Origin of the sequence: Staphylococcus sp. LCT-H4, from assembly GCF_001866145.1 — a bacterium.
Classification (GTDB): Bacteria; Bacillota; Bacilli; order Staphylococcales; family Staphylococcaceae; genus Staphylococcus; species Staphylococcus succinus.
In genome coordinates, this window is the sequence record NZ_MODY01000002.1 from 230,686 (window position 1) to 288,356 (window position 57,671).

Sequence of the window (57,671 nt, forward strand, 5' to 3'; positions counted from 1 at the left end):
CGTCGTTTAACACACTAGAACCTTGTTCTTTAAATATAAACATATTGAGATAACCATCACTCGGTGATAAATCAGTTAATGGAATACGGCTACCGCCTATGAAGGGACCATTGGCTACTACAAGCATAGATGTGTTTCCATCAATTGTCTTGTCATCAACAGTCACTTTATAATCAAAATGCTCTGGGTTAAGTAATGTTTTTACAGTAGAGCCTACATAACTCAATTTACCAAATACATCTTTGTTTCCATTTTGAACATTTTCGGCGTTTTGCACAATCAGCCCAAGACCAACAAAATTCAATGCGTATTGTCCATTTACTTTCATTACATCATAAGATTTTAATTCAGCTTCTATTAATTGTTGACTCGCAACCTTATGTCTTGGATTTAAGTTTAAGGTTTTTACAAAATCGTTAAATGTACCACCTGGAATAATGCCGATAGGGATCTCTAATTCACTTTGCATGACGCCGTTGATAAGTTCATTAACGGTCCCATCTCCACCTAAAATGAAAATAATATCGACATCATCACTATAACTACCATCTTTTATTTTTTGACAGTACTTGAGAATATCGCCTTCATTTTCACTTAATTGAATAGAGAGATGTTTACAAAAAGTAGTTAGTGAAGATGCGACGTCCCCCAGACCTCTAAAAATATCTTTGATACCGGAATGTTCATGATAAAATATTACACCGTGATTATATTTTGTATTACTCAATCGATTCACCATATTTCTTTTAGTTTTTATTACTTCCTAATTTTACCCTATTTTCTTAAAAAATAAAAAAAAACTACTAAAGATATATCTTTAGTAGTCAGAATGTAAGTATTACTTAATACCACGCATGCCTTTAATGATTTTAGGTACAAATGCAAGGATAATGAGACTGACAATAATAGCAATCGAACCTAAGAATAAGAAATAGTTCTTATAGCCAAGCGGTTCGATTAATTTTACTAATGTTCCATTAATAGCTTGGGCACATGCATTTGTTAATAACCATAAACTCATCATTTGCGCATTAAATGCTTTTGGAGCAAGTTTGACTGCTGCGCTGTTACCCGTAGGTGATAAACATAATTCGCCAATTACACAAATAATATACGATAGAATCACCCAATTGACACTCACAGTTGCATTTCCTGCTGAATGACCAATTAACGCAATCATAATATAGGAAGCACCAGCTAAAAGTGTCCCTAATACAAATTTAGTTGCTAGACTTGGTTGGCGTTTAGCCATTTTTGCCCAAATGATAGAAACTATCGGTGCGAGCAATACGATAAACAATGGGTTAATAGATTGGAATAATGCAGGACCGAAACCTGTTGTCCATCCAAAAATATTTAATGTCATATCTGAACTTTCAAAGGCGTAAATATTCAATACATTAGCGCCTTGTTCTTGGATAGACCAAAAGAGTACGCCTAAGATAAATAGTGGGATAAACGCGATTACTCGTGAACGCTCATCAGGTGTTACATCCTTACTACGTATCATAATCGTAAAGTAAATAATTGGTAAAAGTACGCCGATTACAAGCACTGTTGTACTGACTAAATTAAATGATAGCGTCCCAGTTAACCCTGTAACAAGTAAAACGACTACAATCAGTATAATTGCTGCTGCAAATAAAATTGTAAATTTCTTTTTTTCGCTTTGATTTAATGGGTTGGAAGCTGTCATCCCAATTGACCCTAAATTTTTTCTATTAAATATAATGTACCAAATTAAACCAAGTGCCATTCCGACTGCAGCTATTAAGAAGCCTGCATGAAAGTCACCAGAATCAACAAATTGATTTAATATTAAAGGTGACAGTAGACCACCTAAGTTTACAGCCATATAGAAAATAACGAAACCAGCATCTAAACGTAAATCATTTTGAGGGTATAATCTACCGACAATATTTGAAATATTTGGTTTCATTAATCCAGAACCAACGATAATAAAGAACATAGATACAAATAGTCCGACTGCTGCGAAAGGTAAACTTAAGCATATATGACCTATAATAATTAAGACGCCACCTATTAAGGTAGCTGTACGTGTTCCTGTAATTCTATCTGCAATCCATCCTCCAAGTACCGAAGTCATATAAATAAGTGCGCCGTAGACTGCCATAACGGATTGAGCAGTTGCTTTGTCCATACCTAGGCCGCCATCTTTTATAGCAAAATACATATAGAAAATAAGTAATGCGCGCATACCGTAATAGCTGAATCTTTCCCAAAATTCAACAAAGAATAAAACACCTAGTCCTTTAGGGTGTCCAAAGAAGCCTCTTTGAGGAATTGATTGGACAGCTTGATCTTGGGCTGTATCTTGATTTTGCATAAAACATTCCCGTCCTTTCTTGCTCCCTGTAAAAATATATAAAAAACATTTTACTCCTTATATAATTGAATTTCAATAATATTCTCAAAATAGCAATATTCTAAATATTCAGTTAATTTTTGTAATGAATTGCATTAAATTTATTTGAGTGGTAGTATTCATTGTTTTAGAAAAAAATAAAACAGTAGGGTACGATTAGGTACCACTACTGTTTTGGAAAAGTACAGAGTGTATTTTTAATATACGCCTTTCATAGCACGTCTTACTTTTGGTGAAAAAATCAGTAATAGAATACCAATTATTACAGCGATAAGGCCTGAGTACATAAAGTAGTCACTTTGATTCATCTTTGTATAGACAACAACAAGTTGAGCGTTAAGCCCTTGTGCAGTTGCATTACTTAGCATCCATAGGCTCATCATACGTGCAGTGAACGTTATTGGTGCTAATTTAGTAGTTGTAGATAAACCTACTGGTGAGATACAAAGTTCACCAATCGTAATCAATAAGAAACTGAGTACAAGCCATAATGGATTGATTAACGCGTTGCCTGTAGCTAATGGAATAATCATAATTAAATAGGATAAGCCCGCGATAATCGTGCCGATAGCAAATTTGTGTACGGTAGGCGGGTTGTACTTTCCTAATTTCATCCAAAGTGTTGCGAAAATTGGCGCCAAGAGCACAATGAAAATGGGATTTAATGACTGTGCCCATGCTGCAGGTATTGAAAAATCAATTAAACCATTTGTTAATTCTGACATTTCTAATTGTGTTTTTTTATCTGCAAATGTTGCAAGTATCGTTGAACCTTGTTCTTGAATCATCCAGAAAGCCACGGAAGTAATATATAAAGGTACATAACTATAAACACGTGAACGTTCATCTTTTGTTATATTCTTACTTAATATCATATTAAGGAATATGTATACCGGTAACACAATACCTAACAGTGTAATTAAGAAACTAAAGTTACCTAATGTTAAGGCATTATTTAAATGTAGAATCCATAAATATATTAAGAATAAAACGATAACGCCAACAGTAATAAGTACGAATTTTTTGATTTCTGGTCTTGTTAACGGTATTGGCACATTGCGACCAGCTAACCCTAAATTCTTTTTACGTTTGAGTGCAAAAACGATAAGACCAAAAAACATTCCAATTGCTGCTGCTAAAAAACCAGCGTGGAAACCAATTTTAGTTTGCAATTGCCCAGTAATTAAAGGTGAAAGCAATGCCCCTAAATTAATCCCCATGTAAAATAACGTAAATGCTGCATCACGTCTTGGATCATTGCGTTCATATAATTCACCAACAGTAGTAGAGATATTTGGTTTTAATAACCCTGTGCCTGCGATAATTAGAAGTAAAGCTATCATTGCTGCTGTTAAATTACCCGGAATAGATAATAGGATATGTCCAAACATGATGAGGAACCCGCCATAGAAGACGGCATCTTGAGTTCCAGTAATCCGATCTGCAATCCACCCTCCGATAAGACCAGACATATAAATTAAAGTTCCGTAAATAGCAACAATTTGCATAGCAACTGCTTGGCTAAGCCCGAAGCCACCGTCAGCAACACTATAATATAGATAGAAAATTAATATGGCTTTCATACCATAATAACTGAATCTCTCCCAAAACTCAGTCAAGAATAGTGTGCTTAGTCCTTTTGGATGTCCGAAGAAACCTTTGTTTGGAATGCTTTTCATGATTTCTTCGTGACTATGATTAACTTTTTTCATAATTTCCCTCCCCTTAAATGGTTGGATTTATTCTATACTGTTTTTATAAAAAAAACAAGTGTGTCCCTGAATTATTCAAATATAAGTAACTTTCACACTATACATTAAAAAACTATGAACATAGGGGGAGAATGTCATATTAAAGTTTAGTAATTTATCCCCGTGAAAGCATACAAAAAACCATCAGCTAAATCATGTGACTTAGTCGATGGTTTAATGATGGTAGACATATATTAATATCCCAAAATTTCAATCATTGTAGTTGAGGCGTAGATAAAAAATAGTTATCTATTATCTATTTTTTCTGGATAAAGATCATGATTCATTAAACGATGTTCTGCCATTTTTTCATATTTAGAATCAGGACGACCATAGTTTGTATAAGGATCGATTGAAATTCCACCACGAGGTGTGAATTTTCCCCAAACTTCAATGTAGTGTGGATCCATCAAATCAATAAGATCATTCATAATAATATTCATGCAGTCTTCGTGAAAATCACCATGGTTTCTAAAGCTAAATAAATAGAGCTTTAAAGATTTCGATTCTACCATTTTAATATTAGGGATGTAAGAAATATAAATTGTAGCGAAATCAGGCTGACCAGTAATAGGGCATAAAGAGGTGAATTCTGGACAGTTAAATTTCACAAAATAATCGCGGCCTTGATGTTTGTTATCGAATGATTCTAAAACATTAGGTGTATAATCAAATTCATATTTGTTATTTTGATTACCTAATAAAGTAATATCTTCTAATTGCGTTTTATTGCGTCCTTCAGACATAATATATCGCTCCTTTAGTGTTTTGGTTTATGTGTCTCTTTTTGAATTGTGAGGGGCTGTCGGCGTGCTTTCTCAAACATATAATAGCTTGCGCCTATAATAATAATATAGCCTAGAATTGCATACAAATCAGGTGATTCTCCAAATAAGATCAATCCGAATAATGCTGTAAATATAATTGATGCATAAGTAAATATAGATATGTCTTTAGCTGGTGCATAACTATAAGCAAGTGTAATACCTATTTGTCCTGCAGCAGCAGAGATACCTGCACCAATGAGATAGATGATTTGCATCATTGACATAGGTTCAAACGTAAATATAGTAAATGGTATTAATACTATAATAGAAAAGAATGAAAAATAAAAAACAATAGTATATGGTGCTTCACGAGTACTCAATGCTCTTACACATGTATAAGCGCTAGCAGCAAAGATACCGGAGAATAATCCGCCAACTGCTGGAATCATGGAAGAAGAAAACTCGGGCTTAACAACAAATAGCATACCAAAAATGGCTACAATCATAGCAATGAATTGGTAATTGCGCACTTTTTCATTTAAGAAGAGTAAACTTAATAAAATTGTCCAAAACGGGTTAAGTTTCATCAACGTATCAGCATCACTTAAAATCATATGGTCTATCGCATAAATATTTAACAATACACCGATTAAACCTAGAGTAGATCTAGTGATTAATAGAGGTTGGCTGCTCAATTTGCCGAACAATGGTTGTTTATATTTGAAAATAAAATATAACGGAATGAACATAGCTACTAAATTTCGAGCAAGTGACTTTTGAAAAACTGGTAAGTCCCCAGCTAATCTAAAGAATACAGACATAAAGCTAAATCCAACTGCTGAAATTAAGATAGCAATGATACCCTTAACTTTAGGATTCACATATATCGCCTCAATTTTTAATTTTTAACGTATTCATATTAGCATAAAAGAGATAAGCGTGTATATATGCTTGAAAATAGGGAATTTATATATTAAAATACATACACGAACAAATGTTCTTTAACAACTTATAATAGTGAAAAAATAAGTAGATTGAAAATATAAAATTTTTAATTTATTTAGAGCACTAGGAATGCAGGTTTTGACTTAAATGACGGTGCATCAAGCCTTATATGATTTTTGGAAAAAGCAAATAAAATAACCTTAATTTTAGCAAAAAAATTTTTTCAATAAGTAAAATATCTGTTTAGGGTTGAATTGGTGCCATTTCCATTCATCATTCACCATTTTGTTGAAAATTAAAGCCTTTTAATCGGCTCCGGACTTATGTATAATGAAACACATAATATAGTATTTGTTACCAAGATAAAACACAATATATAGTGTTTTGGTACGTGTTTAATTTATTTATAATAAACCAAATTTTAAGTAAAATAACACTGTTTTGGGCTTTTAATCATGACAAAAATAGTATTAATGCCTAAAAAATGAGTTTTTACATGACTACATATAGATATTGCAATTACTATATATTGTGGTCACCTCAATAAGTTAATACTAACGCGTCATTTAAGACCCCAGTACCATAACTTTAAATATAAAAAGGCGAATTTTTCATATTTGTTAAATCATTAATAGAAAGAAGGTGGTCCGATGAAGGTGGTATACTTTTCTTTTTCAGGTAATGTGCGTAGATTTATAAAGCGTGCGGAAGTAAGTAATACTTTAGAAATTACGCAAAATAATTGCACTGAGCGAATAGATGAACCATTCATATTGGTCACTGGAACGATAGGATTTGGTGAAGTACCACAACCTGTCCAATCATTTTTAGATATGAACAATGACTTAATTAGAGCCGTTGCAGCGAGCGGAAACCGTAACTGGGGACAAAATTTTGCAAAGGCTGGACGCTCCATTTCGGAACGTTACAACGTGCCTTTATTAATGAAGTTTGAAGTACAAGGCACATTAGACGATATTAGCGAATTTAAAGATAAGGTGGGACATTTCAATGAAGATAATAGACGAGAAGAAATACAATCATATTGAGTTAAACAATGAAGTTACCAAACGTAAAGAGAATGGCTTTTTCAATTTGGAAAAAGATCAAGAAGCATTAGAAGTATATTTACAGGAGATTCAAGATAAGACCATTTATTTTGATACTGAAATTGAACGTCTCCGTTATCTCGTTGATAATGACTTCTATTTCGATGTGTTTAAAAAATATTCAGAAGATGACTTAATAGAAATCACTGAATTTGCTAAAAATATCGAATTTAATTTTGCTAGTTATATGTCAGCAAGTAAATTTTTTAAAGATTATGCTTTAAAAACAAATGATAAAAGTCAATATTTAGAAGATTATAAACAACATGTTGTGATAGTTTCGTTATATTTAGCAAATGGCCATAAAGAAACTGCTAGACAGTTTGTTTCTGCGATGATTGAACAACGTTACCAACCTGCGACTCCGACATTTTTAAATGCTGGCCGTGCGCGTCGTGGGGAACTTGTTTCATGTTTCTTATTAGAAGTGGATGATAGTTTGAATTCCATCAACTTTATTGATGCGACTGCAAAACAATTAAGTAAAATTGGTGGCGGCGTAGCAATTAATTTATCAAAATTACGTGCACGTGGTGAAGCAATCAAAGGCATCAAAGGCGTAGCAAAAGGTGTGCTACCAGTTGCGAAATCATTAGAAGGCGGTTTTAGTTATGCTGACCAACTAGGTCAACGTCCAGGTGCAGGTGCAGTATATTTAAACATCTTCCATTATGATGTTGAAGAATTCTTAGATACGAAAAAGGTAAATGCTGATGAAGATTTACGTTTGTCTACAATTTCAACAGGTTTAATTGTACCGTCTAAATTCTTTGATTTAGCAAAAGAAGGTAAAGATTTCCATATGTTTGCACCACATACAGTTTATAACGAATACGGTGTAACTTTAGATGATATTAATCTTGATGAGTACTATGACGATTTAGTAGCAAATCCTAATGTAGACAAAAAGAAAAAAGATGCACGTGAAATGTTAAATATGATTGCACAAACACAATTGCAATCGGGTTATCCTTATTTAATGTTCAAAGATAATGCGAATAAAGTACATGCTAACTCAGATATTGGTCAAATTAAAATGAGTAACTTATGTACTGAAATTTTCCAACTACAAGAAACATCAATTATCAATGACTATGGTATTGAAGATGAAATTAAACGTGACATCTCTTGTAACCTTGGTTCATTAAATATCGTTAATGTTATGGAGTCTGGCAAGTTCAAAGACTCAGTACACACAGGTATGGATGCGTTGACTGTAGTAAGTGATGAAGCAGATATTCAAAATGCACCTGGTGTGAGAAAAGCAAATAGTGAGTTACATTCTGTAGGTTTAGGCGTAATGAACTTACATGGTTACTTGGCTAAAAATAAAATTGGTTATGAGTCAGAAGAAGCGAAAGACTTTGCTAACATCTTCTTTATGATGATGAATTATTACTCTATTGAACGTTCTATGGGTATTGCAAAAGAACGTCAAGAAGTATATAGCGGATTTGAACAATCTGATTATGCCAATGGTAAATATTTTGAATTTTATACATCACAAACATTTGCACCTAAATATGAAAAAGTACGTAAATTGTTTGATGGTTTAGAAATTCCAACTCCTGAAGATTGGAAAGCATTACAAAAAGAAGTGGAAAAACATGGTTTATTCCATGCTTATCGTTTAGCGATTGCACCAACACAAAGTATTTCTTATGTACAAAACGCAACAAGCTCTGTTATGCCGATTGTAGATCAAATTGAACGTCGTACTTACGGCAATGCTGAAACATTTTATCCTATGCCTTTCCTATCACCAGAAACAATGTGGTATTACAAGTCTGCATTTAACACAGACCAAATGAAACTTATAGACTTAATCTCAACAATTCAAACACATGTTGACCAAGGAATTTCTACAATTCTTTATGTTAATTCTGAAATATCTACGCGTGAGTTATCTAGATTATACGTTTATGCACATCATAAAGGGTTAAAATCTTTATACTACACTAGAAATAAATTATTAAGCGTTGAAGAATGTACAAGTTGCTCAATATAAGATCAAAATAAAAACAGTGGTATCTAGAAGCAGCCTAATTTTCATAAAAGATTAGGCTGTAAATCACTGTTCAATTAAATTTATAATGGATAGGAGATATTACCTAAATGAAAGCAGTCAATTGGAATACGCAAGAAGACATGACAAATATGTTTTGGCGCCAAAATATTTCACAAATGTGGGTAGAAACTGAATTTAAAGTATCAAAAGATATCGCAAGTTGGAAGACGTTATCTGAAGCAGAGAAAGATGCCTTCAAAAAAGCTTTAGCAGGATTAACAGGGTTAGATACGCATCAAGCAGATGATGGTATGCCACTAATCATGTTACATACGACTGATTTACGTAAGAAAGCAGTATATTCATTTATGGCTATGATGGAACAAATTCATGCGAAAAGTTATTCTCACATTTTCACGACTTTATTACCATCTAGTGAAACGAACTACTTATTAGATAAATGGATTATTGAAGAACCTCATTTGAAATACAAATCAGATAAAATTATCGATAATTATCATAAATTATGGGGTAAAGAAGCTTCTGTTTATGATCAATATATGGCTCGTGTATCAAGTGTGTTCTTAGAAACATTTTTATTCTATTCTGGTTTTTATTATCCGCTTTATCTTGCTGGGCAAGGTAAAATGACAACTTCCGGAGAAATCATCCGTAAAATATTACTAGATGAATCTATTCACGGTGTGTTTACAGGTATGGATGCGCAAAGCTTACGTAATGAATTATCAGAAAGTGAAAAGCAACAAGCAGATCAAGATATGTATAAATTGCTAGATGACTTGTATCAAAACGAAGTATCGTATACACATTCACTTTATGATGAAGTTGGTTTATCAGAAGATGTATTAAACTATGTAAGATATAACGGTAATAAAGCTTTATCTAACTTAGGATTCGATCCATACTTTGAAGAAAGAGAATTTAATCCAATTATTGAAAATGCTTTAGATACAACTACGAAAAATCACGACTTTTTCTCTGTTAAAGGTGATGGTTATACATTAGCGTTAAATGTTGAAGCATTAACGGATGATGATTTCGTCTTTGAAGATTAATACGCATATGTATTGAATCTAAAAATGGATTGGTAAGGTTATATGTATAAATATCCCAACTTACAATGCAACAAGTTGGGGACAAACATGCTACATTTTAAAGGTGTGCTCTCAGATTACAATTATCTGAGAGCACACCTTTTTTATTGAAAATTTGCCAGTACGCATTGATTGAAGTGTTTCAAAAACTAATAAATTGAGATTCATGTTCTAAATTATATTTATTCATAAAATACATAAAATTCAGCAATTTTTACTACTATATCCATACCAATATTTAATATTAAATATTTTATTTCATTATTATTAGATATATATCCATATAATTTCACGATATTTTAACAAAATTTGTGATAACTATTGAATTTATAGAGGAAAATGGTAAAATTTTATTATAGATATTGATAATGATTATCATAATCATTATGATTTTTGATTCAATATTACATAGAAAGGATTAAGGTCTATATTATGAAATTTTTACTTAATGGTATTGTTTTATTTATTATTTTACTATTATTAACTATCCTTTCTTTATTTATAGGTGTAAGTAAAGTTTCTGTTACAGATATTTTTCATTTATCTAAAGAACAGATGAATATTATTGTTTCTAGTAGAATCCCTAGAACAGTAAGTATATTAATATCTGGGAGTACCTTGGCACTTGCAGGATTAATCATGCAACAGATGATGCAAAATAAATTTGTAAGTCCAACTACAGCAGGAACGATGGAATGGGCTAAGTTAGGTATATTAATCTCTCTTATATTTTTTCCAGAAGAAAACATCATGATTAAGTTAGCATTTGCAGTTACTTTGAGTATTGCTGGAACATTTTTATTTGTAAAACTGGTTCAACTTATTCGTTTCAAAGATGTCATTTTTGTACCGTTATTAGGAATTATGTTAGGTGGTATTATCTCTAGTTTTGCTACTTTTATGGCATTAAGAACAAATACGGTCCAAAGTGTTGGCAATTGGTTGAATGGGAACTTTGCAATTATCACGAGTGGAAGATATGAAATATTATATTTGAGTATTCCATTATTAGTACTTACATACATATTCGCAAATCATTTTACGATAGCAGGGATGGGAAAAGATTTTAGTAACAATTTAGGTGTGAATTATGAAAAAGTAATAAACATCGGATTATTTATTACAGCTACGATTACTGCATTGGTAGTGGTGACAGTGGGGACGTTACCATTTTTAGGATTAATTGTTCCTAACATTGTCTCTATTTTTAGAGGAGATCACTTGAAGAATGCGTTGCCTCATACAGCGATGTTAGGAGCTATATTTGTTATGTTTTCAGATATTATAGGAAGAATTGTCGTTTATCCTTATGAAATTAATATCGGATTAACAATTGGCGTCTTTGGCACTATTATCTTCATAATCTTGCTGATGAAAGGACGACATCATTATGCAAATTAGTGCGAAACATAAGCTATTGATATTAATTGCTTTAACCATATTAGCTGGGGCGCTTTACCTTGTATTAGGTATTGATTTCGATATTTTTCAATACCAATTCTCAAGTCGTTTAAGAAAACTAATATTAATGTTGTTAGTTGGCGCTGCGATAGCTGCCTCAGTAGTCATTTTTCAAGCTGTAACAACTAATAGATTGTTAACACCATCAATTATGGGTTTGGATTCAGTCTATATGTTTGTGAAAGTACTACTAGTTTTCGTCTTTGGCGTCCAATCTGTTTTTGTAACCAATCTATATCTTAACTTTATAATTACTTTAGTGGTTATGATTGTTTTTTCACTCATTTTATTCCAAGGCATATTTAGAATTGGCGACGTGTCAGTTTATTTTATATTACTTGTAGGGGTCATACTTGGAACATTTTTCAAAAGTATCACTGGCTTTTTAGAATTAATCATCAATCCTGAAGATTTCTTGGCAGTACAAAGCGCGATGTTTGCAAACTTTGATGCATCAAACAGTAAGCTCGTGACCCTCTGTGGTATTATGCTCATCATTTTAGTGATTATAACTGTTATTGCCGTTCCGTATTTAGATGTACTGTTATTAGGAAAAGATCAAGCTATCAACCTAGGCATTTCATATAAAACAGTGACGCGAGTAATGATGATATTAGTTGCGATTCTTGTTTCTATATCAACAGCACTTGTTGGTCCAATAACATTTTTAGGATTACTTACTGTTAACTTAGCACATGAATTGATGAAAACGTATGAGCATAAGTATATATTACCAGCAACGATTTGTATGAGTTGGTTAAGTTTATTTATAGCACAAGCGGTAGTGGAAAATTTATTTGAAGCAACGACACAAGTAAGCATAATTATTGATTTGGTAGGTGGAAGTTACTTCATTTACTTATTAATAAAAAGGAGAAATGCGAATTGATACGAGTACAAGGTCTTAACAAAACGATTCAGGATAAAGCCATTTTAAAAGATATAAACGTTGAAATAAAAAAAGGACGTTTAACGTCTATGATAGGACCAAACGGTGCTGGTAAAAGTACACTATTATCAGCAATAACACGTTTAATAGATTTTGAAGATGGATCAATAGATATAGAAGGCAAATCTATTAATAAATATAAAAGTAATGATTTAGCTAAAAAACTATCGATTTTAAAGCAATCCAATCATACAGAGCTTAATATTACAGTTGAACAATTAGTGAACTTTGGACGTTTTCCACATTCTAAAGGCCATTTAAAAGAAGATGACAAAGCACAGGTTGAATATGCTTTAGAACTGTTACAACTGAATGAAATTAGACACCGTTATTTAAAGACATTATCTGGTGGTCAGCGTCAACGTGCATATGTTGCTATGACGATTGCACAAGATACAGATTATATATTGTTAGATGAACCATTAAATAATTTAGATATGAAACATTCTGTGCAAATTATGCAAACTTTAAGACAACTTGCTCAAGACTTAAATAAAACGATTGTTGTAGTTATTCATGATATTAATTTTGCATCATGTTATTCGGATGACATCGTCGCCTTAAAAGATGGCGCTGTAATTAAAGCAAGTGAGAAAAATGATGTCATACAAACAGACACATTGCGCACGCTTTATGATATGGAAGTAAGGATCGAAGAAATACGAGGTCAGCGTATTTGTGTGTATTTTGATGAAATGATGGCTGAACAACAGGATTTGGAACTTGTACATTCGTTATAAGCGTAGTTTGTAAACTTTTTTGAAAGGAGTGATGTAAACGTAACGTTATAAAGTTTTTACAGGCACATAAAAGGTAGACAAACGATATAAAACACAGGAGGAATTTAACAACATGAAAAAATATGCTTTATTATTAGTAGTAGGTTTAATGTTTTTATTAGTAGCATGTAGTAATGGCGGAGCAGATGAGAAAAAATCATCAGACTCTAAATCAAGTAATGAAGAATCAAATAAGACAGTGAAAATCGAAAATAACTACCAAGCGAGTGGGGAAAAACGTGATGGTAGCGATGCTAAAGAGGTAAAAGAAACTGTTGAAGTACCTAAGAATCCTGAAAAAGCAGTTGTGTTTGATTATGGTACATTGGATACGATGAAAGAAATGGGACTTGAAGATAAAGTTAAAGCAGTTCCTAAAGGTGAAGATAGTAAATCATTACCAGATTTCTTAAGTGAGTTTAAAGATGAAAAATATTTAAATACAGGTAGCCTTAAAGAAGTGAATTTCGATAAAGTAGCTGAAGCAAAACCAGACGTTATATACATATCTGGGCGTACAGCTAATCAAAAAAATCTAGACGAATTTAAAAAAGCAGCGCCAAAAGCAAAAGTGGTTTATGTTGGTGCAGATGAAAAAGATGAAGTCAATTCAATGAAGAAAAATGCTGAAAATATAGGTAAAATTTACGGCAAAGAAGATAAAGCAAAATCAATAAACAAAGAGTTAGATGATAAAATTGCTGGCATCAAAGATAAAACAAAAGATATGAAAGATAAAAAAGCACTATTCTTATTAGTTAATGAAGGAGAATTATCTACATTTGGAGCTGGAGAACGTTTTGGTTCAATGATTTTTGATACAATGGGCTTCGCATCTGCAGATGAAAATATTAAAAATAGTACGCATGGACAAAATATAACAAACGAGTATATTGCAGAAAAAAATCCAAGTATTATTTTTGCGATGGACCGTGGACAAGCAATTGGTGGAAAATCTACTGCAAAACAAGCATTAGGTAATGATGTAATAAAAGACGTGGACGCTATTAAAGACAATAAAGTTTTAGAGTTAGATCCAAAACTTTGGTATTTTGCTAGCGGTTCTACAACTACAGCAATCAAGCAAATTGATGAAGTAGAAAAATTATTAGATAAATAAAAAGCATGCCGTGTGGGCCATGTAATTAGCTAAATAGAGAAGCCATTCATAATATATAATGAGTGGCTTCTTTTTATATAGTGTTTCAAACCTTGAAGAATCATTAATTATTTATATAATGCTATGATAAAGAAGTAATGAGCAATTCAGTCAAAAATTCTATTGAAAAATTGTATAATGATTTAAAATGATGAAAAAAAGGGGAAGATACACGTGATATTAGATAATGTGAATCCAAATGATTTATATCCAACCGAGAAAAAAGGGCCTGCTGTTTTAGGTACCATTGAATATTCCGTTCAAGGTTCTACAGAATTTGAAGGTGCTTTTATTGCTACAAATGAGCGCATTATTTTAAATGTCGATATGAATGGAGAATTTTATTATAGGAGTATTGCTTATAATGAAGTAGAAAGCATCGAATATGACAGTGGAAAAATTAATTTCAAATTTAACATTGGTCCAATGCCAATGAAAGATATTCAAAAAGGTGATGCAGAAGCCTTTGTGAAATATGTGGAAAATAATATTAAATAAACGCAACTTGATCATTTGAGTCGAATTTGAGTGGTATGAAAGTATGATAAGCAAACAAAATAGCTGATAGTATAACTCGCATAGGACATGGCCAAACGAGTTAAACTATCAGCTATTTTTTAGTTGATTTTTACGCTTAATTGGATTGTAATAATTGCTTTTAAGGATGAAAGCAAACTTATATGGAAAAGTAATGATGATAATGATATTTACAACGATTGTTAAAGTGAGCATCGCAATTAGGGCATGCTTCTATCATCATATATTCGTTTATAGTCATTTCATGTTTACATACACCACATAATATTGCTTTTTCATTAAATTCACTTGAATCCCATCGCTGTATAGTATGGGAAGCAGCTTCGTTATGACATTTATAACATGGGTAATATTTATTGCAACACTTGAATTTGATTGCAATTATATCTAATGGCGTTTGGTAATGGATGCAGCGACTTTCATCATCAACTGTAGGACCGTATATATTAACCATCGTATCAATCTCCTATTAATCTTGAGGATATTCTCCTATGATTCTTACTTCTGGATGTAATTCAACATCAAATTTTTCCTTTACTACTTTTTGAACATAATGAATTAAGTTTTCGTAGTCTGTAGCAGTACCTTTGTCTACATTTACCATAAATCCAGCATGTTTTAAGGAAACTTCGACACCACCGATTCGATGACCTTGTAGGTCAGAATCTTGAATAAGCTTACCTGCGAAATGACCTGGCGGGCGTTGGAAGACACTACCACATGAAGGATATTCTAAAGGTTGTTTAGACGTTCTACGTTCTGTTAAATCGTCCATTTTTTCCTGAATGTCTTGTTTGTCTCCAGGTTCTAAAGTAAACGCAGCTTCTAAAACCACTAAATGCTCTTTTTGCACGATACTATTACGATAATCTAATTCTAAATCTTTATTTGTAAAGGTTTGTAACTCACCTTTGTTATTTACGCACAGGGCATAATCAATACAATCTTTAACTTCTCCACCATAAGCACCAGCATTCATAAAGACAGCGCCACCTATTGAACCAGGTATGCCGCATGCAAACTCTAGTCCAGTGAGGGAATGATCTCTAGCAGCACATGATACATCGATAATAGCAGCACCGCTTCCAGAAATAATTGCGTCATCTGATACTTCAATGTAATTTAGAGATAACAAACTAAGTACAATACCTCTAATGCCACCCTCACGAATAATGATATTTGACCCATTCCCTAGATATGTAACAGGAATATCATTTGAATAGGCAAAGTGTACGATAGCCTGAACTTGTTCATTAGTAGTAGGTGATAAGTAATAATCGGCCTTTCCACCAGTTTCTGTATATGTATAACGTTTTAAAGGTTCGTCTATTTTAATAATGTCTTTGGGTACAATTACTTCTAATTCTTTTAAGATGTTGTCTTTATGCAAATTTAGAACATCCTTTCCTCTTGAATTCATTTGTTTATTATACCAATGATTGTATGTATTTGCTAAAAAGTATGGCAAATTATCATAGAAATTTATATTTTGTTTACAATTTATAGTCATCTATGTGAATTAATCGTTAAAAAGGCTCATAAACTATTTAAATGTTACTTCATCACGTTTAAGATCTTTGGCTAATTTTGAAAATAGTTTTTGTTTTTGGTTATCATATGCACGAATCGTCGGCACGTTGTGCGCTAATTGTGCTTTATTTTCGCCATATACTTTTGCGATATGATTATCTGTAGACAATGCACTATTCGTTTGTAAATATTCATTGTAGAGTAATGAATCTTTTTGAATAATGTGCAAACGAGCGATTTGTTTTAAATCAATCATATTATTAAATTGTGCCATGACAACTTTCTTTTTATAAGTATGATGTAAACGATAGAACCCTGCGTAGTTTAAACGCTTTTCGTCTAAAGATGTGATGTCGTGTAAACTCTCAACGCCAACTAAGATATCCAATATAGGCTCGGTTGGATAGTTGAAATGTTTTGTGCCACCAATGTGGTGTGTTGATTGAATAGGCGTATCTAATAAATTGAAAAGTATGTTACGATACGTTTCATATAGTTTAGTAAAATGATAGTCTGTATCTTCATTTATAAATGTTTGTATCTTTGTATACATATCTGTTGAGCACTCCTTTAAATTTAGTGATAGAACTGTTAAACTGTAAATTCTGAAATAATATATCACATATCATTTTCAAGTTAAATAAGTTTCTGTATAATACGGAATAATAAGGAGTGCAGAAATGAAAAAAATACTTTGTATTATTTTGGTAATTTGTTTTTCTGTGTCACTGAGTGCATGCGGAAACAAAGCATCTTCAGAATTTAAAGATTTTGATACATCACTCAACGATGTCAAAAATAAAGGTAATGAAGTTGAAAAAGTGACAGATGATATCCATTTGAAGCGGTTAGATGATTTAAGTAAAACCGATATGACTGACGAAAATAAGAAAGAATTTAATAATTTGCAAAATCGATTGAATAGCCAATTAGTGCCTAAGATGGATGAATATGAAAAAGCAGCTAAACAATTGCCAGCCGAATCTAAGGAAACAAAAGAATTAAAATCATCCTATTTAGATGTTGTAGAACAGAAAAAATCAGCAATCAATGAGTTAACATCATTTGTTGATTTATATAATCAATCCATTAAAGCGAATGAAGATATTTTAGATTATACGAAGTTATTCGAAAAAAATAGATCACAAGTAGAAAAGAATATGCAAAAAGCTAATAATGCTGGAGAAACGGCAGACGTAAATAACTTTAAGCATAAACTTGAACAGAACAATAAAGATTTAAGACAAACTGCAGAAAGTGCATTAGAATCATCGGATTCTAATAAAGTAAAACATGCGATTAACGAAGAAATCATGCCGTTGATTACTGCAGAAATTAAAGATTTAAATAAAGCTGAAATTAAAGATGGTTACGTCAATGATGCACGTAAAAATGCGATTGAAATGTACTATAGTCTACAAAATTATTATGAAACAAGAGAAGAAACAATAGAAAATAGTGAGAAATTAAAACGTATAGACTATGATAAATTGCCACAAGAAGGTAAAGATATAGAGCAGTTTGACAAGACTTTCGACAAACGATACAGTGAACTTAAGCATAGCTATAATTAAAGTATGTAGTGAGTGAAGTTATTAGATTTATAATAAACGGTTAACAACAAAAAGGTAATTGTGTATAATTGGAAGCAATGATATGTATATATCGTGGGACTTTCACACTTGTAGAAACTTATTGTGTGTTAAATATTTTTAGAGGTGAATAGAATGGCTATGAAGCTGAGTTCGATTGACCAGTTTGAGCAAATTATTGAAGAAAATAATTACGCGTTTGTATTGAAACATAGCGAAACGTGTCCTATTTCAGCAAACGCATTTGACCAATTCAACAAATTTTTATATGAAAGAGATATGGATGGTTATTATTTGGTTGTACAACAAGAAAGAGAATTATCTAACTATATAGAAGAGAAAACACATGTAAAGCATGAATCGCCACAAGCGTTTTACTTTGTAAAGGGACAGGCGATTTGGCATGCAAATCATGGCGATATTAATGTTACTTCATTAGCTAACGCTGAAGAGTAACCAACAAAAGAATAGAAGTACTATCAAACGCTTGTTACACTTTTTTTAATAGAAAGAGTATAACAAGCGTTTCTTATAATGTGAAAAAATTACTAATGACATGTATAATGTATAGATGTATGAGAATTAATGACTACTATATGATAGTCTACAAATCTATAGTGCTAAATTATGTAGTCTAAGAATTAAATGTTGATATAATAAACTGAGTATGATCAAACCGTAGCAATATATACATGGATGTAGTGATATCATAGCAGAATAATTCACGCAGTTGATTCGTGATTAATTGTGAAATCAAAAAGAACATGATCGGGATATCATGGATTCACAATCAGCATACAATACAGTTATTAATATAAATATTTGAGGTGACAAGATGAAAGTTTTAGTGGCGATGGATGAGTTTAATGGTATTATATCTAGCTATCAAGCCAATCGTTATGTTGAAGAAGCAGTTGCGAGCCAAATAGAAAGCGCAGATATTGTCCAAGTTCCTTTATTTAACGGGAGACATGAACTAATGGACTCAGTTTTTCTATGGCAGTCAGGAACGAAATATAAAGTATATGCTCATGATGCAGATATGAATGAAGTGGAAGCAATTTATGGTATTACAGATAATCAAGTGACAGTCATTGAAGGCAATCTATTTTTAACAGGGAACAAACCTATTCATCAACGTACAAGCTATGGTTTAGGTGAGTTAATCGTAGATGCTTTAGATAACAATTCTGAGCATATTATCATATCTCTAGGTGGTATTGGTAGCTTCGATGGCGGCGCAGGCATGCTACAAGCCTTAGGAGCTAAATTCTATGACGATGAAGCTCAGGAAGTAGATGTAAGACAAGGAAGTAGTGTATTGAAATATATACGTAAAATAGATACTTCTGAATTGCATCCAAGATTAAAAGATATTAGATTACAACTCATGACAGATTTTGACAGTAAGTTGTATGGGAAAAATAGTGAGATTATGCAAACATATGAATCACTTGGACTTACACGTGAGAGTGCTGCAGAGATAGACAATTTAATTTGGTATTTAAGTGAAATTTTCAAAAGTGAGCTAAGACTTGCGTTAGGCCCGATTCAAAATGGTGGTGCAGGCGGAGGTATTGCTGCAGTATTAAATGGACTTTATGGTGCTGAAATTATGACAAGTCACGAGCTTGTAGACCAAATTACACATTTGGAAACACTTATTGAACAAGCAGATTTAATCATTTTTGGAGAAGGCGTCAATGAAGAAGATCAATTACTAGAGACAACAACTATACGTATTGCAGAATTAGCTACAAAATATAATAAGCCGTCAATTGCAATATGTGCTACGGATGATAAATTTGATTTGTTTGAATCGATGGGTGTTACTTCGATGTTTAATACTTTTATTGAAATGCCTGAAAGTTTTACTGATTTTAAAATGGGCATTCAAATTAGACATTATACAGTACAAGCGATTAAGCTATTGAAAACAGAATTCGATGCTTATAAATAAGTTGCTACAGTAGAATAAGATGGTATGTAATATCGAACTAAAAAAGCGTCCTAGCAGATGTTCAACATCTGCTAGGACGCTTTTTAGTTTAGAGTACTTAAGCCCGTATTGCAGCGTAACTACTGTATAAGATATTAACTATTTATTATAAGTACGCACAACTTCTTGAGCGATGCCTATAATCACTTCTACAGCTTTTGACATTACATCGATAGAAGCATATTCAAATGGACCATGGAAATTGTCACAACCTGTAAAAATATTTGGCGTTGGTAATCCCATATAAGAAAGTTGAGAACCATCAGTACCACCACGAATAGGTGCTGTATTCGCAGGTATATCTAAATCAGCAAATACACGCTTAGCGATATCTATAACAAGTGGATTAGGTTCAATTTTTTCTCTCATATTGTAATACTGATCATTAATTTCAATTTCTATAGGATCATCTTCATAATGTGTATTAATATCATTTTTAATTTCAATTAAATTTTTCTTACGTAGTTCGAACTTATTTCTATCGTGATCTCGAATGATATATTGTAACGTAGACTTCTCAACATCACCATTAAATTTCATTAAATGATAGAAACCTTCGTATCCTTCAGTTCTTTCAGGCACTTCATTTTGTGGTAATAATGCGTTAAATTGTTGACCCAAAAGAATTGCATTAATCATGGCATTTTTAGCAGAACCAGGGTGTACATTCACGCCATGACAGGTTACGACTGCCTCAGCGGCATTGAAACTTTCAAATTGTAACTCTCCATATTCACTGCCATCCATTGTATAAGCAAAATCGGCATTAAATCGTTCAACATCGAAAGCATGAGGACCTCTGCCTATTTCTTCATCTGGTGTAAAGGCAATACGAATACGGCCATGTTTAATTTCTGGATGTTCCGTTAAATATTTCATTGCTTCCATAATTTCAACGACACCGGCTTTATCATCTGCGCCCAACAGAGATGTACCATCTGTCACCATTAACGTGTGACCTTCAACATTTTTTAGAGCAGGAAATACATCTTGATTTAAAACACGATTGGTTTGACCTAATTGAATAGGAGTGCCATCGTAGGCATCTATAATTTGTGGGTTTACATGCGTTGCATTGAAATCAGGTGAGGTATCTACATGCGCTAGAAAGCCTACAGTTGGTAATGCAACGTCAACATTACTTTCTAAAGTTGCAAATAAATAACCATTATCATCCATGTCAGTAACCAATCCTAAAGCCGTTAATTCTTGATGTAACAAATTTAGTAAGTTCCATTGTTTCTCTGTAGATGGTGTAGTGTTAGATTCTGGGTCAGACTGTGTATCAATCATGACATATCTTGTTAAACGATCAATTATATTATTTTTCATAAAAACACCCCTTAAGCTCTGTTGTTCATATTATATGATTTTCTATATATCTTACCATTCATTTTACCAAAATATTGTTTAATACGCGTATAGATATAATAAATAATCTCTGCACATAAAATGCCGAATGCAATAGCGCCAGAAATTAATGTAACTTCAAGAAAAGCATTTACAGCATGTGTGTACGCATTGCTGACTAAAAGGCGAGTAGCCTCATACGCTAATCCTCCTGGAACTAATGGTATGATGCCAGGGACAATAAAGATGATGACAGGTCTTTTATAACGACGACTCATCACATGGCTCATAAGTCCTAATATAAAACTACCGAGAAATGCAGCCATAACTTTACCGAAATCTAAGTCCACGGAAAGCTTATAAATAATCCATCCCATTGCTCCAACAAAGCCACAGGCTAAAAGGAGACGTCTTGGAGCGTTAAAAATAATTGAAAAAAGCATTGTAGCTAAGTAACTTACTATAAACTGTAGTACATAATAACCTATAATCATGGAAACGCTCCTTTTTAAAATAGTAGTAAAACGATAGCGACACCGGCTCCAATGGCAAATGAAGTCAGTGCGGCTTCCACACCACGAGACATGCCAGCGATGAGTTCACCAGCCATTAAATCGCGAATAGCATTTGTAATTAATATACCAGGTACTAAAGGCATCACACCCGCGATGGTTATAATATCTTGGTTATGAGTCAAACCTAAATGTGTAAATGTTACAGCAACAGATATCACTACTGCAGCGCTAATAAATTCTGAAAAGAATTTGATTTGAATAAAACGTTGAACAAAGTCAAACGTTAAAAATGCTGCAGCTCCTGCGATAATTGCGATAATAAAGTCTTGTTTTACGCCGCCAAACATAAATAAGAAAAATCCACATGCAATGGCTGCTGCGAAGAATTTCGTAATGGATGAAAATTGTAAGGAAGCGTGGTGCAAATGAATGAGTTCAGACTTTGCTTCATCTATATCGAGTTGTTTGCTTGAAATTTTACGTGATATACCATTAGTTAGAGCAATTTTTTCTAAATCAGTAGTTCTTTCGCGAATGCGTATCAATCTTGTATTCGTACGATTGTTGAGGGAGAATATAATTGCTGTAGATGTCACAAAGCTATATGTATCATCTAAACCGTAACTCGCAGCGATACGTGTCATCGTATCTTCCACACGGTAAGTTTCTGCGCCGCTTTCTAATAATATTCTTCCTGCAATTAGTACGACATCAATGACTTTATCTTCATCAATAATTGTAATTGATTCTGACATAGATGACTCACCTCCTAATATAGATAATAGAACACTTGAAAGTTTACAATCTACAATTATAACTTTCAATCACTTTTAGTGCTCCGTCATCTTTTTTTATCTTATATATATATTGTAACAAACTCAATTACTTTTTAATGCTTTAACTTCTATACGAAAACTGACAACATACGCTAATGTATGTTGTCAGTAAACATAAATATTAAAATTTGCTATATCACTGTAATTATAACTTAACGATAGGATTAAACATAACTTGATTTCGTCCTTCGTTTTTAGCCATGTGTAGCATGTCATCGGCAACCTTGAACACTTTACGCTGAGATTTATGATCATCTTGAGTGAGGTAGCCTACACCAATGGAGACAGATAGTTTGATAACTTCCTTGTTTGGTAGATGGAATGTTGATTGTTCTACACCTAAACGAATACTTTCACCTAATTTAACACATTGATCTAGCGTATAATTATTTAATACAATAGAAAATTCTTCGCCGCCATTTCGATAAATATTAAATTGTTGAGGCACGTAGTTTTTTAATAATTGTGCAACTTGTCTTAAGACAGCATCACCAGATTTATGTGAATACATATCGTTCACGTCTTTAAATCCATCGATATCGATGAGTAGTAAACCTAAGCTTTCATCATTTGCTTCAGCGAGAGCTGTGGTTTCATTTAAATGTCTATCAAACTCTTTAACGTTGCCTAGACCAGTAAGATAGTCTAATTTATCTTCATTCTCATAGCGATTGACTAATGAGAAGAAATGCCAAATATCTACAAAAGTAACAGATGATGTAATCGTTAGAATAAATGATAATGGGATTAAGAATAATACTTCAGTAATCTCATAATAAGGACTGATTAGTGCTAAAATGAGATAAATGACTAAAGTGATGGCATTGAGTATTTGTAATGAAATGTTATCACTTTGTTTTAAAAATGGGCCAATAGCTCCGACGATGACTGCGATTACAATCAATATGACAGCAGCAATAACCGTATAGTCACCTATGAGTACATTAACGATTGATACTATAATTGCTGAGAGTACAGTGTAAAAGACATTTGTGTATCTTCCTAAGAATAATATAGGTACAAATGTTAAGTAGAGTGAATATTCATGAAATAACGGCACAGGATAAACAGATAGTAAAAGTGCCACTATCGTCATTAATACAGTGACGTATTCTTTTGAAAATACCATATTTTTATTCTCTGAGTACTGTAAACGGTGGAATAAATATATACCAGCCACAATAACAGACATATTATAGATAATAGCTTCAAACATTTTACTTTACGCTCCTTTGAATTAACACCTAGTTATTGTAAGTGAAAACTTACCATTTGTCATCAATATGTAAATAGAAATATATAACATTCACCTAAATTTCATGTTAAAATATCCCTCTGAGTGATAATATAAAAAATAATTCGCTTATTTTATAATAAATTTAACTATATTGATGTATGATTACTAATTATCTCATTACTATTTGTATATGTAAAAGCGAATCATGTATTATATACTTAAGTTATTGATATGACTAATAAATTTATATAGCTTATCATGAATTAAGAAAAATAAGAAGTTAATGTTTTTATCATTTAATGGAAACATTGAAATAAGACTTTTTAAACTTAAAATTTTAAAATCAAAAATAATTAAGAATTATTTTATTGAAGGTGAACTGATGTATACGTTATTATTAATCATTTTTTCAATGATTGTCAGTTTAATACTAACACCAATTATCATAAAGGTTTCACATAAACTTGGTATCGTGGATAAACCTAATTTTAGAAAGGTGCACACGAAACCTGTTTCTGTACTTGGTGGAACGGTTATACTTTTATCTTTTTTAGTGGGCATATGGCTAGGCCATCCCATAGAGACAGAAGTTAAACCACTTGTTATTGGATCAGTATTAATCTATTTGGTAGGGCTCATAGATGATATCTATGAACTGAAGCCAATTGTAAAGTTATTAGGACAAATCATTGCTGCGTTAGTAGTTGTATACTATGGCGTTACAATTGATTTTATTTCATTGCCTATCGGACCAACATTACATTTTGGTGTGTTTGCCATCCCAATTACCGTAATATGGATTGTTGCAATTACGAATGCCATCAATTTAATCGATGGGCTAGATGGTTTGGCTTCTGGTGTGTCGATGATAGCGTTAATGACAATTGGATTCATAGCAATTTTACAAGCTAATATTTTTATCATCATGATATGTAGTGTGTTAATCGGTGCATTACTAGGGTTCTTATGTTTCAATTTCCACCCAGCTAAAATTTTCTTGGGAGATAGTGGGGCATTATTGATTGGTTTTATAGTGGCCTTCCTATCATTATTAGGGTTTAAGAATATTACATTTGTTTCACTATTCTTCCCAATCGTTATTCTAGCAGTACCATTTATCGATACTTTATTTGCAATGATACGTCGTGTGAAGAAAGGCCAACATATTATGCAGGCTGATAAATCACACTTACATCATAAATTATTAGAACTTGGTTACTCTCATCGTCAAACAGTATTACTTATTTATTCTATTGCTTTGTTATTTAGTCTCTCTAGCATTATATTATACTTGTCTCAACCATGGGGCGTTCTTATGATGTTGATACTTATTTTAATAACAATTGAATTAATTGTAGAATTTACTGGCCTTATCGATGATGACTATCGCCCGTTAATGAAATTAATAGAAAACAAAGAAAAGCATAATGATAATCAATCATAAGTGATGATGACTGATAATTAACTTGTTTGTTATTAGTATTAACCAGAATAATAAAAGGCTCGGCAGATTTTTGAAATCTGCCGAGCCTTTTATTATATATTTCTACGTATGCTATTAAACGTGGAACACATCAATTTGGAGAAATGATGCTTTGTCACACACAAGATGTTTTAATTTATAAAAATTATGTATCTTTATTGAATGTAATAAGAAAGATGAAAATGGTATTGCCATAATCTTAAATGCTTTTTAAGTAGTTGGTATGTCAAAAGGTAAACGAACAATATCATTTTCGATTAAATCATAGTTTCCAGATGTTATACGATTTAGAAAATCGATAAATTGTGGGTGTTCCGGTTCGACCACGTCAATTTGATAACTGACTTTATCTGTATATTGCGTATCACGTAATAAGAAAGTCGTTGTTTCCAGTTCGTATTCAAATTTTCCAGTTAAGTCATAAGCAATTGTAACAATCGTCGGTATAGCAGGGCGCAGTGCTACACGACCAATGTCATAAATCACATCTCTGACAGCGCCACTATATGCTCGAATTAAGCCACCGCCACCTAATTTGATACCGCCAAAATAACGTGTCACTACCACGCAAACATTGTGTACCTCTAGTTTTTTTAAAATATCAAGCATAGGCACTCCAGCAGTACCACTAGGTTCTCCATCATCATTGGCTTTCTGGATATTCATTTGATCGCCAACTGTATAAGCTGAACAGTTATGTGTAGCCTCATTATGTTGAGTTTTCACCTCGTCTATAAAAGCTTTAGCTTCTGCTTCAGATGAAACAGGCTTTATATGTGCTATAAAACGTGATTTACTAATCACATTTTCTATTATATGTTCTTGTTTTATCGTAATAATAGATGATTCCATTTTAACGACACCTCAGTTTTTAATTTATTATGAGTATTATTATTGATGGTAGCTTTAAAATACTTTAATTACATATATTATACACTGAATTGAATAATGTATTAAATACAAAAATAAATTTTCTTTTAACATAAAATAAGGTATTATAGTTGTGAGTATAATTGAGGAGGATTATGATGAAAATCGCTGTTTTGACAGATTCAACGAGTTATCTATCTCAAACTTTAATCGATAAATATAACATTAAAATCGCACCGTTAAGTGTTACGTTCGATAACGGTGAAAATTATATTGAGAATGAAACAATATCAACGCCAGAATTTTATGAGAGAATGAAAACCTCAAAAACCATACCGACAACAAGCCAACCTGCTATTGGTGAATTTATAGAGAATTATGAAAAACTACGTGACGAAGGATACACTGATATTATATGTGTGTTTTTATCATCTGGAATTAGTGGTTGTTATCAAACAGCTACCCAAGCAGGCGAAATGGTTAAAGGTATTCGAGTACACACCTTCGATTCGAAGTTAGCAGCTATGATTGAGGGAGGGTACGTGTTACGTGCGGTTGAAATGATCGAACAAGGATATACACCTGAAGCAATTATCGAAGACTTAGAATCAATGCGCGAAGTGACAGGTGCTATTTTAATGGTAGATGATCTTAAAAACTTACAAAAGAGTGGTCGCATAACAGGTGCTCAAGCTTGGATTGGTACTATGCTTAAAATGAAGCCAGTCTTAAAATTTGAAGATGGACTGATTTTACCTGAGGAAAAAGTACGTACTAAAAAGCGCGCTTTAAAAGAGATTATAAATAAAGTTATAAATCATGTAAAAGCATATGATGAAGTAACTTTATATATTGTTGCAGGCGATATAGAGGCGGATGCGCAGTGGATGTATAAAGAATTAACAGAAAATTATCCACAATATAAAGTTTATAGTTCTCAATTAGGACCAGTGGTTGCAGCACACCTTGGTTCTGGAGGTATGGGTTTAGGTTATACAGGTAGGAATATACGCACAGATTAATCGGAATTTGATGAAGACATGGTATGCCAGTTAAGGCAAACATGTCTTTTTTTATGGAGGTCATCATCAATCAAACATTATGGAAAGTTAATCACTGATCGAACTATATTATCCGATGAAGTAATTAAGTTTCGTTCAAAAGGTATTGTAAGAAAGGATGGCAAGTGGCGATGCTATCAATGCGATACTGCAGAGCCAAAGCATTTTTATGAATATTTTTCAAAAGTATTAGGTCAAACCATTGTTTACTGCAGAAATTGTATTAGCCTGGGTAGAATGGATAATATCAGAGACATTTATGTTACTGAATCAAGACAACAAAGTTCTGGAGGAAAATATAACTTATCGTTTGAACTCTCTGAGCAACAATTATTCGCCTCCACAAAAATTGTCAATGCAATCCAAGGATACCGTTCATTAATATTATATGCAGTAACCGGTGCAGGTAAAACAGAGATGACATTTGAAGGTATAAAATTTGCGAGACAACGAGGTGATAATATTGCAATCGTATCGCCTCGTGTAGACGTAGTATTAGAAGTGAGTTCACGCATGAAAGAGGCTTTTCAAGAAGAGTATATAGATATACTTTATCAAGGGCAACGGCAAATGTATAATGGACATTTTATAATTGCCACTATACATCAATTATATCGATTTAAGCGTCATTTTGATGTCATCATAGTAGATGAAGTTGATGCTTTTCCGCTTTCTATGGATCCATCGTTAATGCATGCTATAACAGCAGCTTCAAAAAAGCGTTATAGTCATGTTTACATGACAGCAACACCACCCCGCAAACTGTTACGACAAATGCCTGATGATACACTTATCACGTTACCCGCGCGATTCCACAGACACGCTTTACCTCTTCCTAAATTTAAATATTACAAAATTCAGCCCTATAAAATACAATACATGCTGTTAAATATATTTATGCATCAAATTCAATCAAAACGATATACCCTCGTATTTTTCAATCATATTCAATTAATGAAACAAATGTACCTACATTATAAAAAGAAAATTGCTTCGCTCACATATGTACACAGCGAAGATAGTTTGCGATTTGAAAAAATACGAAATTTGAGACATGGAAAATATCATATTATTTTTACGACTACAATTTTAGAAAGAGGCTTTACCATGGCAAACTTGGATGTCATTGTCATGCATAGTCATACGTTTGACAGTAGTGCTTTAATTCAAATTGCTGGTAGGGTAGGAAGAAAAGCACAAGCACCATCGGGACTTGTACTATTTTTTCATGAAGGTATTACTTTGAATATGCTTAAAGCCCGACGTAATATAAGAAAAATGAATGATTTAGCTCGATACAAGGGGTGGATAGATGACTAAATGCATACAATGCCACGAAAATATATTCGAATCACTCAATGCCCAAAATTTTTATAAAAAACCATCTCCATGGTGTGCACATTGTATAGAACAATGGAAAGTAGTGGGCATGACTATGTACCAACGTTGTCCAAGGTGTCTGAAGTTATTAGACATTAACGAAGAAAAGTGTAGGGACTGTCTATTTTTATCTATGCATTATGTATTAATGAATCGACTGCATTGTCAATTTCAATATAAGGGGATTATGAAATCAACTATTCATAAATATAAATTTATGAAGGATGTAGCTTTATGTAAAATACTAGCAGAACAAATAGAGTTACCTAAAGTAAATTATGATTATATTGTGCCAATACCTTCACCAATAGAAAGGGATAAGGCACGTACGTTTAACCCAGTTACTACCGTATTAGATTACAAGCAAATTCAATATGAAACACTTCTATCCACTCAATTAAGACCAAGACAGTATACAATGGGAAAGCAAATGCGGTTACAGGTCGATCATCCATTTGAAATAACCAGTTCTATCGATTTAGAAAATAAATTCATTTTACTTGTAGATGATATATACACTACAGGCATAACGGTTCATAAAGCAGCAAAAAGTCTTTTTGTGAGAAAAATCAGAAAATTCGATGTCTTTACGTTTGCACGATAGTAGAAAAGTGGTATTATAAGGATAAGCAATATTACCAATATAGAGGTTTTTAAAGGAGTCGATTACTATGATCAGATTTGAAATTCACGGGGAGAACCTCACTATTACTGATGCGATTCGCAACTATATTGAGGAGAAAATTGGTAAATTAGAACGTTACTTTAATGATGTGCCAAATGCAACTGCACACGTTAAAGTCAAAACCTATCAAAATTCAGCTTCAAAAATTGAAGTAACTATTCCATTGAAAAATGTTACCTTAAGAGCTGAAGAACGCCATGATGATTTATACGCAGGCATTGATTTAATCAATGGTAAACTTGAAAGACAAGTAAGAAAATACAAAACGCGTGTCAATCGTAAAAAACGTAATCGTGGCGATCAAGAAGTATTCGCATCATTACCAGAAGAAAATGAAGCAGCTGAACTTCAAAGTGATGATAGTGACAATGATATTGAAATCATTCGTGCAAAAAATTTCAGTTTAAAACCAATGGATTCAGAAGAAGCAGTGCTACAAATGGATTTGCTGGGACACGATTTCTTTATTTTCACAGATCGTGAAACAGACGGCACTAGTATTGTGTATAAAAGAAAAGATGGAAAATATGGTTTAATCGAAACAACTGAATAATTTATGTTAAATCATACTAAATAATAATTAGCCGTAGCGTCCATGATTGTGTTAAATCATGGACGCTCATTTTTTGCTATGTTAGTATGTAATAATTTGAAAGTTGACCAACAATATGTGTATATTTTAAGTGTATAATAAAAATATATAGAAATATGAAAATTCTTGATGAGTAATGAAGGATAATTACAAGTTAAACAAGCTAAACGAGAGTTTAAAGAGTGAAGTGAATAAATGTAAATTTCAGCTTATAAATGGTATCATAAGATGTTGTAAGCTAAGAGTTATAAAGCTAAAGGAGCGAACAGAATGGGTTTTTTATCAAAAATTGCAGATGGCAATAAAAAAGAAATAAAGCGCCTTGGTAAATTAGCCGACAAAGTCCTAGCGTTAGAAGAGGATATGTCGATATTAACTGATGAAGAGATTAGAGAAAAAACAAAAGCATTTCAAGCTAAATTACGTGAAGAAGAAGATGTGAAAAAGCAAAATAAAATGCTTGATGATATTTTACCAGAAGCCTTTGCTATAGTGAGAGAAGGTTCAAAACGTGTATTTAATATGATCCCTTATAAAGTACAAGTTATGGGTGGTATCGCAATTCATAATGGTGATATCTCTGAAATGAGAACAGGTGAAGGTAAAACATTGACTGCGACGATGCCAACTTATTTAAATGCATTAACAGGACGTGGTGTCCATGTAATCACAGTAAATGAGTACTTAGCAAGTAGTCAAAGTGAAGAAATGGCAGAACTTTATGAATTCCTTGGGTTATCTGTAGGACTAAACTTAAACAGCAAGAGTACAGATGAAAAAAGAGAAGCATATGCAAGTGATATTACGTATAGTACAAACAATGAGTTAGGTTTTGATTACTTACGTGATAACATGGTTAACTATGCGGAAGAACGTGTAATGAGACCACTTCATTACGCTATTATTGATGAGGTCGATTCTATTTTAATCGATGAAGCCCGTACCCCATTAATCATTTCAGGTGAAGCAGAAAAATCAACTTCCCTATACACTCAAGCAAACGTTTTTGCTAAAATGTTAAAAAACGAAGACGACTATAATTTTGATGAAAAAACAAAAGCCGTACAATTAACAGAACAAGGTACGGATAAAGCAGAGCGTATGTTTAAAATTGACAATTTATATGATGTTAAAAACGTCGATATTATTAGTCATATTAATACAGCTTTGCGTGCACATGTAACGCTTCAAAAAGATGTTGATTATATGGTGAATGCCGGCGAAGTGTTAATTGTAGACCAATTTACCGGACGTACTATGCCTGGTCGTCGTTTTTCTGAAGGTTTACACCAAGCTATTGAAGCTAAAGAAGGTGTGAAGATTCAAAATGAATCTAAAACAATGGCCTCAATTACATTCCAAAACTATTTCAGAATGTATAATAAATTATCAGGGATGACAGGGACAGCGAAGACGGAAGAAGAAGAGTTTAGAAATATATATAATATGACTGTAACTCAAATACCTACAAACAAACCTGTTCAACGTATTGATAAACCTGATTTAATATATATTAGCCAAAAAGGTAAATTTGATGCGGTTGTAGCAGACGTAATTGAGAAACATAAGTTAGGTCAGCCAGTATTATTAGGAACAGTGGCAGTTGAAACCAGCGAATATATTTCAAATTTATTGAAGAAAAATGGTGTGCGTCATGATGTGTTAAATGCTAAAAACCATGAACGTGAAGCGGAAATAGTAGCTGGCGCTGGCGAACGTGGAGCAGTTACGATTGCTACGAACATGGCAGGTCGTGGTACTGATATTAAACTTGGCGCTGGCGTAGAAGAAATTGGTGGTCTAGCCGTTATTGGTACAGAGCGCCACGAGTCTCGTCGTATTGATGACCAATTACGTGGTCGTTCAGGTCGTCAAGGTGATAGAGGTGATAGTCGTTTCTATTTATCATTACAAGATGAATTGATGGTTCGCTTTGGTTCTGAACGTTTACAAAGTATGATGAACCGCTTAGGTATGGATGACTCTACACCGATAGAATCCAAAATGGTGTCCCGCGCCGTTGAATCTGCGCAAAAACGTGTTGAGGGTAATAACTTCGATGCACGTAAACGTGTTCTAGAATATGATGATGTATTACGTAAACAACGTGAAATTATATATACTGAGCGTAATAGAATTATTGATAGTGATGCAAGCGGTGAATTGGTCAATGCAATGCTCCGTTCAACGCTTGAAAGAAGTGTACACTATCATGTGAATGATGAAGATGATGAGCCAGATTATGAACCATTTATTAATTATGTTGATGACGTGTTCTTAAACGAAGGTGATTTAAAAGAAGAAGAAATTAAAGGTAAAGACAAAGAAGATATCTTTGATGTGGTTTGGTCTAAAGTTGAAGTAGGCTTAAAAGATCAAAAAGAAAAAATTGGTAGCCAGTTTGATGAATTTGAGCGTATGATTTTACTGCGTTCAATAGATAATCATTGGACTGATCACATTGATACAATGGATCAGTTGCGTCAAGGTATACACCTACGTTCATACGGTCAGCAAAATCCACTGCGTGACTATCAAAATGAAGGGCATCAACTTTTTGATACGATGATGGAGAATATCGAAGAAGATGTAAGTAAGTTTATCTTGAAATCAGTCGTTTCTGTGGAAGATGATTTAGAAAGAGATAAAACGACAAACTTTGGTAATGCGGAACATGTATCTGCAGATGGTGATAATTCTAAAGAGGATACAAAATCAGAGCCTTTTGTTAAAGATGAACATGTAGGTAGAAATGACCCTTGTCCATGTGGTAGTGGAAAAAAATACAAAAATTGTCACGGTGCATAATGTATAAGTGATGCTTATTTAAAGCTGGGAGACTTGATGGTAATGCTATCAACTTCCAGTTTTATTTGTCTTGAAGTGAATTTATCTTATATTAACTGAAAGATGTTGTGAGACGAATAAAGTTGGCATTAATATAAAACTTTTGTAGAATAGTTATATTGAATAAAATGATTTTGGAGTTTAATAAATTTATCATTCGTACAATAACAGGAGAGATGTCTAATGGAATTATCAGAAATTAAGCGTAATATAGATAACTATAAAGAAAAATTAGAACAACTTAGGGGGTCTCTTTGACTTAGAAGAAAAAGAGACAAATATTCAAGAATATGAAGAAAAGATGACTGACCCTACTTTTTGGGATGACCAAAATGAGGCCCAAGCAGTCATTGATAAAAATAACGCATTAAAATCTATAGTAAATGCATACCGTGGTTTAGAATCTGAAATTGATGATATGGATACTACAAGAGAGCTATTGCTTGAAGAAGATGATGCGCTCATGAAACATGATTTAGAGCAAAATGTTATGGAGTTCAAAACAAGTATAGATCAATTTGAATTACAACTATTACTTGATAGGCCTTATGATGCAAATGGTGCAATTATGGAACTTCACCCAGGCGCTGGCGGTACAGAGTCTCAAGATTGGACGAACATGTTATTAAGAATGTACCAACGTTACTGTGAACAAAAAGGTTTCAAGGTAGAAATTGCCGATTACTTGCCTGGAGATGAAGCGGGTGTTAAGAGTGTTACTTTAGTCATAAAAGGACATAATGCTTATGGTTACTTAAAAGCAGAAAAAGGCGTTCATCGTCTAGTACGTATATCACCATTTGATTCGTCTGGCAGAAGACATACATCATTTGCATCGTGTGATGTTATACCAGAATTTAATAATACAGAAATTGAAATTGATATCAACCCTGATGATATTACCGTTGATACGTTTAGAGCATCAGGTGCAGGTGGACAACACATTAACAAAACAGAATCCGCAATTCGAATTACTCACCACCCTTCTGGTATAGTAGTCAATAACCAAAATGAACGGTCTCAAATCAAAAATAGAGAAGCTGCTATGAAAACATTGAAATCCAAATTGTACCAATTAAAAATTGAGGAACAAGAGCAGGAAATGGCAGAAATTCGTGGTGAACAAAAAGAAATTGGTTGGGGTAGCCAGATTAGATCATATGTTTTTCACCCTTATGCTATGGTCAAAGATCATAGAACAAATGAAGAAACAGGGAAAGTTGATGCTGTTATGGATGGAGATATAGGACCATTTATAGAATCTTATTTACGTAGCCAAATGGATCACTCTGAAAATTAAAGAAAACTCAAAAACTGAGCATACATTTAAACATGTGTGTTCGGTTTTTTATTGATTAAAGAGGAACATAAATAAATGTAATTTTCAAATACTCTTATTACACGCCTTAAACTGAGGAATGGTAAATAATAAGTTTAAACATTGTCAGATCAATGTTTATGTTGTTTTGTTGACGTTATAAAATAAAAATCCCAACATATAAAATAACGGTTATATTACATTCGGGTAACATAAGAAAAAGATATAATATTTTGTGCTATATTAATGGTGAATAAAATTAAAACAGCAAAGGATTGAGACATCATGAAGAAGGGAATAGCATTTTTTGTAACATCGACAGCATTATTTTTGGGAATTAATAGTATCGCTTCAGCCGATCAAGTACATACAGTAAAAGAGGATACTAATTTATCTGATATAGCACAAACCTTCGCAACAACAACGAGTGAAATTAAAGCATTAAATCAATTATCAGACAAATATGATGTGAGTGTAGGTGAGCAGTTAATCTTACCAGATAGCGATATAGTAGAAGTAAAATATGGGGATACTATACAAAGTATAGCGTTAAAGTACAATATCACCATGGAGCAGTTGTATCAACTAAATCCGAACGTAGGAGAAATGATATATCCAGGGGAACTATTAGCAGTGTCAGAAAAAGGATCGGCACATTTAAATAATCAACAACAAACATATTTTAATGAAATAAATCAAACATATACTCAAGATACAAGTGGTAGTAGCCGTGTCGATAATTCATCCTCCAATTCAAACACATCTGTGACTTCAAACCGCGCAATACCGGTAGTACAAAATGAATGGACACATACCCCAGATTTAAAAGTAACGAAACAAAGCGTCACTTCACACGCAGATTATTTACCAACAAAGCCAAATAATGAAGTACCAGTAGTTTCAAATGGGCGTAATTATTATGACCGTGGACAATGTACGTTCTATGCGTTTGATCGTCGCCAACAACTAGGTAAATCAGTTGGGAATTTATGGGGCAACGCAAATAATTGGGCTGTTGCCGCAAGTCAAAACGGCTATCGCGTAAATCATACACCGGAAGTAGGAGCTATTATTCAAAGTAATGCAGGCCAATATGGTCATGTAGGTGTTGTAGAACGTAAAAATGCAGACGGCTCTATTTTAGTATCAGAAATGAATTGGCAAGGCCTAGGACAAAAGTCATATAGAACAATTCATAATGCATATCAATATAACTATATTCATTAATGATTGATTATAATCAAATGTTATGAATACAGTAACGTGAGAATACAAGACGCTAAAAGTCTCGCCATAATGTGTATTTCTAATTCAATAAGCATTCAATAATATAACAACCACTCCAATAATATAGAGGAGTGGTTGTTATATTATTAGGCAACAAAAGTAATTGATTTATTAAATTATCTATATCATAAAAATAATTATCTATCTTCAGTTATATTGATAAGACATTTTGATTGTTGAATGATATTATAAAAACAAGTATAATCAATCATTAAATAAACTAGGAGGCGATGTCATGGGAGTACATCAATATTTTAAACGCTTATCTGATTTAGAAAAATTAATTAGATTACCGGGACAATTTAAATACTTTGAACATAATGTCGCTGCGCATTCATTTAAAGTTGCTAAAATTGCACAATATTTGGGAACGGTAGAGGAATACCATGGCAATGAAGTTGATTGGAAAAGTTTGTATGAAAAAGCTTTGAACCATGATTTTGCAGAAATTTTTACTGGAGATATTAAAACGCCAGTGAAGTATGCAAGTGGGGAATTAAAAAAATTGTTCTCACAAGTTGAAGAAGAAATGGTAGACCATTTTATAAATGAAGAAATTCCAGAACCTTATCAAGATATTTATCGTAAAAGGCTCCAAGAAGGCAAAGACGATTCACTTGAAGGCCAGATACTATCGGTCGCTGATAAAATAGATTTATTATATGAAACATTTGGAGAAATACAAAAACGTAATCCAGAGCCGTTATTTTTTGAAATATATGAAATGTCTTTAGAGACAATCATGCAATTCGATCATCTTAGTTCAGTACAAGATTTTATCGATAATATTATTCCAGAAATGTTAACAGAGAAATTTATACCAAGAAAAGAGTTACGAGAAACGACGATGGCCATTCTAAACAATAGAAATGGGTGAAGTGAATGATTTGGTTTATGCTTGCAGCATTTTTTCCATGCATTCTCGTTGTATTATTTAGCGTATTAACTAGAAGCAAGTGGGTAGGGTCAATTTTGGCATTTGTCATTGTTGGCGCCTCAATAGAAAAGGGATTTTTTCATAACGAATGGATCATTTTTATCGATGTTGTCTCATTATTAGCTGGTTACATTATTATTGACCAATTAAAATTACATAAAAAAGAAGATGACTGAACAATGTGTATTGAGCAACTAAATTGCTATAGTAAAGTGAAAACATTATAATAATATATCCTAAATAATAAAAAATTAAAATTGGCATAAGCAATTAAGGCAAACATGGTAACGTCACTATGTTTGTTTTTTCTTTATAGTAAACTATGTTATTTATGCGAACAAATGTTTGCTTTAATAACTTGAAATCTGTTAAAATATATAACAAGATTAAGCATATGCAGATATTAAACATACAATTTTTAACATAGGGAATAGGCACATAAAGTATGTTCATAGTAACTAGAAAAAATATAGGAGGCGTGTGTCACTATGGAACACTATCCATTTAAACTACAATCTGACTTTGAACCACAAGGTGATCAACCAGGAGCGATAAAAGAAATTGTAAAGGGTGTAAACGAAGGCAAAAGACACCAAACATTACTTGGAGCTACGGGTACAGGTAAAACATTTACAATGAGTAACGTTATTCAGCAAGTAGGCAAACCTACGTTGATTATCGCTCATAATAAAACATTAGCAGGACAATTATATAGTGAATTTAAAGAATTTTTTCCAGAAAATAGAGTAGAATACTTTGTCAGTTATTATGATTATTATCAACCAGAAGCGTATGTACCATCTACAGATACATTTATAGAAAAAGATGCTTCAATTAACGATGAAATTGATCAATTACGCCACTCCGCTACAAGTGCACTTTTTGAACGGGATGATGTTATTATTATCGCAAGTGTAAGTTGCATCTATGGTTTAGGTAATCCTGAAGAATATCGAGATTTAGTTGTTAGTGTTCGAGTAGGTATGGAAATGGATAGAAGTGAGCTTTTAAGAAAACTTGTAGATGTTCAATACACAAGAAACGATATTGATTTTAGACGCGGGACGTTCCGCGTCAGAGGAGATGTAGTAGAAATCTTTCCAGCCTCTCGTGAAGAAATGTGTATTAGGGTAGAGTTTTTTGGTGATGAAATTGATCGCATACGAGAAGTGAATTATCTAACAGGGGAAGTATTAAGAGAACGTGACCACTTCGCTATCTTCCCAGCATCCCATTTCGTAACACGCGAAGAAAAAATGAAATCGGCCATTCAAAGAATTGAAACAGAATTAGAAGAGCGATTAACTGAATTACGCTCTGAGAATAAATTACTAGAAGCACAACGTTTAGAACAACGTACGAATTATGACTTAGAAATGATGAGAGAGATGGGCTTTTGTTCTGGTATTGAAAATTATTCAGTACATTTAACATTAAGACCTATGGGTTCTACACCGTATACACTCTTAGATTATTTTGGAGACGATTGGTTAGTGATGATCGACGAATCACATGTGACGTTACCACAAATAAGGGGTATGTATAATGGTGACCGTGCACGTAAGCAGGTGCTTGTCGATCATGGGTTCCGTCTACCGAGTGCTTTGGATAACAGACCCTTGCAATTTTCTGAGTTTGAAGATAAAACTAATCAACTTGTTTATGTATCTGCAACACCAGGGCCATATGAGTTAGAACATACAGATGAAATGGTTCAACAAATTATTCGTCCAACCGGATTATTAGATCCTAAGATTGATTTACGTCCAACTGAAAATCAAATTGATGATTTAATCAGCGAAATTTATGAACGCATAGAACGTAATGAACGTGTGTTAGTTACCACGTTGACTAAAAAAATGAGTGAAGATTTAACGACGTATTTAAAAGAAGCGGGAATTAAAGTAAACTACTTACACTCTGAAATTAAAACGTTAGAACGTATTGAAATCATTCGGGATTTGCGTATGGGCACATACGATGTCATCGTAGGGATTAATTTATTACGTGAAGGTATCGATATTCCTGAAGTTTCGCTTGTAGTTATTCTCGACGCAGACAAAGAAGGTTTCTTACGTTCAGAACGGTCACTCGTACAAACCATAGGACGTGCAGCGCGTAATAGTGGTGGAGAAGTTATTATGTATGGAGATAAGGTTACTGACTCTATGCGCTTCGCTATGGATGAAACAGAGCGACGTCGTTCGATTCAACAAGCATATAATGAAAAACATAACATTACGCCAACTACAATCAATAAAAAAATACACGATGTCATTAGTGCTACAGTTGATAATGATGAAACAAATGAACAACAACAAACTGAAGTACCTAAGAAAATGACGAAAAAAGAACGACAAAAAACGATTGCCAATATAGAAAAAGAAATGAAGCAAGCAGCTAAAGATTTAGATTTCGAAAAAGCTACAGAACTTAGAGATATGTTATTTGAATTAAAAGCAGAAGGGTGACAAATATGAAACAACCATCCATTGTAGTAAAAGGGGCACGCGCCCACAATTTAAAAGATGTAGATATTGAAATACCAAAGGATAAACTCATTGTTATGACAGGTCTATCAGGGTCGGGCAAATCCTCACTCGCCTTCGATACGATATATGCGGAAGGACAACGCAGATATGTAGAATCTTTGAGTGCTTATGCACGACAGTTTTTAGGTCAAATGGATAAACCTGATGTGGACACTATAGAAGGTTTATCTCCAGCAATATCTATCGATCAAAAGACGACAAGTAAGAACCCAAGATCAACCGTAGCGACAGTTACTGAAATATATGATTATATTCGTCTGCTTTATGCTCGTGTTGGAAAGCCATTCTGCCCCAATCATGGTATTGAAATAGAATCCCAAACCGTTCAGCAAATGGTAGATCGCGTCATGCAGCTTGAAGAACGTTCTAAGATTCAACTATTAGCGCCTGTGGTTTCACATAGAAAAGGATCACAAGAAAAACTTATCGATGATATCAGCAAAAAAGGTTATGTACGCGTACGTGTAGATGGTGAGATTACAGATGTAAATGAAGTACCTGAATTAGACAAAAATAAAAATCATACAATTGAAGTTGTTATTGATAGACTTGTGGTCAAAGAAGGCATAGAAGCGCGTCTTGCTGATTCTATTGAGACTGGCTTGAATCTTTCAGAAGGTAGTTTAATTGTAGATATCATTGACGGCGATGAATTAAAGTTCTCTGAGAATCATGCATGTCCAATATGTGGATTTTCAATTGGAGAATTAGAGCCACGAATGTTCAGTTTTAACAGTCCATTTGGAGCATGTCCAACTTGTGATGGTTTAGGCCAAAAATTAAAAGTAGACTTAGATTTAATCGTACCTGATAAAAATAAAACATTAAACGAAGGTGCTATTGTAGCATGGGAACCAACGAGTTCTGATTTTTATCCAACACTGTTAAATCGTGTATGTGAAGTATACAAAATTAACATGGATAAACCATTTAAAACATTAACAGCTAGACAAAAAGATATTATCCTTAATGGTTCAAACGGCAAAGAAATTGAATTTGTCTTTAAACAGCGAAACGGTACAACACGTAAACGTACTATGGAATTTGAAGGTGTTATCAATAATATTAATCGACGTTACCATGAATCTCCCTCAGAACTCGTGAGAGAAATGATGAGCAAGTACATGACGGAACTACCTTGTGAGACATGTCATGGTAAACGTTTGAGTCCTGAGGCGTTATCTGTTTATGTCGCTGGGAAAAATATAGGTGAAATTGTTGAAAATTCAATCAAAACAGCGTTATATCATTATCGACATATTGAATTGTCAGACCAAAATCAAAAAATTGCAGATCAAATATTAAAGGAAATCATTTCACGTCTTGAGTTTTTATATAATGTTGGTTTAGAATACTTAACGCTTAATCGTGCGTCAGGTTCTTTATCTGGTGGAGAAGCACAACGTATTCGTTTGGCTACTCAAATTGGATCAAGACTTTCAGGTGTACTCTATGTCTTAGATGAACCATCAATTGGGTTACACCAACGTGATAATGACCGACTTATCGATACTTTGAAAGAAATGCGTGATCTTGGAAATACACTTATAGTTGTCGAACATGATGATGATACTATGCGGGCGGCAGATTACTTAGTAGATGTTGGACCAGGTGCAGGAGAGCATGGTGGAGAAATTGTTGCTAGTGGCACTCCAAAGCAGGTAATGAATAGTAAAAAATCCTTAACTGGTCAATATTTAAGTGGTAAAAAACGTATAGAAGTGCCTGAAGTACGTCGTGAAATTACAGATAGAAAGATAAGTGTTAAAGGTGCACGTAGTAATAATCTAAAAGAAATCGACGTTGATTTTCCGTTATCTACAATGACTGTTGTCACAGGTGTTTCAGGATCTGGTAAGAGTACGCTAGTAAATGAAGTGTTATATAAATCATTAGCAAAAGAGATAAATAAATCTAAGGTTAAACCCGGAGACTGTGATGATATACAAGGTATTGATCAATTGGAGCGTATTATAGATATTGATCAGTCACCGATTGGACGTACGCCAAGATCGAACCCAGCAACGTATACAGGAGTCTTTGATAACATCAGAGATATTTTTGCTCAAACTAATGAAGCCAAAGTGAGAGGCTATTCGAAAGGGCGTTTCAGTTTTAATGTTAAAGGTGGCCGTTGCGAAGCGTGTAAAGGTGATGGCATTATTAAAATTGAAATGCATTTCTTACCTGATGTATATGTCCCTTGTGAAGTTTGTGGTGGTTCAAGATATAATCGTGAGACACTAGAAGTTACTTATAAAGGAAAGAACATTTCTGATATATTAGCAATGACTGCTGAAGAAGCAACATTTTTCTTTGAAAAAGTACCGAAGATTCATCGTAAATTACAAACACTTGTGGATGTTGGGTTGGGCTACGTAACGTTAGGGCAACCTGCAACTACTTTATCTGGTGGTGAGGCGCAACGTGTGAAACTTGCTTCTGAATTACACAAACGTTCTACTGGTCGTTCCATTTATATTCTAGATGAGCCAACGACGGGCCTCCATGTTGATGATATTAGCCGCTTGCTAAAAGTACTTAATAAACTTGTGGAAAATGGAGAAACTGTTGTCATTATCGAGCATAACTTAGATGTTATCAAGATGGCCGATTATATTATTGATTTAGGACCAGAAGGAGGAGACGGTGGCGGAACCGTTGTAGCTACAGGCACACCAGAAGATATTGCTGAAGTAAAAGAAAGTTACACTGGTCAATATTTAAAAGCTGTCTTAGAAAGAGATACGGTAAAACGATAATACTATAAACAACAGAGGGTGTTCATTTGAGCACCCTCTGTTTGTTGAAACTAAGCATAATCATGTATTTTATTGTTATAATAAAGGTTAATTAGAAAAAGAAGTGTTTTGCAATCGTGTATAACGTGTATCATAGATTATTAATATACGGTATGATATTCATATTAAGTATTAAATTATCGCTCTGCTACACTTTTTAATATGGATTATCCTGTCTTTTTGATATGATAATAATATATCGCACATGTAGGAGAAATATTGATAGAGGTGAACCTATGTTAACTACAAAAAGCTTAGTAGAACGGTTTGAACTTGATTTAATTGCAGGAGAATCAGGTTTAAACAAACAAATTAAAAATACGGATATTTCAAGACCTGGATTAGAAATGGCAGGTTATTTTTCTCACTATGCTTCAGATCGCATTCAATTGTTAGGTACAACGGAATTATCTTTCTATAATTTATTACCAGATGAAGAGCGTAAAGGACGTATGAGAAAATTATGTAGACCAGAAACACCAGCTATTATTGTGACGAGAGATTTAGAGCCACCCGAAGAACTTATAGAGGCGGCTAAAGAGCTTGAAACTCCATTAATTACTTCTAAAATTGCTACTACACAACTCATGGGACGTCTAACAACATTTTTAGAGCATGAGCTAGCTAGAACAACTTCGCTACATGGTGTGCTTGTTGATGTATATGGTGTAGGTGTACTGATTACTGGTGATTCTGGTATAGGTAAAAGTGAGACGGCGCTTGAGTTAGTGAAACGTGGTCATAGACTTGTAGCTGATGATAATGTCGAAATTAGAGAAATTAGTAAAGATGAATTAATTGGTAAAGCACCAAAACTTATCGAACATTTATTAGAAATAAGAGGTCTAGGCATTATTAATGTTATGACATTATTTGGTGCAGGGTCTATATTAACTGAAAAACGCTTACGTCTAAATATACATTTAGAAAATTGGCATAAAGAAAAGTTGTATGACCGTGTAGGTTTAAACGAAGAAAAATTAAAAATATTAGATAACGAAATTACGAAAAAAACAATTCCGGTTCGACCAGGTCGTAACGTTGCAGTCATTATAGAAGTTGCAGCAATGAACTATCGTCTGAATATTATGGGTATCAATACTGCTGAAGAATTCAACGATCGTCTAAATGCTGAAATAATGCGTAATGGCAATAACAATGAGGAGAACTAACAAATGATGACGTTAAATTACATCGACCCAATTGCTATACAATTGGGTCCCATTTCAGTACGTTGGTACGGGATTATTATTGCCACAGGTATACTTTTAGGCTATTTTATTGCCCAAGCTAGCGTAAAACGTATCGGCCATGACAAAGATACATTGGTCGATATCATTTTTTGGAGTGCTATATTTGGCTTTATTGTTGCAAGACTCTACTTTGTGATCTTTCAATGGCCATATTATGCCCAAAATCCAATTGAAATACCTATGATTTGGCATGGCGGTATTGCAATACATGGTGGCTTAATTGGTGGATTTATTACGGGAATATTTGTGTGTAAGAAGAAAAATCTTAATCCATTTCAAATCGGTGATGTTATTGCACCAAGTATGTTATTAGGTCAAGGAATTGGTAGATGGGGCAACTTTATGAACCACGAGGCTCATGGAGGTCCTGTGTCAAAATCTTTCTTAGAACACTTACATATTCCAGATTTTATTATTAATAATATGTATGTTAATGGCAAATATTACCAGCCTACATTTTTATATGAATCTGTATGGGATATTGCTGGATTTGTCATACTATTAATCATAAGAAAGCACTTAAAAGTTGGAGATACACTTTGCTTGTATTTAATTTGGTATTCGATCGGCAGATTTTTCGTAGAAGGTTTGCGTACGGATAGTTTAATGTTGACGAGTAATATTCGCGTTGCACAACTCATGTCTATTATTTTAATTATTGTAGGTATTGCCATAATGATTATTAGAAGATTAAAATATAAAGCACCACGTTACAAAGATGTCGGACCTTTAACTTGGCCGAATCAAAAAGCGAAGTGATGAGGCGAAAATGCGCAAATTAAACACTAAAAAAACACAAGGTAAGAACCCACTTTGGTACATGTATCGTTACGTTAAGACATTTAAAATAGTTAAACAGACTATTATTATTGAAATTTGTAGGTATTTACCTCAAGTAAAAATCAAGCATTGGATATATCGTAACGTTTTAAAAATGAATATAGGGGCACATACTGCATTTGCTTATAAAGTTGTGCCAGATTTACTCTATCCAGAATACATTTCAATAGGAGAAAACTGTGTAATTGGTTATAATACGACAATATTAACGCATGAGTTTCTAGTGGATGAATTTAGAACTGGTCAAGTAAATATTGGCAATCATACTTTAATTGGCGCTAATGTAATCATCTTACCAGGGGTGAGCATTGGAAATTACGTTAAAGTGGGTGCAGGTACTGTAGTCTCAAAAGATATACCCGATCATACATTAGCTTATGGTAATCCTATGCTAATGAAAAATAATTAAGTAACTAGGAGGTGATTATAGATGGCGCATAACGATAAAGTGATACAAATGAAACTAGATAGCCCGTTTTATAAAAAGCTTGGAGAGCAGAAGTTTCTTCAACACGATTATAAAAAGGCCGCAGATTATTTTGGGAAAGTGCTTGATATGTCACCTCAAGAATTTGATATTAAAGTAAAATATGCTGAAAGTCTTGTTCAACTTGGTTTAGGTAGCAAGGCTGAGCATATTTTTTATGAGAATATCGCTCGTTCTGAAGAAGTTCCAGATAGTTTTTATCAACTTAGCCAATTAAATATTACGTTAAATGACCCAAATAAATCATTTTTATTTGGGATGAATTACGTTTTGGCTTCTAATGATGAAGACTATCAAGAAGAACTAGAAGAGATGTTCGAAGTGTCCTATCATTCCGCAGAGAAAATAGAAATTGAAAGTCAATTATTTGCAATACAATTAATCTTTCAATATTTATTTTCGCAAGGGAGATTGTCAGAAGCAAGGACATATATATTAGATCAAGATGAGACTATTCAAGAACATCGCGTGGTACGTAATTTGCTTGCGATGTGTTATTTATATTTAAACGAGTATGATATCGCTAGAGAAATGTTTGAGCGTTTACTCTTCGAAGATAATACTGACGTACACGCATTATGTCACTATACACTGTTGCTTTATAATACAAAAGATAACGACAAGTACGAACGCTATTTAAAAATTTTAAACACAGTCATGCCAATGAATGATGATGAATCGTTTAAGTTAGGTATCGTATTATGCTATTTGAAACAATACCAAGCTTCTCAAAACATTCTGCAACCGTTATATAGAAAAGGAAAGTTCCTTTCTATTCAAATGTACAACGCTTTGAGTTATAATCACTACCATTTAGGTAATCTAGAAGAAAGTAAGTATTTTTGGTCTAAATTACAGGAGATTTCACAAGTTGATGTAGGTTATGCTCCATGGATTGTTGCAGATAGTAAGGTTTACTTTGATCATCATATATTACCATTATTGTTGAATGACGATAGTCACCATAGACTTTATGGTGTATTCTTATTGAATCAATTAAGAGGTAGAGAAGTTTTTATGACTGAAGAAATCTGGGCCGTGCTAGAGACGATGAATGATTACGAAAAATTATATCTAACGTATTTAATTCAAGATTTAAAATTAAATAAGTTAGATTTTATTCACAAGGGCATGTTAATGATGTACAATGTGGAATCATTGAAAAATAACGAAACATTGTTTATCGTATGGATTGATCAAGCGGAAGCTATTATTTCTGAAAATGTAGATCTCACACCAGTTGATGACTACGTAGCAGCGTTTGTGTATATGTATTATCGCAATACCGAGACAAAAGTGACCAAACAACAGGTATTAGAATGGTTCCATATTTCTCAATATCGCTTAAATAAAATGATAGATTATTTGTTGAGCATATAAGTTTATAAAATGCAAGAAATCATATATAATGCTCATAATGAATTAATAAATAGGAGGCAATATAAATGGCTGAACAAGTGGATTTTGATGTTGCAATTATTGGTGCTGGACCAGCAGGTATGACAGCTGCTGTTTATGCGTCACGTGCAAACTTAAGTACTGTAATGATTGAACGTGGTATGCCAGGTGGTCAAATGGCAAATACAGAAGAAGTTGAAAACTTCCCTGGTTTTGAAATGGTCACAGGACCAGATTTATCAACAAAAATGTTTGAACATGCGAAAAAATTTGGTGCTCAATACCAATATGGCGATATTAAATCAATTGAAGATAAAGGTGGCTACAAAGTCATCAACCTTGGAAATAAAGAAATAACAGCACGTGCAGTGATTATTTCAACGGGTGCTGAATATAAAAAAATTGGTGTACCAGGCGAACAAGACCTTGGTGGCCGTGGCGTAAGTTATTGTGCTGTATGTGATGGTGCATTCTTTAAAGGGAAAAAATTATTCGTTATCGGTGGCGGAGATTCTGCAGTTGAAGAAGGAACATTCTTAACGAAATTTGCTGACAGTGTAACTATTGTTCACCGTAGAGACGAATTACGTGCACAGAAAATCCTACAAGATCGTGCATTTAAAAATGATAAAATCGACTTTATTTGGAGCCACACGTTAAAAACAATTAATGATAAAGATGGCAAAGTAGGATCTGTAACTTTAGAATCAACAAAAGATGGTTCTGAACAAACATTAGATGCAGATGGCGTGTTCATCTATATCGGTATGAAACCATTAACAACACCATTCTTAGACTTAGGTATTACAAACGACGTAGGTTATATCGAAACAAATGAAGATATGAGCACAAAAGTACCTGGTATCTATGCAGCTGGTGATGTGCGTGATAAAGGTTTACGTCAAATCGTAACAGCTACTGGTGATGGTAGTATTGCTGCACAAAGCGCTATTGCTTATATTGAACACTTAAACGATACAGTTGAAGTATAATGATACTGATGAATGCCTCTTGCATATTGCTTGAAAATTAGGCAACCTGTGTATTGAAATAAAATTCAGTCATAATTAGAATGTTCGACTTTCATTTTATATGTGAGTCAGGGCATTCTATTTTTTTATGAATAAAGTCAGGATAGGGATACGGCATGTTGCGTATTAATTGCCTTAGAATTTATGAGAAAAAAGTGAAAATGATTATATACTATTCAATCATACTGTCGTATAGTATATAAGGTTTTGATTAATAATGATGTTAAATATAAGCAATGATACTACTACCTTAGTCGTTTTTAATGTAAAATATAATATGATAGCATAGCATTTAGTAGATACGTTTTTGATAGAAACTTAATGGTATGTAAAGATGGAGTGCCATTTTCAATGAATGAGGACGAATGAATAGTGCTTGCAATACGTTTTTAAATACTAATGAAATTTTAAAACAACTTAGATATAAATTTTGCGTTATAAAATGAGCGATGGATGGTGTAAATAGATGCAGCGAGAAGAAAATGAACTGGTAAAAAGTGAATTGTTGGTTGTAACAGGTTTATCAGGTGCAGGGAAATCCGTAGTAATTCAAAGTTTAGAAGATATTGGTTACTTTTGCGTAGACAATTTACCTCCAATCCTCCTGCCTAAATTTGTAGAGTTGATGGAGCAAGGCAACCCGTCTTTACAAAAAGTAGCGATTGCAATTGATTTAAGAGGGAAAGAATTATTTAAATCATTAATTCAAGAAATTGATAAAATTAAAAGCAATGACAGTGTAATGGTTGATATGATATTCTTGGAAGCTTCAAACGAAAGACTTATTTCGCGTTATAAAGAAACGCGTCGTGCACATCCATTAAATGAAAATGGACAGCGTTCATTAATTGAATCTATTGATGAAGAACGAGAACTATTGAGTGAGATAAAGGGTATAGCTAACTATACGATTGATACATCACATATGAAGCCCAAAGCATTGCGTAAGCGTATAGGTGATTACTTTAACCGTAGTGATTTTCCAACCTTTAATATCAATGTGACAAGTTTTGGATTCAAACATGGTATCCAAATGGATGCAGATTTAGTTTTTGATGTTAGGTTCTTACCTAATCCACACTATGTTGATGAATTGAGACCTTTAACAGGTGAAGATGAAATAGTTTATAACTACGTTATGAAATGGAAAGAAACAAATATGTTTTATGAAAAGTTAATTGATTTATTAGCTTTTATGATTCCTAGATATCAAAAAGAAGGTAAATCTCAATTAGTCATTGCTATTGGTTGTACAGGTGGACAGCATCGCTCTGTAGCATTAGCGAAACGTATTGGGACAGAATTAAAAGAAAAGTTTGACTATAACGTGTATGTGCATCATAGAGATGCATATGTCGAAAGTGGCGTGAAACAAAAAGATGAAGAGAATTAAGCTTGTACTCATAGGTGGAGGAACAGGTTTATCCGTTTTGGCGCGTGGTTTAAAAGATTACCCAATTGATATTACTACAATAGTTACTGTAGCCGATGACGGTGGAAGTACAGGTAAAATCAGAAGTGAAATGGATATACCTGCGCCTGGAGACATACGAAATGTAATTTCAGCATTAAGTGAGACAGAATCTACGTTAGAACAATTATTTCAATATCGTTTTAAAGAAAATCAAGTTGAAGGACATTCACTTGGAAACTTACTTATTGCAGCATTAACGAATATCACTGATGATTTTGGACATGCTGTGAAGGAATTGAGTAAAATACTAAATATCAGAGGGCGCGTCATTCCATCAACAAACACAAGTGTACGTTTGAATGCAGTAATGGAAGATGGGGAAATTGTATATGGCGAATCTAAAATTCCGAAAAAAAATAAAAAAATTCAGCGTGTATTTTTAGAGCCAGAAGATGTAGAACCGATGCAAGAAGCAGTAGAAGCGCTAGAAGAAGCAGATTTAATAGTACTAGGACCAGGATCATTATATACTAGTGTGATATCTAATCTCTGTGTGAAGGGGATTTCAGACGCTTTGTTAAGTGGTGATGCACCCAAATTATATGTTTCAAATGTTATGACACAACCTGGTGAAACAAATGGGTATACTGTGCTTGATCACGTTAATGCGATTCATGACCATATCGGACAAAGATGTATTAATTATGCAATTTGTGGAACTCAGACATATAATAAAGATGTTTTAGAGCGATATAGACAAGAGAACGCAGAACCTGTTCAATGTCATACTGAAGTAATGGAAGCACAAGATATCGAAGTTTTTACACATCCTGAATTAATAGAAATCTCTTCAGAAAATTATGTACGTCATAATACAGAAGTATTGGCTAAAATGATTTACGAAATCGCAATGAGAGAAACAGAAACAATTGAGTTTAATAGAAATAAAGATAGCAATGAATAAAAATTAAGCCGATGTCTTAGTTTAAGAAAGGACTGATTAAATAATGAGCTTTGCATCCGAAATGAAAAACGAACTAACAAGAATAGAAGTAGATGAATCAAATGCTAAAGCAGAGCTCAGTGCGCTTATACGGATGAATGGTGCACTCAGTCTAGCTAATCAACAATTTGTAATTAACGTACAGACAGAAAATGCTACTACGGCAAGACGAATATATTCGTTAATTAAAAAAGTTTTTAATGTTGAGATTGAGCTACTTGTAAGAAAGAAAATGAAGTTAAAAAAGAACAATATATATATATGTCGTATCAAAGCACGCTCGAAAGAAATATTAGACGAGTTAGGTATTTTAAAAAATGGCGTATTTACGCATGAAATTGACGAAGCAATGATACAAGATGATGAGATGAGACGAAGTTACTTGCGTGGTGCATTTCTAGCTGGTGGTTCTGTGAATAATCCAGAGACATCATCCTACCATCTCGAAGTCTTTTCATTATATGAAGATCATTCAGAAGGTTTAACACAGTTGATGAATAATTATGAGTTAAATGCTAAACACTTAGAAAGAAAAAAGGGCAGCATAGCTTATCTAAAAGAAGCAGAAAAAATCTCAGACTTTTTAAGTTTGATTGGTGGATATCAAGCCTTATTAAAATTTGAAGACGTACGTATTGTTAGAGATATGAGAAATTCTGTGAATCGATTAGTGAATTGTGAAACTGCAAATTTAAATAAAACTGTTAGTGCTGCAATGAAGCAAGTGGAAAGTATTCAATTGATTGATCAAGAAATTGGATTAGATAACTTGCCAGAACGTCTACGGGAAATTGCCAAATTAAGAGTTGAACATCAAGAAGTGTCTCTAAAAGAGCTTGGAGAGATGATGTCTACCGGTAGTATATCTAAATCAGGTGTGAACCATCGCCTAAGAAAATTAAACGAAATGGCTGATAAACTAAGAACAGGTGAGCCATTAGAATTATAAGAAAATATAAATAATGTAAAACGAATTTCTAAACTTAAAAAAGTAGTTTCCATAATTATGGAAACTACTTTTTTAAGTTTAGAATAAATAATATTTTAGATAGAAAACGTCTAAGCTACAAGATATAGCAAATGAAATCACAATAAATGCCTTTCATTAATAAGTTATTTAAATTAAGTACCGTCATCATCACAATATTTAATGTCGTCATAAGCATGCGTCCAATGGTATGGCTGAAGTTCTTTTAAATCTTTGTATAATAATTGATTATTACGTGTAGTAACGCCTACTTTTATTTTACCGCCCCAATAGGCTAGTCTTTCTTGGCAAGTCTAGCAAGGTGTGAAAATTTTAAAATGACTTTGTGTATCATCTCTAACTACGCAAATAGAATGAGTAATAGCATCTTGGTTTTTATGTGTTTCTAAAATGGCACCTGTTTCAATACAAAGGCTGAGGAAGCATTAATAATTTCTGGTGCTAACAGATATTACCTTTTTTTGAATACATGGCTGCTCCCCAACCTTCAGGGTACCTAGATTTTATAAATTGCTGTGCTGTTTTAAAAAGTTTTTCTTCAATATTCATATATGCCATAAATAAAAAGAATTTTCAGTTAATTAAAATAATGATACCATTATTTCTAAGAATTATTTACTTAAATCGCTCAAAATACATATTTTTAAGGAGAGGTACTTTGACTAATAAATTAAGAAGTGAAAAATTAGAAATAGAAAGAATTATTTTTATAGGACGTACATATAAAGAATATTTGAAGATGTTTGATTTATCATTACCTGAGTTAGAGAGAAAAAATATTTTGGATTGTCCTGCTGGAGCTTGTTCATTTTCTGCAATAGGAAGACAAAAAGGATTAAATATAGAAGCGTGTGATATAGCATATTATTTTAATAGAGTTGATTTGTATGCGAAAGGTAAAGAGGACATTCAACATACGATAGAAAAAATGAAAAATTCCGAGGATAATTATAATTGGAATTACTTTAAAAATATAGAGGATTTGAAATATCAGCGGCAACAGGCATTGGAAGATTGTGTCGAAGATATGAAGCGTCACAATAATCAATACAAAGCTGTATCATTACCAGAATTACCGTACTGCGATGAAGCATTTGATATCGTATTATCTGCGCATTTTTTATTTATGTATGCTGATAGATTAGATTATGCATTTCATATAAAATGTTTAGAAGAACTGTTAAGAGTGAGCAAAAAAGAGCTTAGAATCTTCCCGTTGGTTGATTTAGAAGGTCATCGCTATGCATATTTAGACCATATCATTAAAAATTTAACTGAATTAGGATATAACGTTAGTGAATGCAAAGTAGATTATGAATTTCAAACACATGCTAATACGATGTTAAAAATAGTGAAATGATTATTATCAGTTTAGTTTATATAAAGAGTTCAAATGCTTAGTAGTGTTGATGTATTTGTCATAGTTCGTTAAACACTTATTATAACCTTTAACCAGAAATATGCGCTTGTACGCAATATAAGTATCAAACTGTTATAAAAAAACATTATTCAGCATCTGCTTAATAATGTCGGTTACAAATAAATATAATATTATAAATCCCCTCGAAGGGAGTCGAACCCCTATTCTAAGAACCGGAATCTTATGTGTTATCCATTACACTACGAGGGGGGAATTTAACAATACTTTAAGTGTACAAATCTTAATAGCAATGGTCAATAACAACTGAAGAAATTTCGTGAAAATTTCAAGCGTTATTTTTTGACCATGTTTGACTTTTAGGTTAAAATATATTTATCAGTTAGAAATAAGGAGGCAATATTAATGAATTTAATACCTACAGTAATTGAAACAACAAATCGTGGGGAACGTGCATATGACATTTACTCACGCTTATTAAAAGATCGTATTATCATGTTAGGTTCACAAATCGATGATAATGTAGCAAACTCTATTGTTTCTCAATTATTATTCTTACAAGCACAAGATGCTGAAAAAGATATTTACCTTTACATCAACTCACCAGGTGGTAGTGTGACAGCTGGTTTTGCAATCTATGACACAATCCAACATATTAAACCAGATGTTCAAACAATTTGTATTGGTATGGCTGCGTCCATGGGTTCATTCTTACTTGCAGCTGGTGCAAAAGGCAAACGTTTTGCGTTGCCAAATGCTGAAGTAATGATTCACCAACCATTAGGTGGCGCGCAAGGTCAAGCTACAGAAATTGAAATTGCTGCGAACCATATTCTTAAAACACGTTCTAAATTAAATCAAATTTTAGCAGACCGTACAGGTCAATCTATTGAAAAAATCGAAAAAGATACAGATCGTGATAATTTCTTATCAGCTGAAGAAGCTAAAACATATGGTCTGGTTGACCAAGTCATGGTTCCAGAATCATAAGTTAAAATTAAAGTTTTAATAAAAAAGACAAGTCGTTATAAGCGACTTGTCTTTTTTTGACATCTATTTCTGTTTAACTATATTATTATAGAAAAGTTTTGCTGATACAATCAATAGTAGTAATCCTACAATGATAAAAATAGAAGATACTATCGTCATAGCTAGCGACTTATCAAAAGCAAAGCAGCCATTTAATAAAAGTAATAAACTAATAATGAGTAATAATATATGTGTTAGACTATCTGCTTTCATTTTATCCCTCTCATAAAAGTTAGTGAACTAAATCTTCCAAAGCAATTTTTAAATCTGGATATTTAAATTTAAAATCAATAGCCTGTAATTTATTTGGAATGACTTTTTGGGTGTCGAGTACGACTGTTGACATTTGTCCTAATACTAATCTGAGTGCAAAAGAAGGTACCCAAGTGTAGTGTGGACGATGTGTAACGCGAGCGAGTGTATAGCCAAATAAATTTTGATGTTCCACGATTGGGGCAGTGAAGTTAAACACGCCTTGAGCCTTTTCGGTATTAATTGTATGAAGGATGGCTCTTGTTAAATCATCTAAGTGAATCCATGAATACCACTGTCTTCCAGTCCCAAGTTTACCACCAAGATAAAGTTCGTAGGGCAGTTTCATTAAAGGTAGAGCGCCGCCTGATTGAGAGAGAACCATTCCAAATCTACCAATTACGACGCGTGTACCTAATGCTTCAAATTGACGGGCACGTCTTTCCCATTGATAAACCACTTCTGAAAGAAAATCGAATGGTAAAGTTTTGTATAATTCTGTATAAGTTCTATTTAAATCTGGTTTGTAGTAACCTATAGCACTTGCATTGAAAAATACAGAAGGTCTTTGTTCACGATTTTTAAATAAATCAAATAATGCCTGGGTAGATTGTAAGCGACTTAACATAATGGATTGTTTATGTGCTTTTGTCCACCGTTGATTTAAGCTAGCACCTGCAAGATTGATGACAATATCAATATGAGGAATTTTAGATTCCCAATCAGATTCTGACCAATTCACATAAGTAATCTTCGGGTGTGAACTTGATTTGTTTTGTCTTGTCAAAATAGTTATATGTGCATCGCTTTGAATGATGGCTTCCACAAGTTGTGTGCCTATCATGCCAGTGCCGCCTGTAATTAAATAGTTTTTCATCTTATCACCTCTTAAATAATAGTGCCTAATATTGCAATGATTAAAGGTAGGATAATCTAATCGCATTTGAAGGACATAATTTTTTCAAAATTTGTTCATTAATATGTCATTAACTTCTTGCTAGAAGTATTTAAATTAAAATAGTATAGGTTATAATAAAGGTACCTTCGATATTAATTAATCATCTCTTAATTATTTCGAGTATACCCCATAATATACTAACGAAGGTAAAATTTTGACTCCCTTTAGTAATGGCCTATGCGAGTATCGTATAGGCCTATATTTATATGTTAACGCAATTAATGATTAGGAACTATCTTTTTAACTTTTGATTACTTTAATAATAAAACTTATACTAGAAGTAGTATTATAAAATAAAAATGCTAATGATGCCAAAAGCAATGAGTATTAAAAAGATTACAAAAATAAAGAAAACAAAACGTGTTTTTGTATATTTACGAGATTCATAGTTGTCGTTTTCAACCATCATTTGACGAAGTCCTTTGTTACTTTTTTCATCCTTGAGATTAATTCGCTCATAGTCGTGTAATGGATCATGTTTTTTCATATTGACGCCACATCCTGTTATGATAGTAGTATAATTATAATAAGGTAAGGTTAAAATTCAGTGAATGTATTGAAAGTGAGATTGCCTATAGATTAATGTAAAGTTGAAATATGAAGAGCATAGTTAAAATATTGATACGTCTATTCTACTATAGATATGACACGACGATAACAGCTGTATTAAAAAATAGTTAATAAGTTTAATTCGTACATGAAATAGTGTAAAATATACTTTTACTATTGGATTATATATGAGAAAAACATAAATGTTATGATATAAATTGAAGTGAGGGGAGCATATGCCAAAGCATAAGCAGGATAATGATTTTGATAATCAAGATAACAAAAAAATGAGTCGTTTTGCAAAAATTGTAAGTGGAATCATTGTATTATTACTTGTAGGTGGATTGATATTTGCCATTTTCGCATTTGTGGATCATTCAAATAAAGCTAATGATCGCTTAAACAATCAAAGCCAAGAAAAGAAAGAAAATAAAAAAGATAAGACTAAAGAAGAGAAAAAGAAAAAAGAAAAATCTACTGAAGAGTCTCAACAGACGCAACAGCAGACACAACAACAAACACAGCAACAAACGCAACAACAAACACAGCAACAGACTCAACAACCTGCTACTGCTGAGCGTACTACAGAGGAAAAAACAACCGAAGAGCGTTCAACTGAAGAACCATCGACAGAAGAAAAAACAACCGAAGAGCCTTCCACAGAAGAAAAAACAACTGAAGAACCTTCTACAGAAGAGAAAACGACCGAAGAACCATCTACGGAAGAAAAAACAACTGAAGAGCCTTCCACAGAAGAGAAAACGACAGAAGAACCATCGACAGAAGAAAAAACAACTGAAGAACCTTCAACCGAGGAAAAAAAAACTGAAGAACCAACATCTGAGCCTGCAACAACACAAGAAAAGCCCAGCGCTACTAGTGAACCGGCCACATCAGCAAAAAGCAGTCAAAGTAGTGGACAAGAACAAACTTCTCAAGATAACAGCGCTAACTCAAAATCAACAGACGACGACTGATAATCGTAAATATTTCACTCAAAATATAGTAGAAGTTAAAAATAAAAGGCAGTACTCATTGGATAGCGTGAGTATTGCCTTTTTGTGTATTGTGTAATTGAAAGCATATGAACTTTATTCTAAGTTATTTTCAAAAATGATCATAGAACCCAAATCAAGCATATAATGTGATATGAAACATATAAGACGACTCTGCTATGATTAAATTGATAGAGCATTGCTTTATACATTAAAAAAATCAGGGGTTTCGACATAATGAGCAGGTTTTACATAGAAGTTATAGTTATTGATAGAATTTATTCATACCTTAATCTATTTTGAAGCAACCTGAGCTTTAAAATAGAAGATTAATTAAATAAGTAAGGAAAAGCGATAATAAAATGAGCGTAAAGCAACCACTACCACATCCTAATGGTCCACATCCACAACCAGTATTTCTCGTATATTTGTAAGTTTTAAAATTACGGTCGTTAGGTCGTGCGTCGCCTTTTTTAAAATAGTCAGAGTCTTTATATCGTTCGTCATCAGGATCAATCACTTTTGGTTGGTCATTTTGAGCCATAGCACTTCCTCCTAATATATTGATATAAACTTAGTTTAATGGTATTTACATGGTTGTTCAATCATAGTCACTTACAAGCAAAAGGCTGCGATGGAACGAAAGGAGTTCAATTGTAAAATATAAAACAAATATGATTAAGTAATAGGTAGAAAGGGTAAAAAGTAAATGAAAAGGATGTTGTAAATGTGATTTTTTAAGCATGCTTTTTATTTAAATATTAGATTAGTATTTTTCTTGCAATTTAGAATATATAGTAGTAGTATTGCAGATATAAAAGGTTATATTTTTTTGTCCCACCAGGGACGCAAAAAGTCAACCTGTGGTTAGAACTTGGCCCTTAATTTTGATAAGGAGGAGGATAGTAGTGAAAGACTTGATAAAAATTCAACAGAAGTTAGTTCCTGAAATTGTTGAAAAGATGTATCGTCGTTTTTCAATTCTCACTACTATTTCTAAGTATCAACCTGTAGGTAGGCGTAGCTTAAGTGAATATATGGATTTAACTGAACGCGTGTTGCGATCTGAAACGGATGCATTGAAGAAGCAAGAACTTGTAAAGGTAAAGCCCACAGGTATGGAAATAACTGAAGAAGGTGAAGCAACGGTTCGCCAGTTAAATAGTTATTTTAATAGTTATTCTGACGACCATCATCTTGCTCAAATTATAAAAGAGCAGTACAACATCAAAGATGTTTATGTTATTCCAGGCGACTCTGATTCTGATAAGACAGTTAAGATTGAATTAGCACGTCAGGCGGGTCAACTTGTTGAAGATGTACTGTATGAAAAATCGATTGTTGCTGTGACAGGCGGTTCTACGATGGCATATGTCAGTGAAGCGATGCATCATCAGCCATACAATGTATTTTTTGTACCTGCCCGCGGTGGTCTTGGAGAGAATGTTGTATATCAAGCTAACACGATTGCAGCTAGTATGGCGCAGCAAACGGGTGGCGATTATACAACATTGTATGTACCAGACAATGTGAGTGAGACAACGTATAATACACTGATGTTAGAGCCATCAGTGATTCACACACTTGAGAAAATAAAGCAATCCAATATTACGATCCATGGCATTGGTGATGCGCTGAAGATGGCGCGAAGACGTCAATCATCTAGTGAAGTTATAGATAAACTTCAACATCACAATGCCTCAGGTGAAGCATTTGGATATTATTTCGATGATCAAGGTGAAATCGTTCATAAAGTGAAAACGATTGGACTTCAATTAGAAGATCTTGAATCGAAAAAATTTATCTTTGCAGTAGCTGGGGGTAAATCAAAAGGGGAAGCAATTAAAGCTTACCTATCAATAGCGCCTAATAACACTGTTTTAATAACAGATGAAGGCGCGGCAAGAGTAATCGCAAACAATAGTAATAAAAAGTGATTTCACTTTTTAAATATCATTATTAAAGGAGGCCATTTTAATGGCAGTAAAAGTAGCAATTAATGGTTTTGGTAGAATTGGTCGTTTAGCATTTAGAAGAATTCAAAACGTTGACGGTATTGACGTAGTAGCAGTAAATGACTTAACAGATGACGAAATGTTAGCTCACTTATTAAAATATGATACAATGCAAGGTCGCTTCACAGGAGAAGTTGAAGTTGAAAATGACGGATTCCGTGTTAATGGTTTAGAAGTTAAATCATTCTCTGAACCAGATCCAAACAAATTACCTTGGAAAGACTTAGACATCGATGTTGTATT

The 57,671-nt window shown here is 33.2% G+C and carries 53 protein-coding genes, 1 tRNA gene and 1 pseudogene (2 of these 55 only partly in view); 36 read left to right on the forward strand and 19 right to left on the reverse strand.

The window, feature by feature from the left end; translation table 11 throughout:
* The 5 genes from BK821_RS06055 to BK821_RS06075 all read right to left on the reverse strand — a co-directional run.
* Nucleotides 1–739, reverse strand: the 5' portion of a protein-coding gene (locus BK821_RS06055; RefSeq protein WP_046837180.1) for a diacylglycerol/lipid kinase family protein. Its footprint begins 215 nt before the window's first position; 739 of the gene's 954 nt are visible here — the first part of the coding sequence; the start codon lies at nt 737–739; its stop codon lies beyond the left edge, outside the window.
* A 99-nt stretch (nt 740–838) separates the two neighbouring features.
* Nucleotides 839–2,347 carry a peptide MFS transporter gene (locus BK821_RS06060; protein WP_046837181.1) on the reverse strand — a complete coding sequence of 503 codons (1,509 nt, stop codon included), beginning with the start codon at nt 2,345–2,347 and terminating at the stop codon, nt 839–841.
* 236 nt (nt 2,348–2,583) lie between these two features.
* Complete coding sequence (locus tag BK821_RS06065) at nt 2,584–4,098, reverse strand: peptide MFS transporter (protein WP_046837182.1); 1,515 nt, start codon at nt 4,096–4,098, stop codon at nt 2,584–2,586.
* Nucleotides 4,099–4,382: 284 nt separating this feature from the next.
* Complete coding sequence (gene queF / locus BK821_RS06070) at nt 4,383–4,883, reverse strand: preQ(1) synthase (protein WP_046837183.1); 501 nt, start codon at nt 4,881–4,883, stop codon at nt 4,383–4,385.
* Between the two features lie 14 nt (nt 4,884–4,897).
* Nucleotides 4,898–5,785 carry a DMT family transporter gene (locus tag BK821_RS06075; protein ID WP_046837184.1) on the reverse strand — a complete coding sequence of 296 codons (888 nt, stop codon included), beginning with the start codon at nt 5,783–5,785 and terminating at the stop codon, nt 4,898–4,900.
* A gap of 714 nt (nt 5,786–6,499) precedes the next feature.
* Between BK821_RS06075 and nrdI the strand changes: the two genes are divergently transcribed.
* The 8 genes from nrdI (at nt 6,500) to BK821_RS06115 (ending at nt 14,927) form a co-directional block, all read left to right on the forward strand.
* Nucleotides 6,500–6,898: a class Ib ribonucleoside-diphosphate reductase assembly flavoprotein NrdI gene (gene nrdI / locus BK821_RS06080; RefSeq protein WP_071331419.1), complete on the forward strand. Its 399-nt coding sequence runs from the start codon at nt 6,500–6,502 to the stop codon at nt 6,896–6,898.
* Nucleotides 6,861–8,966 (forward strand): class 1b ribonucleoside-diphosphate reductase subunit alpha, encoded by a 2,106-nt coding sequence (gene nrdE / locus BK821_RS06085; RefSeq protein ID WP_046837186.1) that lies wholly within the window; start codon nt 6,861–6,863, stop codon nt 8,964–8,966. The genes nrdI and nrdE overlap by 38 nt, the downstream gene beginning before the upstream one ends.
* Before the next feature lie 107 nt (nt 8,967–9,073).
* Nucleotides 9,074–10,042 (forward strand): class 1b ribonucleoside-diphosphate reductase subunit beta, encoded by a 969-nt coding sequence (gene nrdF / locus BK821_RS06090; protein ID WP_046837187.1) that lies wholly within the window; start codon nt 9,074–9,076, stop codon nt 10,040–10,042.
* 471 nt (nt 10,043–10,513) lie between these two features.
* A complete protein-coding gene (locus BK821_RS06095) occupies nt 10,514–11,482 on the forward strand; it encodes an ABC transporter permease (RefSeq protein ID WP_046837188.1) in 969 nt (322 codons plus the stop codon).
* Nucleotides 11,472–12,431 carry an iron chelate uptake ABC transporter family permease subunit gene (locus BK821_RS06100; RefSeq protein ID WP_046837189.1) on the forward strand — a complete coding sequence of 320 codons (960 nt, stop codon included), beginning with the start codon at nt 11,472–11,474 and terminating at the stop codon, nt 12,429–12,431. The genes BK821_RS06095 and BK821_RS06100 overlap by 11 nt, the downstream gene beginning before the upstream one ends.
* Nucleotides 12,428–13,231 carry an iron ABC transporter ATP-binding protein gene (locus BK821_RS06105; RefSeq protein ID WP_046837190.1) on the forward strand — a complete coding sequence of 268 codons (804 nt, stop codon included), beginning with the start codon at nt 12,428–12,430 and terminating at the stop codon, nt 13,229–13,231. Before BK821_RS06100 ends, BK821_RS06105 begins: the two co-directional genes overlap by 4 nt.
* Nucleotides 13,232–13,343: 112 nt before the next feature.
* Complete coding sequence (locus BK821_RS06110) at nt 13,344–14,390, forward strand: ferrated catecholamine ABC transporter substrate-binding lipoprotein SstD (protein ID WP_046837191.1); 1,047 nt, start codon at nt 13,344–13,346, stop codon at nt 14,388–14,390.
* 213 nt (nt 14,391–14,603) lie between these two features.
* Nucleotides 14,604–14,927 (forward strand): PH domain-containing protein, encoded by a 324-nt coding sequence (locus BK821_RS06115; protein WP_046837192.1) that lies wholly within the window; start codon nt 14,604–14,606, stop codon nt 14,925–14,927.
* A 178-nt stretch (nt 14,928–15,105) separates the two neighbouring features.
* On the opposite strand, the gene BK821_RS06120 is transcribed toward BK821_RS06115, so the two are convergent.
* From BK821_RS06120 to BK821_RS06130, 3 genes are all read right to left on the reverse strand, one after another.
* Nucleotides 15,106–15,420, reverse strand: coding sequence for a CHY zinc finger protein (locus tag BK821_RS06120; protein WP_046837193.1), 315 nt, complete (start codon nt 15,418–15,420; stop codon nt 15,106–15,108).
* A gap of 15 nt (nt 15,421–15,435) precedes the next feature.
* Nucleotides 15,436–16,386 carry a UDP-N-acetylmuramate dehydrogenase gene (murB, locus tag BK821_RS06125; protein WP_083390160.1) on the reverse strand — a complete coding sequence of 317 codons (951 nt, stop codon included), beginning with the start codon at nt 16,384–16,386 and terminating at the stop codon, nt 15,436–15,438.
* Nucleotides 16,387–16,509: 123 nt separating this feature from the next.
* Nucleotides 16,510–17,049, reverse strand: a complete 540-nt coding sequence (locus BK821_RS06130; RefSeq protein WP_046837195.1) for a GrpB family protein — start codon at nt 17,047–17,049, stop codon at nt 16,510–16,512.
* Between the two features lie 127 nt (nt 17,050–17,176).
* Here BK821_RS06130 and BK821_RS06135 point away from each other — a divergent pair, with 127 nt between their 5' ends.
* The 3 genes from BK821_RS06135 to BK821_RS06145 all read left to right on the forward strand — a co-directional run bounded on the left by BK821_RS06135 (nt 17,177) and on the right by BK821_RS06145 (nt 20,048).
* Nucleotides 17,177–18,070: an EMYY motif lipoprotein gene (locus BK821_RS06135; RefSeq protein WP_071331421.1), complete on the forward strand. Its 894-nt coding sequence runs from the start codon at nt 17,177–17,179 to the stop codon at nt 18,068–18,070.
* Nucleotides 18,071–18,223: 153 nt separating this feature from the next.
* On the forward strand, nt 18,224–18,544 hold the full coding sequence (gene ytxJ, locus BK821_RS06140) for a bacillithiol system redox-active protein YtxJ (RefSeq protein ID WP_046837197.1): 321 nt from the start codon (nt 18,224–18,226) through the stop codon (nt 18,542–18,544).
* Between the two features lie 379 nt (nt 18,545–18,923).
* On the forward strand, nt 18,924–20,048 hold the full coding sequence (locus tag BK821_RS06145) for a glycerate kinase (RefSeq protein WP_071331422.1): 1,125 nt from the start codon (nt 18,924–18,926) through the stop codon (nt 20,046–20,048).
* A 138-nt stretch (nt 20,049–20,186) separates the two neighbouring features.
* On the opposite strand, the gene pepT is transcribed toward BK821_RS06145, so the two are convergent.
* The 4 genes from pepT to gdpS all read right to left on the reverse strand — a co-directional run bounded on the left by pepT (nt 20,187) and on the right by gdpS (nt 24,004).
* The gene (gene pepT / locus BK821_RS06150) at nt 20,187–21,419 is read right to left on the reverse strand and encodes a peptidase T (protein WP_046837199.1); all 1,233 of its coding nucleotides are present in this window, start codon (nt 21,417–21,419) and stop codon (nt 20,187–20,189) included.
* Between the two features lie 11 nt (nt 21,420–21,430).
* Nucleotides 21,431–21,931: a threonine/serine exporter family protein gene (locus BK821_RS06155; protein WP_252345054.1), complete on the reverse strand. Its 501-nt coding sequence runs from the start codon at nt 21,929–21,931 to the stop codon at nt 21,431–21,433.
* Between the two features lie 14 nt (nt 21,932–21,945).
* A complete protein-coding gene (locus tag BK821_RS06160; RefSeq protein ID WP_046837200.1) occupies nt 21,946–22,707 on the reverse strand; it encodes a threonine/serine exporter family protein in 762 nt (253 codons plus the stop codon).
* Nucleotides 22,708–22,933: 226 nt separating this feature from the next.
* Nucleotides 22,934–24,004 (reverse strand): GGDEF domain-containing protein GdpS, encoded by a 1,071-nt coding sequence (gdpS, locus tag BK821_RS06165; protein WP_046837201.1) that lies wholly within the window; start codon nt 24,002–24,004, stop codon nt 22,934–22,936.
* A gap of 403 nt (nt 24,005–24,407) precedes the next feature.
* On the opposite strand from gdpS, the gene BK821_RS06170 reads away from it, so the two are divergent.
* Entirely contained in the window at nt 24,408–25,469 is a 1,062-nt protein-coding gene (locus tag BK821_RS06170) for a glycosyltransferase family 4 protein (RefSeq protein WP_046837293.1), read from the forward strand.
* Nucleotides 25,470–25,718: 249 nt separating this feature from the next.
* Here BK821_RS06170 and BK821_RS06175 read toward each other — a convergent pair whose 3' ends face one another.
* On the reverse strand, nt 25,719–26,360 hold the full coding sequence (locus BK821_RS06175) for a YigZ family protein (protein WP_046837202.1): 642 nt from the start codon (nt 26,358–26,360) through the stop codon (nt 25,719–25,721).
* A gap of 176 nt (nt 26,361–26,536) precedes the next feature.
* Between BK821_RS06175 and fakB1 the strand changes: the two genes are divergently transcribed.
* The 19 genes from fakB1 (at nt 26,537) to whiA (ending at nt 50,213) form a co-directional block, all read left to right on the forward strand.
* Nucleotides 26,537–27,400 carry a fatty acid kinase binding subunit FakB1 gene (fakB1, locus tag BK821_RS06180; RefSeq protein WP_046837203.1) on the forward strand — a complete coding sequence of 288 codons (864 nt, stop codon included), beginning with the start codon at nt 26,537–26,539 and terminating at the stop codon, nt 27,398–27,400.
* Between the two features lie 18 nt (nt 27,401–27,418).
* Entirely contained in the window at nt 27,419–28,759 is a 1,341-nt protein-coding gene (locus BK821_RS06185; RefSeq protein WP_083390161.1) for a DEAD/DEAH box helicase family protein, read from the forward strand.
* Nucleotides 28,752–29,423 carry a ComF family protein gene (locus BK821_RS06190; protein ID WP_071331423.1) on the forward strand — a complete coding sequence of 224 codons (672 nt, stop codon included), beginning with the start codon at nt 28,752–28,754 and terminating at the stop codon, nt 29,421–29,423. Before BK821_RS06185 ends, BK821_RS06190 begins: the two co-directional genes overlap by 8 nt.
* Before the next feature lie 67 nt (nt 29,424–29,490).
* Nucleotides 29,491–30,057, forward strand: coding sequence for a ribosome hibernation-promoting factor, HPF/YfiA family (gene hpf, locus BK821_RS06195; protein ID WP_046837206.1), 567 nt, complete (start codon nt 29,491–29,493; stop codon nt 30,055–30,057).
* 309 nt (nt 30,058–30,366) lie between these two features.
* On the forward strand, nt 30,367–32,904 hold the full coding sequence (gene secA, locus BK821_RS06200) for a preprotein translocase subunit SecA (RefSeq protein WP_046837207.1): 2,538 nt from the start codon (nt 30,367–30,369) through the stop codon (nt 32,902–32,904).
* Nucleotides 32,905–33,126: 222 nt separating this feature from the next.
* Nucleotides 33,127–34,243, forward strand: a protein-coding gene (gene prfB, locus BK821_RS06205) for a peptide chain release factor 2 (protein ID WP_141768362.1) whose coding sequence is annotated in 2 segments (ribosomal slippage) — nt 33,127–33,198 and nt 33,200–34,243 — 1,116 coding nt in all. Because the reading frame shifts where the segments join, the coding sequence is not laid out codon by codon here.
* 303 nt (nt 34,244–34,546) lie between these two features.
* On the forward strand, nt 34,547–35,488 hold the full coding sequence (locus BK821_RS06210; RefSeq protein WP_046837209.1) for a COG3942 and LysM peptidoglycan-binding domain-containing protein: 942 nt from the start codon (nt 34,547–34,549) through the stop codon (nt 35,486–35,488).
* Nucleotides 35,489–35,783: 295 nt separating this feature from the next.
* Nucleotides 35,784–36,425 (forward strand): YfbR-like 5'-deoxynucleotidase, encoded by a 642-nt coding sequence (locus BK821_RS06215; protein ID WP_046837210.1) that lies wholly within the window; start codon nt 35,784–35,786, stop codon nt 36,423–36,425.
* 5 nt (nt 36,426–36,430) lie between these two features.
* Entirely contained in the window at nt 36,431–36,661 is a 231-nt protein-coding gene (locus BK821_RS06220; RefSeq protein ID WP_046837211.1) for a CsbA family protein, read from the forward strand.
* Nucleotides 36,662–36,973: 312 nt separating this feature from the next.
* Nucleotides 36,974–38,956, forward strand: coding sequence for an excinuclease ABC subunit UvrB (gene uvrB / locus BK821_RS06225; RefSeq protein ID WP_046837212.1), 1,983 nt, complete (start codon nt 36,974–36,976; stop codon nt 38,954–38,956).
* Between the two features lie 5 nt (nt 38,957–38,961).
* On the forward strand, nt 38,962–41,799 hold the full coding sequence (uvrA, locus tag BK821_RS06230; RefSeq protein ID WP_071331425.1) for an excinuclease ABC subunit UvrA: 2,838 nt from the start codon (nt 38,962–38,964) through the stop codon (nt 41,797–41,799).
* A gap of 275 nt (nt 41,800–42,074) precedes the next feature.
* Entirely contained in the window at nt 42,075–43,010 is a 936-nt protein-coding gene (gene hprK / locus BK821_RS06235) for an HPr(Ser) kinase/phosphatase (protein ID WP_071331426.1), read from the forward strand.
* 3 nt (nt 43,011–43,013) lie between these two features.
* Nucleotides 43,014–43,850, forward strand: coding sequence for a prolipoprotein diacylglyceryl transferase (lgt, locus tag BK821_RS06240; protein WP_046837215.1), 837 nt, complete (start codon nt 43,014–43,016; stop codon nt 43,848–43,850).
* A 10-nt stretch (nt 43,851–43,860) separates the two neighbouring features.
* A complete protein-coding gene (locus BK821_RS06245; RefSeq protein WP_071331427.1) occupies nt 43,861–44,340 on the forward strand; it encodes an acyltransferase in 480 nt (159 codons plus the stop codon).
* Between the two features lie 21 nt (nt 44,341–44,361).
* Nucleotides 44,362–45,798, forward strand: a complete 1,437-nt coding sequence (locus BK821_RS06250; protein ID WP_071331428.1) for a tetratricopeptide repeat protein — start codon at nt 44,362–44,364, stop codon at nt 45,796–45,798.
* A gap of 65 nt (nt 45,799–45,863) precedes the next feature.
* On the forward strand, nt 45,864–46,808 hold the full coding sequence (gene trxB, locus BK821_RS06255; RefSeq protein ID WP_046837218.1) for a thioredoxin-disulfide reductase: 945 nt from the start codon (nt 45,864–45,866) through the stop codon (nt 46,806–46,808).
* A gap of 505 nt (nt 46,809–47,313) precedes the next feature.
* On the forward strand, nt 47,314–48,240 hold the full coding sequence (gene rapZ, locus BK821_RS06260; RefSeq protein ID WP_046837219.1) for an RNase adapter RapZ: 927 nt from the start codon (nt 47,314–47,316) through the stop codon (nt 48,238–48,240).
* Complete coding sequence (locus tag BK821_RS06265; protein WP_046837220.1) at nt 48,227–49,225, forward strand: gluconeogenesis factor YvcK family protein; 999 nt, start codon at nt 48,227–48,229, stop codon at nt 49,223–49,225. Before rapZ ends, BK821_RS06265 begins: the two co-directional genes overlap by 14 nt.
* A 43-nt stretch (nt 49,226–49,268) precedes the next feature.
* Complete coding sequence (gene whiA, locus BK821_RS06270) at nt 49,269–50,213, forward strand: DNA-binding protein WhiA (protein WP_046837221.1); 945 nt, start codon at nt 49,269–49,271, stop codon at nt 50,211–50,213.
* 173 nt (nt 50,214–50,386) lie between these two features.
* On the opposite strand, the pseudogene BK821_RS13225 reads toward whiA, so the two are convergent.
* Nucleotides 50,387–50,801 (reverse strand): annotated as a pseudogene (locus BK821_RS13225) (cytidine deaminase).
* A 109-nt stretch (nt 50,802–50,910) separates the two neighbouring features.
* Here BK821_RS13225 and BK821_RS06275 point away from each other — a divergent pair.
* A complete protein-coding gene (locus BK821_RS06275; RefSeq protein ID WP_071331429.1) occupies nt 50,911–51,612 on the forward strand; it encodes a class I SAM-dependent methyltransferase in 702 nt (233 codons plus the stop codon).
* Nucleotides 51,613–51,810: 198 nt separating this feature from the next.
* Here BK821_RS06275 and BK821_RS06280 read toward each other — a convergent pair.
* Nucleotides 51,811–51,882 (reverse strand) — tRNA-Arg (locus BK821_RS06280).
* A gap of 153 nt (nt 51,883–52,035) precedes the next feature.
* Here BK821_RS06280 and clpP point away from each other — a divergent pair.
* The gene (clpP, locus tag BK821_RS06285) at nt 52,036–52,620 is read left to right on the forward strand and encodes an ATP-dependent Clp endopeptidase proteolytic subunit ClpP (protein WP_046837224.1); all 585 of its coding nucleotides are present in this window, start codon (nt 52,036–52,038) and stop codon (nt 52,618–52,620) included.
* A gap of 63 nt (nt 52,621–52,683) precedes the next feature.
* Here the strand turns inward: clpP and BK821_RS06290 are convergent, their stop codons facing one another.
* The 3 genes from BK821_RS06290 to BK821_RS06300 all read right to left on the reverse strand — a co-directional run bounded on the left by BK821_RS06290 (nt 52,684) and on the right by BK821_RS06300 (nt 54,356).
* Nucleotides 52,684–52,872, reverse strand: a complete 189-nt coding sequence (locus BK821_RS06290) for a hypothetical protein (protein WP_071331430.1) — start codon at nt 52,870–52,872, stop codon at nt 52,684–52,686.
* Between the two features lie 19 nt (nt 52,873–52,891).
* A complete protein-coding gene (locus BK821_RS06295; protein WP_071331431.1) occupies nt 52,892–53,788 on the reverse strand; it encodes a TIGR01777 family oxidoreductase in 897 nt (298 codons plus the stop codon).
* Between the two features lie 367 nt (nt 53,789–54,155).
* Entirely contained in the window at nt 54,156–54,356 is a 201-nt protein-coding gene (locus BK821_RS06300) for a hypothetical protein (protein WP_046837226.1), read from the reverse strand.
* A 298-nt stretch (nt 54,357–54,654) separates the two neighbouring features.
* Here BK821_RS06300 and BK821_RS06305 point away from each other — a divergent pair, with 298 nt between their 5' ends.
* Nucleotides 54,655–55,395, forward strand: a complete 741-nt coding sequence (locus tag BK821_RS06305; RefSeq protein WP_071331432.1) for a DUF4887 domain-containing protein — start codon at nt 54,655–54,657, stop codon at nt 55,393–55,395.
* Between the two features lie 334 nt (nt 55,396–55,729).
* On the opposite strand, the gene BK821_RS06310 is transcribed toward BK821_RS06305, so the two are convergent.
* Entirely contained in the window at nt 55,730–55,957 is a 228-nt protein-coding gene (locus BK821_RS06310; RefSeq protein ID WP_046837228.1) for a hypothetical protein, read from the reverse strand.
* Nucleotides 55,958–56,321: 364 nt separating this feature from the next.
* Between BK821_RS06310 and BK821_RS06315 the strand changes: the two genes are divergently transcribed.
* Nucleotides 56,322–57,350 (forward strand): sugar-binding transcriptional regulator, encoded by a 1,029-nt coding sequence (locus BK821_RS06315; RefSeq protein WP_046837229.1) that lies wholly within the window; start codon nt 56,322–56,324, stop codon nt 57,348–57,350.
* Nucleotides 57,351–57,390: 40 nt separating this feature from the next.
* Nucleotides 57,391–57,671: the beginning of a type I glyceraldehyde-3-phosphate dehydrogenase gene (gene gap, locus BK821_RS06320; protein WP_046837230.1), read on the forward strand. The gene runs 727 nt beyond the window's last position; only the first 281 of its 1,008 coding nucleotides appear in the window; its start codon is at nt 57,391–57,393; its stop codon lies beyond the right edge, outside the window.

Coding starts and splice junctions, on each gene's coding strand:
- BK821_RS06220 (WP_046837211.1), top strand. CDS start 36,431: ATGATTTGGTTTATGCTTGCAGCATTTTTTCCATGCATTCTCGTTGTA.
- BK821_RS06190 (WP_071331423.1), top strand. CDS start 28,752: ATGACTAAATGCATACAATGCCACGAAAATATATTCGAATCACTCAAT.
- BK821_RS06170 (WP_046837293.1), top strand. CDS start 24,408: ATGTATACGTTATTATTAATCATTTTTTCAATGATTGTCAGTTTAATA.
- BK821_RS06300 (WP_046837226.1), bottom strand. CDS start 54,356: ATGAAAAAACATGATCCATTACACGACTATGAGCGAATTAATCTCAAG.
- BK821_RS06160 (WP_046837200.1), bottom strand. CDS start 22,707: ATGTCAGAATCAATTACAATTATTGATGAAGATAAAGTCATTGATGTC.
- BK821_RS06265 (WP_046837220.1), top strand. CDS start 48,227: ATGAAGAGAATTAAGCTTGTACTCATAGGTGGAGGAACAGGTTTATCC.
- clpP (WP_046837224.1), top strand. CDS start 52,036: ATGAATTTAATACCTACAGTAATTGAAACAACAAATCGTGGGGAACGT.
- secA (WP_046837207.1), top strand. CDS start 30,367: ATGGGTTTTTTATCAAAAATTGCAGATGGCAATAAAAAAGAAATAAAG.
- BK821_RS06130 (WP_046837195.1), bottom strand. CDS start 17,049: ATGTATACAAAGATACAAACATTTATAAATGAAGATACAGACTATCAT.
- BK821_RS06060 (WP_046837181.1), bottom strand. CDS start 2,347: ATGCAAAATCAAGATACAGCCCAAGATCAAGCTGTCCAATCAATTCCT.
- pepT (WP_046837199.1), bottom strand. CDS start 21,419: ATGAAAAATAATATAATTGATCGTTTAACAAGATATGTCATGATTGAT.
- BK821_RS06065 (WP_046837182.1), bottom strand. CDS start 4,098: ATGAAAAAAGTTAATCATAGTCACGAAGAAATCATGAAAAGCATTCCA.
- BK821_RS06155 (WP_252345054.1), bottom strand. CDS start 21,931: ATGATTATAGGTTATTATGTACTACAGTTTATAGTAAGTTACTTAGCT.
- fakB1 (WP_046837203.1), top strand. CDS start 26,537: ATGAAAATCGCTGTTTTGACAGATTCAACGAGTTATCTATCTCAAACT.
- murB (WP_083390160.1), bottom strand. CDS start 16,386: ATGAATTCAAGAGGAAAGGATGTTCTAAATTTGCATAAAGACAACATC.
- BK821_RS06245 (WP_071331427.1), top strand. CDS start 43,861: ATGCGCAAATTAAACACTAAAAAAACACAAGGTAAGAACCCACTTTGG.
- BK821_RS06145 (WP_071331422.1), top strand. CDS start 18,924: ATGAAAGTTTTAGTGGCGATGGATGAGTTTAATGGTATTATATCTAGC.
- BK821_RS06295 (WP_071331431.1), bottom strand. CDS start 53,788: ATGAAAAACTATTTAATTACAGGCGGCACTGGCATGATAGGCACACAA.
- nrdI (WP_071331419.1), top strand. CDS start 6,500: ATGAAGGTGGTATACTTTTCTTTTTCAGGTAATGTGCGTAGATTTATA.
- BK821_RS06095 (WP_046837188.1), top strand. CDS start 10,514: ATGAAATTTTTACTTAATGGTATTGTTTTATTTATTATTTTACTATTA.
- BK821_RS06250 (WP_071331428.1), top strand. CDS start 44,362: ATGGCGCATAACGATAAAGTGATACAAATGAAACTAGATAGCCCGTTT.
- whiA (WP_046837221.1), top strand. CDS start 49,269: ATGAGCTTTGCATCCGAAATGAAAAACGAACTAACAAGAATAGAAGTA.
- BK821_RS06210 (WP_046837209.1), top strand. CDS start 34,547: ATGAAGAAGGGAATAGCATTTTTTGTAACATCGACAGCATTATTTTTG.
- uvrB (WP_046837212.1), top strand. CDS start 36,974: ATGGAACACTATCCATTTAAACTACAATCTGACTTTGAACCACAAGGT.
- hpf (WP_046837206.1), top strand. CDS start 29,491: ATGATCAGATTTGAAATTCACGGGGAGAACCTCACTATTACTGATGCG.
- queF (WP_046837183.1), bottom strand. CDS start 4,883: ATGTCTGAAGGACGCAATAAAACGCAATTAGAAGATATTACTTTATTA.
- uvrA (WP_071331425.1), top strand. CDS start 38,962: ATGAAACAACCATCCATTGTAGTAAAAGGGGCACGCGCCCACAATTTA.
- BK821_RS06135 (WP_071331421.1), top strand. CDS start 17,177: ATGAAAAAAATACTTTGTATTATTTTGGTAATTTGTTTTTCTGTGTCA.
- BK821_RS06215 (WP_046837210.1), top strand. CDS start 35,784: ATGGGAGTACATCAATATTTTAAACGCTTATCTGATTTAGAAAAATTA.
- lgt (WP_046837215.1), top strand. CDS start 43,014: ATGATGACGTTAAATTACATCGACCCAATTGCTATACAATTGGGTCCC.
- BK821_RS06305 (WP_071331432.1), top strand. CDS start 54,655: ATGCCAAAGCATAAGCAGGATAATGATTTTGATAATCAAGATAACAAA.
- nrdF (WP_046837187.1), top strand. CDS start 9,074: ATGAAAGCAGTCAATTGGAATACGCAAGAAGACATGACAAATATGTTT.
- nrdE (WP_046837186.1), top strand. CDS start 6,861: ATGAAGATAATAGACGAGAAGAAATACAATCATATTGAGTTAAACAAT.
- BK821_RS06310 (WP_046837228.1), bottom strand. CDS start 55,957: ATGGCTCAAAATGACCAACCAAAAGTGATTGATCCTGATGACGAACGA.
- BK821_RS06100 (WP_046837189.1), top strand. CDS start 11,472: ATGCAAATTAGTGCGAAACATAAGCTATTGATATTAATTGCTTTAACC.
- rapZ (WP_046837219.1), top strand. CDS start 47,314: ATGCAGCGAGAAGAAAATGAACTGGTAAAAAGTGAATTGTTGGTTGTA.
- BK821_RS06110 (WP_046837191.1), top strand. CDS start 13,344: ATGAAAAAATATGCTTTATTATTAGTAGTAGGTTTAATGTTTTTATTA.
- hprK (WP_071331426.1), top strand. CDS start 42,075: ATGTTAACTACAAAAAGCTTAGTAGAACGGTTTGAACTTGATTTAATT.
- BK821_RS06290 (WP_071331430.1), bottom strand. CDS start 52,872: ATGAAAGCAGATAGTCTAACACATATATTATTACTCATTATTAGTTTA.
- BK821_RS06175 (WP_046837202.1), bottom strand. CDS start 26,360: ATGGAATCATCTATTATTACGATAAAACAAGAACATATAATAGAAAAT.
- BK821_RS06185 (WP_083390161.1), top strand. CDS start 27,419: ATGGTATGCCAGTTAAGGCAAACATGTCTTTTTTTATGGAGGTCATCA.
- gdpS (WP_046837201.1), bottom strand. CDS start 24,004: ATGTTTGAAGCTATTATCTATAATATGTCTGTTATTGTGGCTGGTATA.
- ytxJ (WP_046837197.1), top strand. CDS start 18,224: ATGGCTATGAAGCTGAGTTCGATTGACCAGTTTGAGCAAATTATTGAA.
- trxB (WP_046837218.1), top strand. CDS start 45,864: ATGGCTGAACAAGTGGATTTTGATGTTGCAATTATTGGTGCTGGACCA.
- BK821_RS06120 (WP_046837193.1), bottom strand. CDS start 15,420: ATGGTTAATATATACGGTCCTACAGTTGATGATGAAAGTCGCTGCATC.